The organism is Cupriavidus sp. 01T418 (assembly GCF_056398885.1).
Genome location: NZ_JBFTQG010000002.1, coordinates 1 through 56335, shown reverse-complemented (window position 1 = coordinate 56335; position 56335 = coordinate 1). Strand labels below are relative to the sequence as shown.

The following is a 56335-nucleotide window of genomic DNA, read 5'->3' as shown; positions in this document are numbered from 1 at the left end:
GATCGCGGATCACGGATCGCGGATCGCTGATCGGGTCCGCCTGCGCACTCACCTGACCATGCACGGCGCCTTGTTGTTGAAGGTCCAGCCGGGGATCAGGAATTGCATGGCAACGGCGTCGTCGCGCGCGCCCAGCCCCATGTTCTTGTAGCGCTCGTGCGCCAGCGCCACCTGTTCCATATCGAGTTCGACGCCCAGGCCCGGCTGCGTCGGCACGGCCACCTTGCCGTGCTCGATCTTCAGCGGCGCCTTGGTCAGCCGCTCGCCGTCCTGCCAGATCCAGTGGGTATCGATGGCGGTGACGCGGCCCGGCGCGGCAGCGGCCACATGGGTGAACATGGCCAGCGAAATATCGAAATGGTTGTTGGAGTGCGAGCCCCAGGTCAGGCCCCATTCCGCGCACATCTGCGCCACCCGCACCGAGCCCTGCATGGTCCAGAAATGCGGATCGGCCAACGGGATGTCCACCGACTGCAGGCGCACCGCGTGGCCCATCTGGCGCCAGTCGGTCGCGACCATATTGGTGGCGGTGGGCAGGCCGGTGGCGGTACGGAACTCGGCCATGACTTCGCGGCCCGAATAGCCATCCTCGGCGCCGCACGGATCTTCGGCATAGGCCAGCACGCCATGCTTGTCGCGGCACAGGCGCACGGCTTCGGCCAGCGACCACGCGCCGTTGGGGTCGAGCGTGATGCGCGCCTTGGGGAAGCGCTCCGCTAGCGCCAGGATGGCTTCCATCTCTTCGTCGCCGCGCAGCACGCCGCCCTTGAGCTTGAAGTCGTTGAAGCCATAGCGCTCATAGGCAGCCTCGGCCAGGCGCACCACGCCCTCGGCGTTCATCGCCGCTTCGTTGCGCAGGCGGAACCACGCGTTGTCGGCCTCCGGCTCGCTGCGATAGCCGAGCGTGGTGCGGTTGCGCTCGCCGATATAGAACAGGTAGCCCAGCATCTCCACCGCATCGCGCTGCTGGCCCTCGCCCAACAGCGCGGCTACCGGCACGCCGAGGTGCTTGCCGAGCAGATCCAGCAGTGCCGCTTCCAGCGCGGTGACGGCGTGGATGGTGATGCGCAGGTCGAAGGTCTGCAGGCCGCGTCCGCCCGCGTCGCGGCTGGCAAAGGCGCTGCGTACGCGATTCAGCAGGGCCTGGTGGTTGCCGATCGACTGGCCCAGCATGAGTTCGCGCGCGTCTTCCAGCGTCTGGCGGATGGCTTCGCCGCCCGGCACTTCGCCTACGCCGGTATTTCCGGCGCTGTCTTTCAGGATGACGATGTTGCGGGTGAAGAACGGACCGTGCGCACCCGACAGGTTCATCAGCATGCTGTCGTGGCCTGCGACCGGCACCACGGTGAGTTCGGTGACAACGGGCGTGCCGGTGACGGGCGTGGCTGGGGTGGCGGAGACGAGCGTCTGGGTCATGTCGAATTCCTGCGCAAAGAGCAGCGCACGGCCTGGCGGCGGCAGCTCTTGCGGTTTGTCTCGGGGTGGATGCGCCGGCTGCTGCCGGATACTTGTTCATCGGTGCCGGCCGGGCCTGGGTGGTTTCGCGGCACGAGACACCTGTTATCTGTCGTCATATAACTTATGACGCAGTATAATAAGACTATTGTGATCCGGTCAAGTCCCCAGCCCACCATGTCAAACCCGATGTTTGCCTCCACCACCCCGCTGCGGCGCCGCGGCCGCACGCTTGCCGAAGAGGCGGTGAGCAACCTGAGCGAGCGCATCCAGCAAGGCCAGCTCAAGGCGGGCGACAAGCTGCCTACCGAATCCGAGATCATGGCCGCGCTCGGCGTGAGCCGCACCGTGGTGCGCGAAGCGCTGTCGCGGCTGCAGGCCAGCGGCCTGGTCGAGACCCGCCACGGCATCGGCACCTTCGTGCTGGCGCGCAGCGCGGAGAACGGTTCGCCCTTCCGCATCGATCCCGCCACCATGGGCACCGCCATGGACGTGCTGGCCATGCTGGAATTCCGCGTCAGCCTGGAGGCCGAGGCAGCCAGCCTGGCAGCGTCCCGGCGCAGCGACGAGCAACTGGCGGCAATGCGCCGTGCGCTCGACGAACTCAAGCGCACGGCGGCCGGCGGCGAGGATTCGGTCAGCGCCGACTTCGAGTTCCACCTGCTCATTGCGCGCGCCACCGGCAATCGCTATTTCACCGACATCATGGGGCACCTCGGCACCATGGTGATCCCCCGCAGCCGGCTGCACGTGAGCGCCCAGGAGCGCGAACAGTATCTCGAACGCGTCAATATCGAGCACGACAACATCTACGACGCCATCGAGCGGTGCGATCCCGAAGGCGCCAAGGCCGCCATGCGCATGCACCTGACCAACAGCCGCGAACGGCTGCGCAAGGCTTCCGCTGCGGTGGAGGCGGGCTGAGGCCTGGCGGCCCGGAGGACCCCGGCGAAATCGGGGTTTCCCGCTTGCTCGCAAAGCGTTTTATGTTGTAGGATGTCTTACAATAAAATACGATGCGATCGTATCACTACTGACGTGCCCTGCGTGTTCACCCAGAGCCACATTGGCACGCCCAGACAACGAACGTCCGCGGCACACAACCCGGCATTCCCGCTCGCGCTGCCGCGCGGGCTCCCTCTTGAATCGCAGTTGAATAGCAGGAAACGCTCATGACCATCACCGGAGAAATGCTGATCGGCGCCAGCGCAGTGCGCGGTACTGCCAAGATCCTCCATGCCACCAACCCGGCCACGGGTGAAACGCTCGCACCGGAATTCCATGGCGGCGGCGCCGCCGAGGCAGAACGCGCCTGCGCGCTGGCAGAAGCCGCGTTCGACACGTACCGCAACACCTCGCCGGAAACCCGTGCGCAGTTCCTGGAGTCCATCGCCAGCGGCCTGGAAGCCCTGGGCGACACGCTGATCGAGCGCGCCCATGCCGAAAGCGCGCTGCCCATCGCGCGCCTGCAAGGCGAGCGCGCACGCACCGCCGGCCAGTTGCGCCTGTTCGCGAGCGTGCTTCGCGACGGCCGCTGGCAATCCGCTACGCTCGACTCCGCCCTGCCGGAGCGCACGCCGCCGCGCCCCGACCTGCGCTTGCAGAAGATCGCGGTGGGACCGGTCGCGGTATTCGGCGCGAGCAACTTCCCGCTCGCGTTCTCGGTGGCGGGCGGCGATACCGCGTCCGCGCTGGCTGCCGGCTGCCCGGTCGTCGTCAAGGCGCACTCGGCCCACCTCGGCACCTCCGAACTGGTCGGCCGCGTGATCCAGAAAGCCGTGGCGGATGCCGGCCTGCCCGAGGGCGTGTTCTCGCTGCTGGTGGGCGCCGGCGTTGCCATCGGCACGGCGCTGGTGGCGCACCCTTCGATCCAGGCGGTGGGCTTCACCGGCTCGCGCAGCGGCGGACTGGCGCTGGTGCAGACGGCCAACAGCCGGCCCCAGCCGATCCCGGTCTATGCGGAGATGAGCAGCATCAACCCGGTGTTCCTGCTGCCGGCGGCGCTGGCCGCCCGCGGCGCAGAGATCGCGCGCAACCTGGTGGATTCGCTGGTGATGGGCGTGGGCCAGTTCTGCACCAACCCCGGCCTGCTGCTGGCGGTGGAAAGCCCGGCGCTGGATGCGTTCCGCCAAGGCGCGACCACCGCGCTGGCGGACAAAGCCGCCGCCACCATGCTGACGCCCGGCATCAGCCAGGCCTACGACAACGGCGTGGCCCAGCTCGGCGACATCGAAGGACTGCGCCGCATCGGCAACGGCAAGCCGGCAAGCGGGCCCAACCAGGCCCGCCCCGTCTTGTTCGAAACCACGGCCGAACGCTTCCTGGCGGACCATCGCATGGAAGCCGAAGTGTTTGGCCCATCCTCGGTGCTGGTCGTGTGTCGCAGCCACGAGGAAATGCTGGCGGTGGCGCGCCGGCTGGAGGGCCAGCTTACCGCCACCGTGCAAGCGGACGCGGGCGACCGCGCCGAGGCCAGCAGCCTGCTGACCGTGCTTGAGCGCAAGGCGGGGCGCGTGCTGTTCAATGGCTATCCGACCGGCGTGGAAGTGTCCTATGCGATGGTGCACGGCGGCCCTTTCCCCGCCACATCGGACACGCGCGCCACCTCGGTCGGCGCTTCGGCCATCGAGCGCTTCCTGCGTCCGGTGTGCTACCAGAACGTGCCGGCGGAGCTGCTTCCCCCAGCGCTGCAGGATGGCAACCCGCTGAAGGCATGGCGTCTCACCGACGGGCAGCTTGCGCGCGACTGACGGTGTGCTCCTATTGAACAAATGAACAAGGGCCGGTGATTCCGGCCCTTGTTCATTTGTCCTCACGTGTCATCACGTGTCATCACGTTGCGGCTTATCCGTGGTGATCGTGATGATCGTCGTGGTTGTCGTGGTTGTCGTGGTTGTCGTGGCGGTTGTCGTGGTGGTTGTCGTGATGCTCGTCGCGATGGCCATAGGGGCCATGCGCATGGTGCGCGTTCCACTCATCGCGCTCCCACCAGCGGTGGCCGTCCCAATAGCGGTCGTTATGCCATCCGATCACTGCCGCCGGAGCGTAGACCACCGGCGGTGGTTCGTAGACCGGCGCGGGTGCCGGAGCCACATACACAGGCGGGGGGGCGCCCACGTTCACATCAACATCAACACGGGCCAGGGCCGCGTGAGAGCCGGCGAGCGCGAGCGTGCCGAAGGCCAGAAGAGCCACATAGGGGCGCTGCATGGTTCACCTCGATTGCTGTTTGGGCATGCCTCCAATCTATCCCTTGGTGGCGGAACCGCTCAATGGCATGCAGGCGGAAAGTTGCGTCGGTGCTCGTCTGACGCGAGGTGCCCGTCCTACGCAGCGACGCGCTCGATCGCAGCCAGCGCCGGCGGCGGCTGGACCGCTGGCCAGCTGCCACGCGAGCGGCCCGAGCTAAGATAATCCGCGATCGATTCCTGCGTGACTTCGCCCAGGTAGACGCCATCGGCATCCACCACCGGCAGCCAACTCGTGTTGTGCTGGTACATGCGCGAAAGCACGATGCGCAGGTGCTCGTCGAACGCCGCGGTCGCCATGAAAGGCCGCATCGCATCCGCGCACGTGCCCTGCCCGGCGCGCGCCTCGCGCCGCGTGACGTGGCCCAGCGCGCGCTGCGCTTCGTCCACCACCGGCAGGTGACGCACATCGGCCTCGTCCATGATGCCGAAAGCCTGCGCCAGCGGCATGTCCGGGGTGCAGGTCCGCGCCATGATGGCGGCATCGCCGGCACGCACCAGCAGCAACCGCTTGAGCGTGTTGTCGTGGCCGATGAAGGCCTGCACGAAATCGTCTGCAGGACGCGCCAGCAGCGCGTCGGGGTGATCGAACTGCACCAGCTTGCCGCCGCGGAACACGGCCACGCGGTCGCCCAGCTTGATCGCTTCGTCGATGTCGTGCGAGACCATGATCACGGTCTTGCCGAGCTGGCGCTGCATCTGGAGAAACTCGTTCTGGATGCTCTCGCGATTGATCGGGTCGACCGCGCCGAACGGCTCGTCCATCAGCAGCACGGGGGCGTCCGCCGCGAGCGCGCGGATCACGCCGATGCGCTGCTGCTGGCCACCCGATAACTCGCGCGGATAGCGGGTGAGCATCTTGTCGGGATCGAGCTGCACCATCGACATCAGCTCGCGCGCGCGCTCGCGGCAGCGTTTCTTGTCCCAGCCCAGCAGGCGCGGCACCACCATGATGTTTTCCTCGATCGTCATGTTCGGGAACAGGCCGATCTGCTGGATCACATAGCCGACCTTGCGGCGCAGCGTGACTTCGTCCACGCGGGTGGTGTCCTCGCGATCGATCAGCACCCGGCCCGAACTGGGCTGGATCAGGCGGTTGATCATCTTGAGCGTGGTGGTCTTGCCGCAGCCCGAGGGGCCGAGGAAAACGCAGATCTCGCCGTTTGGCACCGTGAGCGAAACCGCATCGACGGCGCGCACTTCGGCGCCATCCTTTTGCTTGAAGGTCTTGGTGAGTTGTTCGAGTTCAATCATGTTCAGCGGATTCCTTTCGGTGTCAGCGCCCGCTGCAACCACTGCAGGCAGGCATCGGCCACGACGGCGAGCACGCTGACCAGCACCGCGCCGATCGCCAGCTTGCTCATATTGCTCTGGCTGATCGCTTGCAGGATCAGCACCCCAAGACCACCCGCGCCGATGATGGCGGCGATGGTGGCCACGCCGATATTCATCACCACGGCGGTACGCACGCCGCCGAGGATGACAGGCACGGCCAGCGGCAGATCCACCAGCCGCATGCGCTGCCAGGTGGTCATGCCAATGCCGCGTCCGGCCTCCTGGATGCCGTCGTCCACGCTGGTGAGCGCCACGCAGGTATTGCGCATGATCGGCAGCAGCGAATAGAGAAACACCGCGGTCACCGCCGGCACATAGCCCAGTGCATGCCCGAAGCGGGCGAAGACCGGGATCATCAGGCCGAACAGCGCGATCGACGGCAGGGTCAGCACGACGGTGGCCAGCGTCAGCAGCGGCGTGGCGAGAAAGCGGAAGCGCGCGCACAGGATGCCCAGCGGCACGCCCACCACGATCGCCAGCCCCACCGCGCAGCCCACCAGCGCCAGATGCTGCCCGGTGAGCTTGAGCAGCATCGGCCAGCTATGCTGGAGGTAAGTCAGCAAGTCCATGCGGTCCTCCTCAGATCAGGCCGTGGCCGCGCAGGAATTCCTGCGCCACCTTGTCGACCGGTTGCTGGCCGATATCGACCTTGTAGTTCATCTCGGTCATGGACTCGTTGTCGAGACTGGCCGACAGCGCATTGAGCAGGCCCGCGAGTTCGGGATGCTGGTCCAGCGTCGCCTTGCGCACCACAGGCACGGCGTTATATGCGGGGAAGAAGTGCTGGTCGTCCTCCAGCAGCACCAGGTCGAAGCCCTTGACGCGGCCATCGGTGGTGTAGACCAGGCCGAGTTCGACCTGGTCGTTCTTCAGCGCCGTATAGACCAGCCCGGGATCGAGCTGGATCACGTCGCGCCGCGAGAACGGCAGCTTGTAGAGCGTCTTGAGCGGCTCCAGCCCGTCGGGGCGCGCGGCGAATTCCATGTCGACCGCGAACGGGTGCGCGATGTCCTCGCCGGCGGCGCGCATCTTCTCGGCAAAGGCCGACAGCGTGGTCACGCCAGCGGCTTCGGCGCGCTTGCGCGGCATCGCCAGCGCATAGGTGTTGTTGATGCCGGAGGCATCGAGCCACATCAGGCCGCGCGCGGCGTCCAGCGTCTTGACGCGTTCGTAGCTCTCCCTGGCTTCGAGCTTTTCCTCGACCTTGTTGAACACGATCAGCGCCGTGCCGGTGTAGTCCCACACCACGTCGAGCTGGCCGCTTTCCATGGCCTGGCGCATCAACGTGCTGCCCAGGCCCCCGGTCAGCTCGGTGGCGAGGCCCTTGGCCTGCAGGTACTGCGAGGTCATCGACGACAGGATCAACTGCTCGGTGAAATTCTTGCCGCCCACGCGAATGGGGTCGGCGTGCGCCGGCAGCGCCAGCGCTGCCACTGCGGCGAGCACGGCGAGACTCGCCAGCATGCGTGCCTGGCCACGGGCCGCGCGGGCCAGCGCGCTTGTGATGAAATGCATCGGGTTCTCCTTCATGTTCGGTACGCGCATCAGCGCGCCAGTCCGCGGCGGCGCAGGTAGCAATAGCCGGCGGCGGCGAACAGGCCGTCGAGGGCAAGTGCCAGCAGGGCGGTGGCCGCGGCGCCCAGCAGCAGCAGGGGCTGGTTGTTCAGGTAGATGCCCGGGAAGATCAATTCGCCCAGGCTGTTGGCGCCGATCAGGAAGGACAGCGGCACCGTGCCGACGTTGATCACCAGGCTGATGCGCACGCCCGCCAGGATCACCGGCAGCGCATTGGGCAACTCGACCCGGAACAGGCGCTGCAGCGAGGTCATGCCGAGGCCGCGCGCGGCTTCGGTCAATGCCGGTGAGACGCCGCGCAGGCCCTCGCAGGTATTGCGCACGACCGGCAGCAGCGAAGCCAGCCACAGCGCCAGGATGGCGGGCCGCTCGCCGATGCCGAGCACGGCCAGGGCCAGCGCCAGCACTGCCAGCGACGGCACGGTGTTGCCGATATTGAAGACTTGCATCAGGCGGTCGGCCCAGCGGCGCATGCAGGGCCGGCTCAGGCCGATGCCGGCCGGGATGCCGGTGGCCAGCGCCAGCGCCATCGACCACGCCACCAGGCGCAGGTGGTCAGCCGCGTCGTACCACAGCCGGTCCTGGTAACGCCGGATGACGTCGACACCGATCCACGCGACCAGACCGGCCAGCGCGGCAAGCGCGAGACATCCCCAGGCCAGCGCGTGTTTGGATTGCTTGGACATATTCCCCCCTCTCCGCACGCCGCATGTGAGCATGGAAAGCCACATCCGGATTGACGGACGAACAAAGCGGGCACGGGCGGGTGCAATGAGGGCCGCCGGCCCTGACTAGATTGCCTTGCCCGCCATGACCGGCCGATGAGCCGGTGGACGGGCGCCGGGTTCCACGCGCCGAGGCAGGAAACCCAATTGACGGGACGCCGTGCCTGTGAAGGCCGGGATCCCTGGAGCGGCGCAACCCGCTGCAAGGTGCAGAAGCGGGAGGCCAGTGGCAGCGCAAATTTGGTGGTTCCGACGCGCCGCCGGACCAATCGGCCGATGCGGCGCACGGAAGGCGGGGATGGAAGCAGTGCGACAAGAACGCCTGCCCGGACCCTGCCAACCGCGATATGACTACGCGGCATCGGATGACAACGAGAGCGCTATTATACTCATTTCCATTGATTTTGTCACCATCCCGCTTTCTCGCCACTTTCTGTGCGCCTTTCGTCGGGCTTTGCGCGATATCTGCACGCCACTCGTACTGTTCCGGAATCGATAGCTGGTGATGCGATGACCGTGCCATTGGCAGAACAATCTTTTGCCTGGATGCCCTCTACTGGTTTTGGCCCAAGCCGCTAGATTGTGAGGGTAGCCAACGGGGCCGCGCGCCATTTCCGCCACCCCAGCCAACAGGAGATTGATCATGGAACAACGCACTGCCACCCCCATCGTCCCGGCCACTGCCGCGGAAACCGTGCAACGCTCGCGCGCGGTCGACCGCGTGGTGCGCGGCGTCGCCACCTCGGACGGCGCCGGCGTCAAGCTCACCCGCGTGCTGACGCAGAACCTGCAACGCCGCCTGGACCCGTTCCTGATGCTGGACGCCTTCGGCTCCGATAGCCGCGACGACTACATCGGCGGTTTCCCCGACCACCCGCACCGCGGCTTCGAGACCATCACCTATATGCTGGACGGCCGCATGCGCCATCGCGACAGCGCCGGCAACGAGGGCCTGCTGGAAAACGGCGGCGCGCAGTGGATGGTGGCAGGCGCCGGCGTGGTGCACTCGGAGATGCCCGAGCAGGAAGACGGCCGCATGGAAGGCTTCCAGCTGTGGCTGAACCTGCCCGCCGCGGACAAGATGACGGCGCCGTGGTACCGCGACCTGCCGGCCGCCGCCGTGCCCACCGTGGCGCTGCCCAACGGCGCTACGGTGCGCGTGCTGGCAGGGGCCTCGCACGGCGTGGCAGGCGCGGTAACGCGTCCGGTCACGGAGCCGCTCTACCTGGACGTGACGCTGCCGGCCGGGCAAAGCTTCTCGCAAGTGCTGCCGGCCGGGCATAACGCCTTCCTGTACGTCTATCGCGGCGAAGCCGCGGTCGGCACGGGCGACAACGCGGCCGTGCTGGAAGCGCAGCGCATGGGCGTGCTGGACAACGCGGCAGGCGCCGACGGCGTGACCGTCATCGCCAATGCCGATGCGCGTTTCCTGCTGATCGCGGGCCGGCCGCTGGGCGAGCCGATCGTGCAATATGGGCCGTTCGTGATGAACACCCAGGACCAGATCTACCAGACGCTGGCGGATTTCCGCGAGGGCCGCTTCAACCAGATCGCGGTCAGCATCGGCGCCTGACGCGCCGGAAGCCGCCGGGGAGGCATCGTGCCGCCCCCGGCGGGCCACGCGGCGCAGCGCCCTGCTCCGGCCATTGCCGCTCACCCTTCCGCTCCCCCTTCCGCTCCTCCCCGCTTTCTTCATCTTTTGCCGATTCCCTTTGGCTTGCCCGCCAGCGGGTGACGCTGCGCACCTTGTGGCCGGATGCAGCGGCGCACCCGCGCCGAGTGCCAGGCATGCGACTTGCAACCTCCCTCCATCCGTTGTGTGGCTGACGAAACTGCCCTGAACCGGCCGTCCGAACCCCGCGCACTTATATAATCCAAGGTTAATAAACGGCATCATCGCCCCACAATGATTGCTGCAATGCGTAACGGCGATCCTGTCCGACGCCAGGCAGCAACGTGCTGCCTGATACGGACATCGATCCACGCTGCTGCCATAACAACTAGAGCCGCCTCAGTGACCTCAAGTACAACCCCACGGCTGGCGCTTGCCCATATCAGCAAGCGCTACCCCGGCGTGATCGCCAACGACGATGTGTCCCTTGTCGTCGCTCCCGGCGAAATCCACGCCGTGCTCGGCGAGAATGGCGCCGGCAAGTCCACCCTGATGAAGATCATTTTTGGCGCGGTCAAGCCCGACGGCGGCGACATGCACTTCAATGGTGCGCATGCCGCCATCCACAACCCGCACGATGCCCGTAACCTTGGCATCGCCATGGTGTTCCAGCATTTCTCACTGTTCGATACGCTCACTGTCACCGAGAACATCGCCCTGGGCCTGCCCAAGGCAGGCAAAGGCGCCGGCAGCACCACCATGAGGCAACTGGCCGACCAGATCCGCGACACAGCGGATCGCTACGGCCTCCCGCTGGAGCCTGATCGCCACGTGCACACCTTGTCGGTAGGCGAGCGCCAGCGCGTGGAGATCGTGCGCGCGCTGCTGGCAAAGCCGCAACTGCTGATCCTTGACGAGCCCACTTCCGTGCTGACGCCGCAGGCGGTGCAAACGCTGTTCGTCACGTTGCGCCAGCTCGCCGCGGAAGGCACCAGCATCCTCTACATCAGCCACAAGCTCGATGAGATCCGGGAGCTTTGCCATAGCGCCACCGTGATGCGCATGGGCCGTGTCACCGGCGTGTGCGACCCCCGCCAGGAAAGCGCGGCCTCGCTGTCGCGCCTGATGATCGGCGGCGAGCCGCCGCGCGAGGCGCGCGTGCAGACCGAACCCGGTGCCTGCAAGCTGGCGGTGCGCGCGCTCTCGCTGCCGCGCGCGCATGCCTTCGCTACCGAGTTGGCCGGCATCTCGCTGGACCTGCGCGCTGGCGAGATCGTCGGCATCGCCGGTGTCTCCGGCAATGGCCAGCAGGAGTTGCTGGCCGCGCTGTCGGGCGAGGATGTCCGCGCCGAACGTGACGCCATCACGCTCGACGACAAGCCGGTGGGCAAGCTGGACGCACGCCAGCGGCGCCGCGCCGGCCTGGCCTTCGTGCCGGAGGAGCGCCTGGGCCGCGGCGCGGTGCCGGGCATGAGCCTGGCCGCCAATATCCTGCTTTCGCACCAGTCCACGCCCTATGTGCGGCGCGGCATGATTTCGCCCAAGGCGGCGGCCGCACTGGCGCAAACCGTGATCGGCCGTTTCCGCGTCAAGGCGAGCGGGCCGGACGCGCTGGCCAAGAGCCTGTCAGGCGGCAACCTGCAGAAATTCATCGTCGGCCGGGAGATCGAGAGCGACCCGAAGGTGCTGATCGTGGCCCAGCCGACCTGGGGCGTGGACGTGGGCGCCGCGGCGCAGATCCACAACGAGCTGCTGGCGCTCAAGGCCACCGGCTGCGCGCTGCTGGTGGTGTCCGAGGAACTGGACGAACTGTTCGCCATCTGCGATCGGCTGCACGTGATCGCCAAAGGCCGGCTGTCGCCGTCGATCCCCATCCACGACGCCACGCGCGAGCAGGTCGGCCTGTGGATGAGCGGACTGTGGGAAGGCGGGCCGGGCGGTCGCCGCGAACAGGAGGAGGTCGCTGTCCATGGCTGATTTCCTGCTTCGCTCGCCCATCTCGCTGGCGCCGCGCGGACTGCCCTCGCGCCGCATGGCCTACGCTTCGCCGTTCATCGCGCTGGCCCTGACGCTGGCCTTCGGGGCCTTGCTCTTCCTGGTGCTCGGCAAGGATCCGGTGGCCGCGCTCAAGGTGTTCCTGGTCGATCCGATCCAGGACCGCCGCGCCATCGGCGAGGTGCTGCTCAAGACCGTGCCGCTGGTGCTGTGCGCGCTGGGCCTGTCGGTGTGCTATCGCGCGAACATCTGGAACATCGGCGCCGACGGCCAGCTGATTGTCGGCGGCATCTTCGCCGGCGCCACCGTCCTGCACTTCGACGTGCCCGGCAATGGCATCAACGGCACCGTGGTGCTGGTGCTCGCCTCGCTGGCCGGCGTGGTCGGCGGCATGTTCTGGGCGTCGCTCACCGCCGCGCTCAAGGACCGGTTCAACGCCAATGAGATCCTGGTGTCGCTGATGCTGACCTATATCGCACAGCAGTTGATGCTGTACGTGGTCAACGGGCCGCTGAAGGACCCCAACGGCATGAACTTCCCGCAGTCCAAGGTGTTCTCCAGCGAGTTCCTGCTGCCGAACCTGCTGTCGGGCTCGCGCCTGCATGCGGGCTTCGCGGTGATGCTGGTGCTGGTGGTGCTGATGACGGCGTTCATCTTCCGCAGCTTCGCGGGTTATCGGCTGCAAGTGGGCGGCACCGCGCCGGCGGCGGCGCGTTACGCCGGCTTCTCGGCGCGCCGTTCGCTGTGGAGCGCGCTGACGATCTCCGGCGGCGCCGCTGGCCTGGCGGGCGCGTTCGAAGTGACAGGCCCGATCGGCCAGCTGCTGCCGTCGATCTCGCCCGGATACGGCTTCACCGCGATCATCGTCGCCTTCGTCGGCCGCCTGCATCCGGTGGGCACCGTGTTCGGCGGCATCGTCATGTCGCTGTTCTATATCGGCGGCGAAATGGCCCAGTCGCGCCTGGGCCTGCCCTCTGCAATCGGCTCGGTGTTCCAGGGCATGCTGCTGTTCTTCCTGCTGGCCTGCGATACGCTGATCGACAACCGCCTGCGCTGGCGCGCCACGGCCGCCTGAGCGAGAGCCCACACGATATGGAACAATTCGCCCCTCTTATTGCCACGGCGATCAACGCCGGCACGCCGCTGATGCTGGCCGCGCTTGGCCTGCTGATCAACGAACGCTCCGGCGTGCTCAACCTGGGCGCCGAAGGCATGATGCTGGTGGCCGCCGCGTTCGGCTTCATGGTCGGCTACCAGACCCAGTCGCCGATGCTCGGCTTTGCCGCCGGCGCGCTGGCCGGCATGCTGATGGCCACGCTGTTCTCGTGGCTGGCGCTGGTGCTGGCCACCAACCAGGTGGCCACCGGCCTGGCGCTGTCGATCTTCGGCACCGGACTGTCGGCCTTCATGGGCCAGCGCTTTGTCGGCTTCGCCATGCCGTCGCAAGCCAGGTCGATTCCTTTCCTGGCCAACATCCCCTTCTTCGGGCCGGCGTTCTTCCAGCAGCACTGGATGGTGTATTTCAGCCTGTTCCTGTGCGGCGCCATCATGTGGTTCCTGTTCCGCACGCGCGCCGGGCTGACCTTGCGCGCCATTGGCGAGTCGCCGGAATCGGCGCATGCGCTAGGCTACCCGGTGCGCCTGATCCGCTTTGGCGCGCTGCTGTTTGGCGGCGCCTGCTGCGGGCTGGCGGGTGCCTACCTGTCGCTGGTGTACACGCCGATGTGGGTGGAAAACCTGGTGGCCGGACGCGGCTGGATCGCGCTGGCGCTGACCACCTTCGCCACCTGGCGCCCGGGCCGCGTATGGGCCGGGGCGTGGCTGTTCGGCGGCGTTACCATCCTGCAGTTCTACCTGCAAGGGATCGGCGTGTCGATGCCGTCGCAGATCCTGTCGATGCTGCCCTATGCGGCCACCATCGTCGTGCTGGCGCTGATCTCGCGCAATCCGGCGTGGATCCGCCTGAACATGCCGGCGTCGCTGGGCAGACCCTTCCGTCCGGGTGTTGCCTGACAACCCTGTTGCCACGCGTGGCCGGCGCCATGCCGGGCCGCGCGGCAACGCGCGTTTTCCGGGAGTCATTCAAGAGCCCTTCAGAAGTCCGCCAGAGACCTCGAACTTGGAACCCTCGATTCAGAGCCACGGTTGCAACCTTAATCAAAAAACCAGTCCCCAGGTCATTACAAGGAGAAATCATGATCGTCACGCGCAGGAAAACCCTCGCCGCACTGGCCGCCACGGCGGTGCTGGCTCTCGCGGGCTGCGGCAAGAAGGAAGCCGAAAAGCCGGCGGAAAGCACCGCTCCGGCTTCGGCCCCCGCCGCCGAGCAGAAGGCCGAACCGCTCAAGGTTGCCTTCGTCTACATCGGCCCGGTCGGCGACGCTGGCTGGACCTACGCCCATGACGCCGGCCGCAAGGCCGTGGAAGAAAAGTACGGCGACAAGGTGAAGACCACCTTCGTCGAGAACGTGCCCGAATCCGCCGCCGATGCCGAACGCGTGTTCCGCGACCTGGCCGCGCAAGGCAACAAGCTGATCTTCGGCACCACCTTCGGCTACATGGAATCGATGCTCAAGGTGGCCAAGGAATTCCCGGACGTGAAGTTCGAGCACGCCACCGGCTTCAAGACCGCCGCGAACCTGGCCCAGTACGACGCGCGCACCTATGAAGGCGCGTACCTGGCAGGTGTGGTCGCCGGCAAGATGAGCAAGACCGGCAAGATGGGCGTGGTGGCATCGGTGCCCATCCCCGAGGTGATCCGCAATATCGACTCGTTCACCCTGGGCGCGCGCAGCGTGAACCCGAAGGCCACCGTCAAGGTGGTGTGGGTGAACAAGTGGTTTGATCCGGGCAAGGAGCGCGAAGCCGCCACCACGCTGATCGGCCAGGGCGTCGACATGCTGATGCAGAACACCGACTCCGCCGCCGTGGTGCAGACCGCGCAGGAAAAAGGCGTGTACGCCTTCGGCTGGGATAGCAACATGAGCAAGTTCGGCGAGAAGGCCCACCTGGCCGCCTCGGTAATCTCGTGGGGCGTCTACTACAACAAGGTGGTGGGCGACGTGCTGGCCAACCAGTGGAAGAGCGGCACCACGTGGTGGGGCCTGAAGGAAGGCATGATCGACCTGAAGGACTTCAACACCGTGGTGCCGGATGACGTGAAGGCACTGGTGGAAGAGCGCAAGAAGGGTGTGGTCGACGGTTCCGCGCCGATCTGGAAGGGTCCGCTCAAGGACAACACCGGCAAGGAGCAGTTGGCCAGGGACCAGGTCGCCGACGATGGCTTCCTGCACGGCATCAAGTTCTACGTCGAAGGCGTGGAAGGCAAGATCCCGGGCTGATCATCAGCACCGGTGGTTCAAGCTGCACCGGCAGCCCGCGCGCGCGGGCATGCCGGCGCGGCGCGGTCCTGCGGGGCGCCGCCGCCCCTCCTGAACGTGCTCCCCTGCCTGCATATCCCCCGGAACTTGAAGCCCCGTGGATTGGCCCAAGCTATTTGCGAGTGGCCCGAACTGGCCACGCCGCGACCGCAATGTGAAGGAGGCCTCTCATGTGGAAACGATTCTCGGCACTCTGGGCCCTGCTGCGGCGCGACGGCCGCGTGCTGTGGTTCGCACTGCGCCATCCCGATGCCCCGGCCTGGCTGCGGCCGGCCACGTTCGGCCTGGCGCTCTACGCCATTTCCCCCATCGACCTGATTCCCGACTTCATCCTCGGCCTGGGCATCGTGGACGACGTGGTGCTGATTCCGCTGGTGGTGCACTTCATGCTCAAGCGCCTGCCGCCGCACGTGCTGCGCCAAGCCGAGGCGCGCGCCGGCGCCACTACCGTGCACGCCCGCTGACGCGCGCCGCCGGGGGCAAAACTCACGGCAGCAGGATCGTGGTGCCGGTGGTCCTGCGGGCTTCGAGGTCGCGATGCGCCTGCGCCACATCCGCCAGTGCATAGCGCTGGCGGATCTCGATCCTGACCCGGCCGCTGGTCACCATTTCGAACAGTTCGGCCGCCATCGGCTCGAGCAGTTCGCGGTGCACCACGTAGGTCATCAGCGTCGGCCGCGTGACGCGCAACGAGCCCTTGTTGCCGAGCACGGAGAGATCGAACGGCGGCACCGGACCCGACGCGTTGCCGAACACCACCATGGTGCCGCGCGGCTTCAGGCAATCGAGCGAGCCGTCGAAGGTATCCTTGCCCACTGAGTCGTAGACCGCGGCGACACCCTTGCCGCCGGTGATTTCCCTGACCTTGTCGACAAAAGACTCACGGGTGTAGACGATGGTGTGGTCGCAGCCATGCGCGCGCGCCAGTGCGGCTTTTTCATCACTGCCGGCGGTGCCGATCACGGTGGCGCCAAGCGCCTTGAGCCACTGGCTGGCGATCAGGCCGACCCCGCCCGCGGCAGCGTGCAGCAGCACCGTATCGCCCGGCTGCACCCGGTAGCTGTCGCGCACGAGGTACTGCGTGGTCAGGCCCTGCAGCATCATCGCCGCGCCCTGCTCGAACGAGATGGCATCGGGCAGGCGCACCACGATGTCCGCCGGCATGACCCGGACCTGCGCATAGGCGCCATTAGGCCGGCCGGCATAGGCCACACGGTCGCCCACGTTCAGGTGCCGCACGCCATCGCCCACGGCTTCCACCACGCCGGCGCCTTCCATGCCGAGCCCGCCCGGCAGCGGCTGCTTGTACAGCCCGGTGCGGAAATAGACATCGATAAAGTTGAGGCCGACCGCCTCATGCCGGACACGGACCTCGCCGGGGCCGGGATCCCCGACCTCGACATCGACCCACTGCATCACTTCGGGGCCCCCGGTCTCGAAAATGCGGATGGCTTTGTTCATGTATCGCTCCTGTTCGTGTCGATGCCCGATGCTGCCCGGTCGAAAAAAAATCAGGCTGAAGCGCCCTGCTCCGGATACATGCGCCGCAGTTCCGCGATCAACAGATCGGCGGTCGCCACATTGGTGGCGCACGGCACGTTGTGTACGTCGCAGGCGCGCACCAGCGCATTGATATCGGGTTCGTGCGGCTGCGGCGTCATGGGATCGCGCAGGAAAATCACCACGCCGACGCGGCCCTCTGCCAGTTGCGCGCCGATCTGCAGGTCGCCGCCCCAGGGGCCGGACAGCATGCGCGTTACCGTGAGGCCGATTTCGTCGGTCAGGCGGCCGCCCGTGGTGCCGGTCGCCAGCAGTTCACAGCGCGACAGGAAATCGCGATGCCGGCCGGCAAAGGCTACGATGTCATCTTTCTTGTGGTCGTGCGCGATCAGCGCGATACGCGGGGGAGTCATCAGCATCATCCAGGCCATTCAGCAAAGGCCGGGCCGTCGCGGCCCGGCGGGAACACCCGGGTGGCGGCACCGCCGCCACCCGGGGGTATTGCGGCTCGCTTAGAAAGTCCCCGGGTAGGCCCCGCCGTCGAGCAGGACGTTCTGCCCGGTCATGTAGGCCGCATGGCGGCTGCACAGGAAGGCACAGGTAGCGCCGAACTCGGCCGGGTCGCCGAAACGGCGGCTCGGGTTCTGCGCGGCGCGGCGCTGCGCGACTTCCTCGATCGACAGGCCGGACTGCTTGGCGCCGCCTTCCATGGTCTTGTAGAGGCGGTCCGTATTGAACGGGCCGGGCAGCAGGTTGTTGACGGTCACGCCATGCTGCGCCACTTCGCGCGCCAGGCCGGCGACAAAGCCGGTCAGCCCCGAGCGCGCGCCATTGGACAGCCCGAGCACGTCGATCGGCGCCTTGACGGCACCGCTGGTGATATTGACGATGCGGCCCCATTTGCGCGCGATCATGCCGTCCACCGTGGCCTTGATCAGCTCGATCGGGGTCAGCATGTTGGCATCGATCGCCGCCAGCCAGGCATCGCGATCCCAGTCGCGGAAGTTGCCCGGAGGCGGGCCGCCGGCGTTGTTGACCAGGATGTCGAGGTCGCCCATCTTGGCGACGGCGTCCAGCACGAGCTTGCGCCCTGCCGGGGTGGTGATGTCGGTGGCGACCGGCACCACGCGCCGGCCGTGGCGCGCGCGCAGGTCCGCCGCGGCCTTTTCCAGCGCCTCGGCGCCACGCGCCACGATCACCACATCCACGCCTTCGGCAGCCAGCGCATCGGCGCAGGCAAAACCGAGGCCCTTGCTGGCGCCGCACACCAGCGCATGCTTGCCGCGCAATCCTAGATCCATCTCATCGACTCCTTGTGTCATCGAGGCGGCCAACCGCCTGCTTGTTATCTTGCATGCCCTTCGCACCGTCACGTCCCCTGGCCCCGGTACGTGCCGACAATAAATATATGCCACCCATCACCAGCGCGCTGCCCGCAAGCTGCACGCCGGTGATCGGCTCGCCCAGCAGCCAGAAGCCGAGGAACAGGGTCGACACCGGCCCGAGCATGCCCGCCTGCGACGCCATTGGCGCGCCAATGCGCGCTACCGCCACCATCGTCAGCGACACCGGCAGCACCGTGCAGAAAACCGCATTGACCAGTGAAAGCCACATGACCGGCGCCGGCTGCAGCAACGCGGCCAGCGGGCGCGCCAATACGAGATATTGCACTACGCAGCAGGCAGTGGAAACGCACATCGCATAGGCCACCAGCCGCAACGAACCGATGCGCTGCACCAGTTCGCCGGAAGCGATCAGGTAGATGCCGTAGGTCAGTGCGCTGCCGAGCACCAGCGCGGCGCCCAGCCAGACCTGGCTGCCGCTCACGTCGAGATCATGCGCGAAAACCAGCACGATGCCTACATAGGCCAGCAGCAGCGACAGCCATTGCCGCGCGCTGATGCGGCGCTTGAACAGCAAGGCGCTGGCCAGCAGCACGAAGGACGGCGTCAGGAACAGGATCAGCCGCTCCAGCCCGGCCGTGATGTATTGCAGCCCGAGGAAGTCGAGGAAGCTCGACAGGTAGTAGCCGATGAAGCCAAGGAACACGATGCGGCCGCGATCGGCCCAGGACAGCGCCGGCAGGCGCTGCGACTGCCACCAGCCGATGGCCAGGAACAGCGGCACGGCGAACAGCATGCGCAGGGTGATCACCATGACCGCATCGATGCCGTAGCGGTACATCAGCTTTGCGACGATCGCCTTGCCGGAAAAAAGGATGGCGCCGACGGCGGCCACTGCAAGTCCGGCGCGCTGCGAAGGCGGTTCGGCCAAGGATACGATGCGGGAGATTTGGGATACGGACACGGGAAAGACCGGATAGATGGGCCGCGCGCGGCTGTACGCGGGGCGGTCGCGCCAAGGACGCGAGCTATTGTATTCGAAAAGAGGCAACCGCATGGGCGCTTGCCCGACGCACGGTGGCGGGCAACCGCATGGGCGCTTGCCCGACGCACGGTGGCGGCTCGGTGGCGGCTGTATCCGGCGCCGCCTGGCAGGCATTGCCAATCTGCCGTAAGCTCGCCGCTTGGCGCCTTTCATGCGCGCCGCATAAGAAAAACAGGAGCCTTCATGACGGCAGTACCCATTTCCCTTCTCGCCTCGCTTACGGGCGTTTCCTGCAACAAGCCGGCCGGCGCCCGGCATGGCGGCGCCGGCGCGCTAATGGCCGCCGCGGTTGCGGTGCTGGCAAGCGGCTGGCTGCCTGGCGCCGCCTACGCTGCCGACTACCCCGCCAAGCCGATTCGCTTTATCGTGCCATACGCCGCCGGCGGCACCACCGACCTGGTGGCACGTACCGTCGGCCAGAAGGTGGCGGAGAAGCTCGGCCAGCCCGTGGTGGTGGAGAACCGCCCCGGCGCGGGCGGCAACATCGGCATGGAGGCTGTCGCCAAGGCCGCGCCGGACGGCTATACCATCGGTTTCGGCGCCATCTCGACCAATGCACTCAACCCGCATATCTACAAGCATGTGCCATTCGATCCGCGCAGGGATTTCACCGCGGTGAGCCTGCTCGGCACCTCGACTATCGTGCTGGAAGTCAGTAACAGCCTGCCCGTGAAAAACGTGGCCGAACTGGTCAGCTATGCCAAGGCCCACCCCGGCCTGACTTACGCCACCGCGGGCACCGGCACCTCGATGCACCTCGCCGGCGCGATGTTCTCGCAGATGACGCAGACCGCCCTGACCCATGTCCCATACAAAGGCAGCAGCCCGGCCATCAACGATATGCTGGGCGGCCATGTGCAGGTGATGTTCGACAACCTGCCCGCCTCGCTGCCGCACATCCAGGGCGGCAAGCTGCGCGCGCTGGCCGTGGCCGGCAAGAGCCGCTCGCCTGCCCTGCCCAACGTGCCGACGCTGGCCGAAGCCGGCCTGGCGGGCTACGCAATCGAGCCGTGGTTCGGCGTGTACGGCCCCGCCGGCATGCCCGCGCCGGTGGGGCATGCGCTCAACGCTGCCTTCACCGAGGCGCTGGGCAATGCGGACGTCAGGGACAAACTGGTCCAGGCGGGCTTCAACCCGAAGGGTTCGAGCGCGGCGGAACTGCAGTCGCTGACGCTGTCCGAGTACGAGAAATTCGGCAAGATCGCCAAGAGCGCCAGCATCTCGGTGGATTGAATGACCGGCGGCTGCGCGCCGCGGGCGGGGACGCGCCGGCGCAGGCGCGCGGCCCCGCATCCATTACAATCCGGCTGCACCGGGCCATCGCGCCCACTCCAGCCGCCTACCCGCCATGAAGCAAGATCCGCGTTTCCCCAAGCTGTACATCCTCGATCACCCGCTGATCCAGCACAAGCTCTCGCATATGCGCGACAAGGACACGTCCACGCGCACATTCCGCGAACTGCTGCGGGAAATCACGCTGCTGATGGGCTACGAAATCACCCGCAACCTGCCGCTCACCACGCGCCACATCGAAACGCCGATGGTCGAACTGGACGCGCCCGTGATCGCCGGCAAGAAGCTCACCATCGTGCCGGTGCTGCGCGCCGGTGTCGGCATGAGCGACGGCCTGGTCGAACTGATTCCTTCGGCCCGCATCGGCCATATCGGCGTCTACCGCGACGACCAGCACCGCCCCGTGGAATACCTGGTGCGCCTGCCGGACGTGGAAGACCGCAGCTTTATCCTGTGCGACCCGATGGTTGCCACCGGCTACTCCGCCGCGCATGCGGTCGACGTGCTCAAGCGCCGCGGCGTCGCGGACGAAGCGATTACCTTCGTCGCGCTGGTAGCCGCGCCGGAAGGCGTGGAAGTGTTCCAGAAGGCACACCCTGGCGTGAAGCTGTTCGTGGCGTCGCTGGACAGCCACCTCGACGAGCACGCCTACATCATCCCGGGCCTGGGCGACGCCGGCGACCGGCTGTTCGGCACCAAGAACTGAACGTTCCCTGGACGCAGGCCCGGGCCGCGCGCGCCTTCCGGCTTGCTCCTACTTGTTCTTGCCCGAGCCCAGCAGGCTGCCCAGCACGCCGCGCATCAACGCGCGCCCGACCTGCGAGCCGACCGTGCGCGCCGCCGACTTGGCCATCGACTCCAGGATGGAATCGCCGCGCCCGGTCTTGCCGGTGCCCTTGGTCAGGCCGCCGAAGATCTCGCCGGCCTGGTCGAGCCAGCCGCCGCCGCCCTGCGCGGGCGCCTGCTCAGGCTGGCCTGCCGTGGGCGCCGGCGCCCGATTGCCGGCGGTCGAGGGAGCAGGCGCGGCCGCACGGCCTCTGAGCTTCTCATAGGCCGATTCGCGATCGATCGTCTGCTCGTAGGTGCCGGCTACCAGCGACGTTGCCAGCAACTGCTTGCGCTCGTCATCGGTGATGGGGCCGATCCGGCTGCCGGGCGCCAGCACCCAGGCGCGCTCCGTCATGCCCGGAATCCCCTTGGCGTCGAGCAGCGACACCAGCGCCTCGCCCACACCGAGTTCCCCGATGGCTTTCTCCAGGTCCAGCCCCGGCTTGGCGCGCATGGTGGTCGCCGCCACCTTGACCGCCTTCTGGTCGCGCGGCGTGAAGGCGCGCAGCGCGTGCTGTACGCGGTTGCCGAGCTGGCCCAGCACGGTGTCGGGGATATCCGCGGGATTCTGCGTGACGAAATACACACCGACGCCCTTGGAACGGATCAGCCGCACCACCTGTTCGATCTTGTCGAGCAGGGCCTTGGGTGCATCGTTGAACAGCAGGTGCGCCTCATCGAAGAAGAACACCAGCCTGGGCTTGTCGAGGTCGCCGGCCTCGGGCAGCTTCTCGAACAGTTCCGACAGCAGCCACAGCAGGAAGGTGGCGTAGAGCTTGGGGGAATTCAGCAGCTTGTCGGCGGCCAGGATATTGACCACGCCCTGCCCGTTCACGGTCTGGATGAAGTCGTCCAGGTTGAGCATGGGTTCGCCGAAGAACACATCGGCGCCTTGCGAATCCAGCGTCATCAGGCCGCGCTGGATGGCGCCGATCGAGGCCGCCGAGATATTGCCGTATTCGGTGGTGAACTGCCCGGCGTTGTCGCCCACATACTGCAGCATGGCGCGCAGGTCCTTGGCATCGAGCAGCAACAGCCCGTTGGTATCGGCAATGCGGAACACCAGGTTCAGCACGCCCTGCTGGGTGTCGTTGAGTTCCAGCATGCGCGACAGCAGCATCGGCCCCATATGCGAGACCGTGGCGCGCACGGGATGGCCCTTCTCCCCGAACACGTCCCATAGCGTGGTGGGACACGCGCCCCAGGCCGGCTCGGGCAGGCCCAGGTCGGCCAGCCGCGCCTTGAGCTTGTCGGAGAGCTTGCCCGGCTGGGAGATGCCGGTCAGATCACCTTTGACATCGGCCATGAAGACCGGCACGCCCAGCCGCGAGAAGCCCTGGGCCAGGCTTTGCAGCGTCACGGTCTTGCCGGTGCCGGTGGCGCCGGTGATCAGGCCGTGCCGGTTGCCCATCTCGGGCAGCAGGGCAAGTTCAAGCTCGGCGTTCCTGGCGATGATGATGGGTTCGGCCATGGTCTCTTTGTTTGGCAGGCAGCACAGCGGCATCGCCGCAACCGTCCCCGCCTGCGTGCGCGCGCACCCGTGATCCGGGGACCGGCGGCGGCAGGGCCGCGTGATAAAATGCTGGGCTGATTATAGCTAGCCCTCAAGCCAGCTCACAGACACATAAACCACCCGGCGCGCCGCCGGCGGGCATCCGTTGCCCGCCCGGCACAGCCGGCGCGCGGCGCCAGGGCGCGCGCGTCAAACATAGCCGCTTCGGAGAGAATCATGGCCGGTCACTCAAAATGGGCCAATATCAAACACAAGAAGGCCGCCGCTGACGCCAAGCGCGGCAAGGTCTGGACCCGCCTGATCAAGGAAATCACCGTTGCCGCGAAGCTCGGCGGCGGCGATGCCGATTCCAACCCGCGCCTGCGCCTGTCCATGGACAAGGCAATGGACGCGAACATGCCCAAGGACAACATCCAGCGCGCCATCCAGCGCGGCGTGGGTGGCCTGGAAGGCGCCAACTACGAAGAAATCCGCTACGAAGGCTACGGCCTGGCCGGCGCGGCCATCATCGTCGACTGCCTGACGGACAACCGTACCCGCACCGTGGCCGAAGTGCGTCACGCCTTCTCCAAGAACGGCGGCAACATGGGCACGGAAGGCTCGGTGGCGTTCATGTTCACCCATTGCGGCCAGTTCCTGTTCGCCCCCGGCACGCCCGAGGACAAGCTGATGGAAGTGGCACTGGAAGCCGGCGCCGACGATGTCGTCACCAACGACGACGGCTCGATCGAAGTGCTGTGCCCGCCCAACGATTTCAGCGCGGTCAAGACCGCGCTGGAAGCCGCGGGCTTCAAGGCCGAGATGGGCGACGTCACGATGAAGCCGCAGAACGAAGTCAGCTTCGTCGGCGACGACGCCGTCAAGATGCAAAAGCTGCTCGACGCCCTGGAAAACCTGGACGACGTGCAGGAAGTCTTCACCAACGCGGTGATCGAGGAATAAGGCGGGACGGGCAAGACCTCGCCTCACGGCGGCAGCGCGGCTCGACGGGCCATGGCTGCCGCTTTTCGCATGCGTAATCTTTTTGGCAGTAGATCATGAAAGTATTGGTTGTCGGCTCGGGTGGTCGTGAACACGCGATGGCCTGGAAATTGGCCCAGTCGCCCAAGGTGCAGGTGGTGTATGTGGCGCCGGGCAACGGCGGCACCGCGCTCGACAAGCGTCTGCAGAACGTTCCGCTGACGGATCCGGAGACACTGGCCGCCTTTGCCGAGCGCGAAGGCGTGCACTTCACGGTGGTCGGTCCCGAGGCGCCGCTGGCGGCCGGCATCGTCGATATCTTCCGCGCCAAGGGCCTGCGCATCTTCGGCCCCACGCAAGCCGCGGCCCAGCTGGAATCGTCCAAGGATTTCGCCAAGGCCTTCATGCAGCGCCATGGCATCCCGACCGCCGCGTACCAGACCTTCAACGACGCCGCCGCGGCCCATGCCTACATCGACGCGCAAGGCGCGCCGATCGTGATCAAGGCCGACGGCCTGGCCGCCGGCAAGGGCGTGGTGGTTGCCGCCACGCTGGAAGAAGCGCACGGCGCAGTCGACATGATGCTGGCCGACAACCGCCTCGGCGATGCCGGCGCGCGCGTGGTGATCGAGGAATTCCTCGAAGGCGAGGAAGCCAGCTTCATCGTGCTGGTGGACGGCAAGAACGTTCTCGCGCTGGCTACCAGCCAGGATCACAAGCGCCTGCTCGATCACGACGCCGGCCCCAACACCGGCGGCATGGGCGCGTATTCGCCGGCACCGGTGGTCACGCCCGCGCTGCATGCCCGCGCCTTGCGCGAGATCATCATGCCGACCGTGCGCGGCATGGAGAAGGATGGCATCGTCTACACCGGTTTCCTCTACGCCGGCCTGATGATCGACGCCGAGGGCAACCTCAAGACGCTGGAATTCAACTGCCGCATGGGCGACCCGGAAACCCAGCCGATCCTGACGCGCCTGAAGACCGACCTGGTCGATGTGATGGAGCATGCCGTCGACGGCAAGCTCGACGAGATCGAACTGGACTGGGACCGCCGCACCGCGCTGGGCGTGGTGATGGCCGCGTACGGCTATCCCGACGCCCCGCGCAAGGGTGATGCCATCACCGGCATCCCGGCCGAGACCGACGACAGCGTGACCTTCCACGCCGGCACCACGCTCAAGGACGGCACGCTGCTGACCACGGGCGGGCGCGTGCTGTGCGTGGTGGGGTTGGCCGATACCGTCAAGGCGGCGCAGCGCGTGACCTACGGCGTGGCAGAGAAGATCCACTTCGATGGCATGCAGTACCGTACCGACATCGGCTACCGCGCGCTCAAACGGTAAAGGACGAATAAATCCGCTGCACGGCCCGTGGCGGGCGGCTCGCGGCAATATCTTCGCCCTTTACAGTCACTTCAGTCACTTCAGTCGCTTGGGCTGATTTACCGAATCCGGCCAAGTATTGCCCCAGCCAGTACAATCATGACATCGCCATGACGGCCGGCCAGGTTGACCGACCTGCCCGGCCGTCACCGCTCCGGCCCACGCGCCCGCACACCATGATCGATTCCCAGGCAGTCCGTGCCTATCTGCTCGGTCTGCAAGACCGTATCACCGACGCTGTCGCCGCCATCGACGGCAAGGCGTTTTCCATCGATGACTGGGAGAAGCCGGCCACCGGGCACCTGCGTGGCAGCGGCCGCACCCGTATCCTGGAGGGCGGCGCCGTGATGGAGCGCGCCGGGGTGGGCTTCTCGCACGTGCAGGGCGACGCGCTGCCGCCCTCGGCCACCGCCAACCGGCCCGAACTGGCCGGCCGCGGCTTCGAGGCGCTGGGCGTCTCGCTGGTGTTCCACCCGCGCAATCCCTATGTCCCGACCGTGCACATGAACGTGCGCTGCCTGATGGCGGTGAAGGAAGGCGCCGAGCCGGTCTGGTGGTTCGGCGGCGGCATGGACCTGACGCCGTACTATGGCAACACCGAAGACTGCACGCACTTCCACGCTACCTGCCGCGATGCGCTCGCGCCCTACGGCGACGAACTCTATCCGCGCTTCAAGCAATGGTGCGACGAGTACTTCTTCCTCAAGCACCGCGGCGAAGCGCGCGGCATCGGCGGCATCTTCTTCGATGACTTCTCCGCGCCGGGCTTCGAGTGCAGCTTTGCCATGATGCAATCCGTGGGCGATGCCTTCCTGACGGCCTACCTGCCGATCCTGCAGGCGCGCAAGGACACGCCCTACGGCGAGCGCGAGCGGGATTTCCAGGCCTATCGCCGTGGCCGCTATGTGGAATTCAACCTGGTGTTCGACCGCGGCACGCATTTCGGGCTGCAGTCGGGCGGACGCAGCGAGTCGATCCTGATGTCGATGCCGCCGCTGGCAAGCTGGCGCTACGACTGGCAGCCGGAACCGGGCAGCGCGGAAAGCGCGCTGTACACCGACTTCCTGCCAGTGCGCGAGTGGGCCTGACGGCACCCCCATGGCACACGACCTCGCACGACCGCTCACCGCGAACGCGGCAGACGCAACCACTGGCACCCGCCCCTACCGGCTCGGCATCCTCGGCGGCACCTTCGATCCGCCGCATATCGGTCACGTGGCGCTCGCCCGGCTTTGCATCGAACACCTCGAACTGGACGAACTGGTCTGGATTCCGACCGGCCAGTCCTGGCAAAAAGGCGACGAAGTCACGCCCGCCGCCGACCGCCTCGCCATGACCGAACTGGCCGCGCTGGCGCTCGCCGACACCCGCGCGCTGGTCCATGCCAGCCGCATGGAAGTCGATCGCGCGGGCCCCAGCTACACCGTCGATACCGTGCACGAACTGCGCGAGCGCTACGGCCCCACCGCGTCACTGGCATGGCTCATGGGGGCCGACCAGCTGCTGCGCCTGCACACCTGGCATGGCTGGCAGGAGCTGTTCGCCGACGTCCACCTTTGCGTGGCAACGCGGCCCGGTTTCAACCTCGCCGAACTCGACGGTCCGGTGCGCGAAGAGCTCGCCGAGCGGTGCGCGTCCACCGACCTGATACAATCCATGCCCTCCGGCCGCATGTGGATCGACCAGACGCTTGCCGTCGACCTCTCCTCCACCGCCCTACGCCAACGCCTGGCTGCCGGACAACCGGCAGATGACCAGCTGCCGCCAGGCGTGGCACACTACATCGCGAGCCGCGGCCTATATCGGCCGGCCCAGTCGGATCTGCCCGTCCCGGCCCGCCCTCAAACCGATCTCAGCTGAACTGAAAAGCACCATGGATATTCGTAAACTGCAACGCGCCATCGTCGACGGCCTCGAAGATGTCAAAGCGCAGGACATCAAGGTGTACGACACCACCCACCTGACCGAGCTGTTCGACCGGGTGGTGATCGCCAGCGGGAGCTCGAACCGCCAGACCAAGGCGCTGGCCGCCTCGGTCCGCGATACCGTCAAGGACGCCGGCGGCCATATCGTTGCGGTCGAAGGGCTGGAAACGGGCGAATGGGTGCTGGTGGACTGCGGCGACGCCGTGGTCCACATCATGCAGCCGCAATTGCGCATGTACTACAACCTGGAAGAACTCTGGGGCGACAAGCCGGTACGGCTCAAGCTGTCCACCGCCAGGAAAGGCCTGGCCAAGGCCAGCGAGCCCATGGACGGCGAAGACGAGGACGAGGCCCCGGTGGTACGCACGGCACGCCGCGCCACCGGCCTGCGCCCGGCCCTGGCCCGCCTGCCCGAAGGCATGAAAGAGCCTTCGCCGCCGCTTGGCCACGAAGACACGGACCCCGACGCCATCGCCACCAACCGCGCCCCGACGGTACAGAAGCGCCTGACCAGCGCGCTGGGCTCGGCGCCGGCACGCAAGGCACCGGCGCGCAAGACCGCGGCCGGCACCGGCGTGGCACGCAAGACCGCCGCCAAGACCGCCACCAAGGCACCGGCCAAGACGGCTGCCGCCAAGGCCCCGGCCGCGCGCAAGCGCACCACCCGCTCGGCCTGAGCGGAACGGGTCCGCTTCCCGTCATGCAGTTGCTGATCGTGGCCGTTGGCCACAAGATGCCCGGCTGGATCGAAACCGGATTCGCCGAGTACGCCAAGCGCATGCCGCCGGAGTTGCGCATCGAGCTGCGCGAGATCAAGCCCGAAGCGCGCTCGTCGAGCAATAACGCCACCACCGTGATGCAGCGCGAAGCGGCCCGCATCGAAGCGGCGCTACCCAAGCAATGCCGCATCGTGGCGCTGGACGAGCGCGGGCGCGACCTCACCACCGTGCAACTGGCCGCCCAGCTGGGCGACTGGCAGCGCGAAGGCGGCGACGTCGCCTTCCTGATCGGCGGCGCCGACGGGCTCGACCCCGCCCTGAAGGCGCGCGCGCAGACGCTGCTGCGCCTGTCCAGCCTGACCATGCCGCACGGCATGGTCCGCGTGCTGCTGGCCGAGCAGCTTTACCGCGCCTGGTCGGTCACGCAGAATCATCCGTACCATCGCGCCTGACACTGGCGAACGGCCGCCGGCGGCGTGCAGCGGGCAAGTCCGGCGGGTACAATGCGACCGAAGCGGCGCATGCCGCCGACCCACTTCCGCGGATCTTCCCGACTGCCCTGCCGTGACCCATTCCTTCCTCTATCTCGCCTCCCAGAGCCCGCGCCGGCGCGAGTTGCTGACCCAGCTTGGCGTGGCCTATGAACTCCTGCTGGCCGACGACACGGAAGATGCCGAGGCGCTGGAAGCCGTACTGCCGGGCGAAACCCCCGACGACTACGTGCAGCGCGTGTGCGCGCTCAAGGCCGAAGCCGCGCTGCGGCGGCGCGAGCGGCGCGCCCTGCCCGACGCCCCCATCCTGAGCTCGGACACCACCGTCTGCCTGGGCGGCGAGATCCTCGGCAAGCCCGCCGACGACGCCGACGCCGCGCGCATGCTGGCGGGGCTGTCCGGCCGCACCCACCGCGTGCTGACCGCCGTGTCCGTCGTGTCCACGCTTGGCGTGCGCCATGCGCTTTCGGTCTCCGAGGTCAGCTTCCGCCCCATGACCGCCGCTGAAATCGCGGCCTACGTCGCCAGCGGCGAGCCGGCCGGCAAGGCCGGCGCCTACGGCATCCAGGGCCGCGCCGCAGAGTTCGTGGCGCGAATCGACGGCAGCTATTCGGGTATCATGGGTTTGCCCCTGTTCGAGACGGCTTCGCTGCTCAGACAGGCCCAACTGCGGTTCTGAGTACCCCGCCGCCGCCTTTTTCGCACTCCCGCGGCTGCCCTGGCCAAGGCAGCAACCGGAAGCGCATGGCGGCACCATGGGGACAACCACCTGGCCGGTCAACCGGCGACGAGTTTCATCCACTATGACTGAAGACATCCTCGTCAACATCACACCGCAGGAAACACGTGTGGCCATCGTGCAGCAGGCCGCCGTACAGGAACTCCACATCGAGCGCACGCTGTCGCGCGGGCTCGTCGGCAACATCTACCTCGGCAAGGTCGTGCGTGTGCTGCCCGGCATGCAATCCGCCTTTATCGACATCGGGCTGGAACGCGCCGCCTTTCTCCACGTCGCCGACATCTGGCATCCCCGCGATCCGGAAAAGAACGGCAATGCCGCGCCGCTGGCAATCGAGAAGACGCTCTACGAAGGCCAGGCGCTGATGGTGCAGGTGATCAAGGATCCGATCGGCACCAAGGGCGCGCGCCTGTCCACCCAGGTCAGCATCGCCGGGCGCACCCTGGTCTACCTGCCGCAGGATCCGCACATCGGCATCTCCCAGCGCATCGAGGGCGAGGTCGACCGCGAAGCCCTGCGCGCGCGCGTGCAGGGCCTGGTGCCGGCGGACGAGCGCGGCGGGTTTATCGTGCGCACCATCGCCGAGGAATCCAGCAACGAAGAGCTCGGCAACGACATCGCCTACCTGCGCAAGATCTGGGCCTCGATCCGCCAGAGCGCCACCACGCTGCCCGCGCCCAGCCTGCTGTACCAGGATCTCAACCTGGCCCAGCGCGTGCTGCGCGACTTCGTCAACGACGCCACCAACGTGATCCAGGTGGATTCGCGCGAGAACTACCAGAAGCTGGTCGAGTTCGCGGAGGAATACACCCCGGCCGTGCTGCCGCGCCTGTCGCACTACACCGGCGAGCGCCCCGTCTTCGAACTCTTCAATATCGACGCCGAGATCGAGAAGGCCCTGTCGCGCCGGGTCGACCTGAAATCCGGCGGCTACCTGATGATCGACCAGACGGAGGCCATGACCACCATCGACGTCAACACCGGTGGCTACGTCGGCGCGCGCAACTTCGACGACACGATCTTCAGGACCAACCTGGAAGCGGCGCACACCATCGCGCGCCAGCTGCGGCTGCGCAACCTGGGCGGCATCATCATCATCGATTTCATCGATATGGAGAACACCGAGCACCGCGACCAGGTGCTGTCGGAGCTCAAGCGCGCGCTCTCGCGCGACCGCACGCGCATCACCGTCAACAGCTTCTCGCAGCTCGGGCTGGTGGAGATGACCCGCAAGCGCACCCGCGAATCGCTGGCGCACGTGCTGTGCGAGCAATGCCCCGTGTGCACGGGCAAGGGCCAGGTCAAGACGCCGCGTACGGTGTGCTACGACATCCTGCGCGAGATCATGCGCGAGTCGCGCCAGTTCAATCCGCGCGAATTCCGCATCCTCGGTTCACAGCAGGTGATCGACCTGTTCCTGGAAGAGGAAAGCCAGCATCTGGCGATGTTGGGCGACTTCATCGGCAAGCCGATCTCGCTGCAGGTGGAATCGACCTTCCATCAGGAACAGTACGACATTATCCTGATGTGATCCGCGACGGTGTCCGGCTTTTCGCCCTGTGACTCGAACGCAAGCCCGGCCACATGCGCCAATGGGCGGGCAACGATGCCTGCCCGCAGCATCCCGGCATCGTGGCCGGCTGCCGCGAAGAAGGCCATGTGCCCGTAAGTTGCTTCCAGGATAGCCTGGTGCCTTACCCCTCACGTCCCGGAGCCAGACGCGATAGCCGATTTCTGTCCAGCAGGCCGAGCACGTCGTCACGCTCTACCGGGCGGCTAAAGAAATATCCTTGATATTCGTCGCAAGCCAGTTCCTTCAGCAAGGCTGACTGCTCGGCCGTCTCTACGCCCTCGGCGACGACGCGCAGCTTCAGTCCATGACCAAGGTTAACAATCGACCGGACGATGGTAATACTGTCTTCATCTTTGTCCAGATCGTGTATGAATGCGCGGTCGATCTTTAGCCGCTGCACCGGGAATCGCTTCAAATAAGCGAGACTGGAATATCCTGTTCCAAAGTCGTCGACCGACAAATCGACGTCCAGTGCACGGATTTCATGCATCAGCCGGTCGATGTCGTTTGCGCCGCTCATCACCGTGCTTTCGGTAATTTCGAGTTCCAGGCTGCCCGGCGGAATGCGCGTCTTTTCGATACATCGTTTAATCGTCGGGATGAGATTCCGCTGATGAAATTGTCGCGCAGAGAGATTGACGGCGACCTTCAGCTGTTCGCCGCAATACGCGTGCCAGCGGGACGCTTGCCCGCATGCTTGTTCGAGAACCCAGGCGCCGATATCGACAATCAACCCGGTGGACTCCGCTATGGGAATGAACCGAGCCGGCGATACATCGCCAAAGGTGGCATTGGTCCATCGAAGCAATGCCTCAAACCCGACGATGCGGCCGGACGCAAATTCCACTTGCGGCTGATACACCACCCGGAATTCCTCCCGCTCCAGCGCGCGGCGCAACTGTCCTTCAAGAGCAAGCTGTTCGTCCAGGGAGATGTGCGTATTCCTGTAAAAGAAATGCACCGGTTCCCTCCCGTCCTCGGCGGCGCGGTGCTTTGCAAGGTCGGCCAGGCGCAGGAGTTCGTCTGCGGCCTGGGCATCCTGCGGATATATCGCGGCGCCGATAACCGGCCCAAGGTAAAACTCGCGCCCGAACATGGTAATCGGCGCAGCCAGCGCACCTTGCAGTTCTTCCGCAAGATTTTTCGGCGCGCCCTCCGAACTGCGGCAGGCAATTAATACTGCAAATTCGTTGCTCTTTATACGAGCCGTGCAAATCGTCCTGGGGAAGAATGCCCTGAACGCATTGCCGGCGATCTTGACAGCGATATCGCCGGCTTCATGCCCGAGCAGGTCGTTGATTTCCTGCAGGCGCTCCAGCGAGACGATCAACACTTCCAGACGCGTGCCGGACGGTTCCGTTCTTGCCACTTGCTCTTCGAGAATCCGCCGGAAATGGGCATGATTCGGTAGTCCGGTCAGCGGATCGAAGTCCGCCAGGTAGGCAAGGCGAACCAGGGCTTCCTTATGTTCGGTAATATCGGTTGATACCTTGACAATCTGATGATTTCCATCGGTGTCGGTGAGCCTGGACGCGGATATGAGGACAGTCCGTTGTTGTCCCTGGCCATCGGTCAACTCGCTTTCGACGACAATGTCTTCACCGCTCTGAAGCACCTGCGCGTATATTTTTCCCCAGTCGTGCGCACTTTCCGCGTACAGCGTTTTCGGATCGGCGTGGTCGAGCGGTTCATTTGCCTGCTTCCCCGCGAGGCGGCCGAACGCGGCATTGATCATGACAATTCGATGACTGCTGTCAAGGACCGAAATGGGATTGCCGATCGCGTTAAGAATTTTGTTGAGATAATCGGCGCTTTTTTCCAGGCGGCCTTCGCTGCTTTCGAGCTTTGCGATCAGCGCCAGCTTGCGTTTTGAATCCGACGCCACGCGCCACGCCAGGAAAAGCACAAGCAAAGTTAGCGCCGCAAGCGAGATTGCTGCCATCCAGAGGCGGCTGTACCAGGGAATGAGAGCGTCCGCTTTATCGATGCCGGTAATGATTACCAGCGGGTAGCCCTCGACAACGTCATAACCATAAATGCGCCGCTTGCCGTCAACGGGGCTGGTCGCCTCGAATGCGTCATGCTCGGACACCGGCAAATACTTGGTGAACAACGGCGTGTCTTTCAGCGATTTCCCCACCCATTGCGCGAGGGTCGGCCCGCGCACGAGCATCGTTCCGTCGAGATCGAGCAATGTTACCGAGCCGCCGATGCCCAGCCGTACCAACGTGTAAAGCCGCTGGAGCGCTGCGGAATCAACCCTTGCCAGCATGACGCCGACAACCTTGCCGGAGGCATCCACGAGGCGGCGCGAGAAATTCAAAATCCCCTGCCCGCTCTTCGCATCGATGTCCGTGATGTCTATGCGTATGGATTGGGTCGCGCCGAGCATCGGCRGCGCAATGATGTTCGTCTCCGCGTCGGTAATCGGAGGTTCGCCACTGGATGAAGCAATGCCAAGAAGCCGATTGCTTGAATCAAACAAGTAAATGCCGAGCAGATAGGGATGTGCCGGCATGTGAAACCGGAGCCGCTTGTGGGCTATCTCGGCGATACCTGCACCGGACCCGGCGGTCCGGACGTATTCCCGTTGAACCTCGGCAAGCGCCTGGTCGACCGACTCGACCGCACTCAAGGTCTGCGCACCGAATGCGAGCGACAGGTTGTGGAGGTCGGTTTCCTGCTGACGAATGGTGCCCCGGTAACTCGTCAACAGGGTAACGAAAGTCACCAATGCCAATATCAGGATAAGTGCGGCAGCGCCACCGACAATTCGATTGACGGAGACGGGATTTTCTTGCCGATTGTTCGCCATTGATGTTCCCGCAGACAAGATGGCCCACATTTGTCGATAACCGTGCCCCCCTATTTCCGGGTCTCGACCGGCGCATCGCTCGTAGGGTTTTGCGACTGAACTGCCTCAGCCTTTGAATAGCGAGCAAGGTTACCAGTATGTGTTGCCGATAAGCAAATAAAGCCGATCCTGGCCGGATAAGGCCGCCATCGTCAGCCCGGGCAAGTGGCATCGCACGTTGAGTGATCTCCTGGGTCCCGGGATCACGGACAGCACGGACAGCATCAGGCGCCCCCGGAGGCCGCCTGATGCTGCGCAGCGCCCTCGTTCAGGAACCCCCGGATCAGGCGCACCAGGTTGTCCTCCAGCTCGGGATTGGCAAGCAGGGTTTCATCCGTCGCCAGCGCGCTGCGCATCACGCCCATCACGGCCTGTGTCATGACGAAGGCGGCCAACGGCCGCATGACAATCGCCCGGTTCTCAACGTCAACGACCTGGCCTGAACTGAGCCATTGCGCGACCTGCGCCGCGGAGCCTTCCAGCGCCTGCACGCTGCGCGATCCCAGCGCCACTTCAAGCAATATCTTGCGCACACGGTGACGGCCGCCAAATGCATTCAACAGGGCACGGACCAGTAGCCTGGCGCGTGCGTTGGGGTCGGGCGTGCCCGGCATGCTGAGCAAGAGACCGAGGCGCCCCATCACGCTCTCGATCTCTCTGCGGCCCAGCGCTTCCATCACTTCCTGCTTGTTCGAGAAATACTGGTAGAGCGTGCCGATACTGATGCCGGCCACCTCGGCGATCCGGTTGGTGCTCACCCCCTCCAGACCCTCCTTGTCCAGGAGGCGGATGGTCGACTCAAATATGAGCTCCAGTTTCTCCAGAGACCGCGCTTGCATCGGCCGGCGGCGCTTGTGGCCAGTGTTTTCGTGGGTTTGCAGCGTCATGAAGCGACTCCGGAACGCGAGTAAGCAAATGTGATAGTAGCTCATATAATCCTCCGCATACTATCCCTATCACTCGCCGGGAGCGGTCATGACCCAACTGGAAATCCTTCAACTCTATGCATTGCCGGTGGTAGTCGGCGCGTCGCTGGTGGAAGCGCTGGTGCTGCACTGGCGCAAACCCGGCACGTTCGACTGGCATGAGGCATGGCTGTCGCTGGTGGATCTGGCCGGCCGCAAGCTCCTGGTCTTCCTGCCCCTGTCGCTGGCGGCCCCCGTGTTCGCATTCGCCTGGGAACATCGCCTGCAAACCATCGTGCTCAATAGCTGGCTGCTTGGCCTGTGCTTGTTCATCGGGCAAGAGTTCTGCTACTACTGGTACCACCGCGCAGCGCACCGCGTGCGTTTCTTCTGGGCCACGCACGCGGTCCATCATTCTCCCAACCAGCTCACCCTGTCGACGGCTTACCGCCTGGGCTGGACCGGCAAGCTCACGGGCAGCGCGCTGTTCTTCGCGCCCCTGGTCTGGCTGGGCTTCCCGCCCGAGGTGGTGCTCGCGACCCTGTCGCTGAACCTGCTCTATCAGTTCTGGATTCACGCCACCTGGATCCCGCGGCTCGGCTGGCTGGAATATGTCCTGAATACGCCGTCCGCGCACCGGGTCCACCACGCATCGAACGTCGACTACCTGGATGCCAACTTTGGCGGCGTGCTGATCATCTTCGACAGGCTGTTCGGCACCTATGTTGCCGAGCGCGACGACTTGCCGTGCCGCTATGGCCTGGTCACCCCGATGCGCTCGCGCAATCCGCTGCGGGTCGAGTTCCAGCAGTGGATGGACCTTGGACGGGATCTGGCGCAGGCAGGCAGCCTGGGCGCGATGCTCGGCTACATCTTCCTGCCGCCCGGCTGGAGCCCTGACGGAGAGGGCCAAACCACAGAAGCGCTGCGGCGTCAGCCCGCCCTGGCCGGCACCCTGACCTCGGAAGCCGGCGGCGCCGCGCCGAAGTAAGCGAGCGGCAGGACGCGACGCGCTTTCCCTCGCCTTCCTTACGCCATCCTCTATAAATAGATGCAGGTGCCCGCGACCAGTTTGCTGCGCGGGCACCAGGCGCAAGGAGCAGCCATGAAGATCAAGCGCGTGACGCTGTGGTCATTAGTTGCCGCGTTGTCGGCATGCACCGTGACGCTCCCGCCTCCGGCCCCGCCCGCTGCCCGCGCACCTGCGCCCGCGGCTCCCGCCGCCGCCGCCCGCGAGCGGCCCACGCCAATCCCCCCGCACGACATCGATATCGCCGGCGACTGCCAGCGCACCGAGGAAGATGGTTTCCGGGAGGATGCGCATATGCGCGTATCGAGCAACGACGTGCGCAGCCTGACCTGGAAACTTTGGGTGGGCAGGCACGGCTCCTGCCATTTCGATTTCGCCGAGTTCCGCCAGGTACGCAAGACACCCCATATCGAGTTGCAGGCGATCGACGGCAGCGGCTGCACGCTGATGGTGTGGCAGGATCCACGGCGCATCACGCTGGCCCACGCGCATTGCGAGCAGCATTGCACCCCGGGCATCTACGAGCAGGCGTGGCCCGTGCTGTTCGACCCGCGCAGCGGCCGCTGCGCGCAGATCAAGTAGCGCGCGCCGCCTCCCGTGACAGGCCTGCCACCCTACTTTGCCTTCGGCACGCGCCCCATCAGGTAGAACTCCTCGTTCGGCCGCATGCTGATGGTGTTGGCCATGCGGTTGGACAGGCCGAAGAAGGCGGTGATGGCGGCAATATCCCAGGCGTCCTCGTCGCTGAATCCATGATCCCGCAGCGCGGCGAAATCGGCCTCGCCCACTTCGTGCGAGGCCTGGCAGACCTTCAGGGCGAAGTCGAGCATGGTGCGCTGGCGCGGCGTGATATCCGCCTTGCGGTAGTTGACCGCGACCTGGTCGGCCAGCGTCGGCTTTTTCTCGTAGATGCGCAGGATGGCGCCATGCGCCACCACGCAGTACAGGCACTGGTTGACGCCCGAGGTGGCCACCACGATCATTTCGCGCTCGCCCTTGGTCAGGCCGCCATCCTTGAGCATCAGCGCGTCGTGGTAGGCGAAGAAGGCGCGGAACTCGTCGGGCCGGTGGGCCAGCGTGAGGAATACGTTCGGCACGAAGCCGGCCTTGTCCTGGACCTCCAGGATGCGCGCGCGGATGTCCTCGGGCAGGTCGGCGATGGCGGGAACCGGGTAGCGGCTCAGCGGCGGCCTGGATGCGGTCATGATGGTCTCCTTTGGGGCTATCGCCCTCCTTGCACTGCGCATGCGCCGCCCGCAACAGCTGCCGCGGGCAGCGGAAACCGGCTTACTGGGTGGCGAACTGGATCCTGTGCAGCCCGGCGTAGAGCCCCTCGGCCGAGAGCAGCTCGGCGTGCGTGCCATGTTCCGCCACCCGCCCGTGGTCGAGCACCACGATGCGGTCGGCGTTCTCGATGGTGGACAGGCGGTGCGCGATCACCAGCGTGGTCCGGCCGACCATCAGGGCCTCCAGCGCGGCCTGGACCTGGCGCTCGGATTCCGAGTCGAGCGCGGAGGTCGCCTCGTCGAGGATGAGGATCGGCGCGTCCTTGTAGAGCGCGCGCGCGATCGCCATGCGCTGGCGCTGGCCGCCGGACAGCTTCATGCCATTGTCGCCGATATTGGTCTCCAGCCCCTGCGGCAGCCCCTTGACCACCTCGGTCAGGTAGGCGGCAGCCAGCGCGCGTTCGACGCGCGCCATATCGATGTCCTCCGCGGGATGCACGCCATAGGCGACGTTGGCGGCCACGGTGTCGTTGAACAGCACCACGTCCTGGCTGACGAAGGCGATCTGGCGCCGCAGGTCCAGCAGCGAGTATGCATCGATGGTCTTGCCATCGAGCAGGATGCGGCCCTCGGTCGGATGGAAGAAGCGCGGCACCAGGTTGACCAGCGTGGTCTTGCCGCTGCCCGACGGCCCCACCAGCGCCACCACTTCGCCGGCGCTGACGTTGAAGTGGATCTTGTCCAGCGCCGGGCGGGCGGCATCGCCGTAGCGGAAACCCACTTTCTCGAACACCAGCTCGCCACGCGCGCGCTCCAGCGGCAGCCCGCCGTCCTGCGGCTCGATCGGCTCGTCGATCAGGCCGAAGATCATCTCGGCCGCGGTCAGGCCGCGCTGCAGCGGCTGATTCAGGTCGGTCAGGTGCTTGAGCGGCGAGATCAGCAGCAGCATCGCCATCACGAAGCCCGTGAAGCTGCCAACCGTGGTCTGGTTGGACTGCGCCTGGATCATCGCGATGGTCAGGATGACCGACAGCGCCAGCGCCGCCAGGAACGCCGTGACAGGCTGGTTCAGCCCGCCCGCCACCGCCATGCGCATGGAATAGCCACGCAGGCGCTCGGCCATGGCCGCAAAACGCGATGTCTCATACGCCTCGCCGCCATGCAGCTTGACCACCTTGTAGCCGCCGGCAGCTTCCTCGACCACGTAGGCTGCGGTGTTGGTCAGCGTCTGGTGGTCGCGGTTAAGGCGGCGCAGGCGGCGATTGACCTTGGACATGACGAAACCGATCACGGGCAGGATCACCGCCACCACCAGCGTCAGCCGCCAGTTGGTGTAGAAGAGATAGATCAGCAGCGCCAGCACGGTCAGCGAATCGCGCACCAGGGTGATCAGCACGCCGGTCAGGATCTGCATGACCTGGTTGACTTCGAAGATCACGGCATTGATCAGGGAGGCCGCGGTGTTGCGATGGAAGAACAGCGCCGGCGCGCGCAACATGCGCTCGAACATCTGCATGCGCATCTTCAGCAACACGCGGTTGGAGATCAGGGCGAGCAGGTAGCCGGAGGCAAACTGCGCCACGCTGCGCACCAGTGCCACGCTGATCAGCAGCGCCGGCACGTGCCAGAGCTTGCCGGCATAGGCGCCGCCGAAACCCTTGTCGAGCAGGTCGTTGACGACCTTGGGGATGATACCCTCGGCGCCGGCCACGACCGCCATCGCGATGATGGCGACGATGAACACGCGCATTTCGGGCCGCAGGTAAGACCAGACTCGCTTCAGGGTGTCGGCTTCCTGTGCCGGGGGCGCATTTTGTTCTTGGACTTTCACAGTTTCTCCACCCCGTCGACGCGGGGATACTTTGCTTGTACCGCAGCCAGCCCGGGCAAGAGCCCGATCACGCTGGCATAGAAAACGAAATTTGCCTGGTGCGCCGTCATCATCTGTACCGCTAGAATGGCTAGCCCCGCTTGGACCGGCAAAGTGCGGTAGCGTGACATGATCCGGCCCATGCATTGCCAGCCCGGCAGCACGGCAGCACGGCAAGAAGCAACGCGGCAATGAAAATGCTGGAGCGGCGCGCCCGCCAGGAGCACGGTGCAGGCCAGGACTGACTCGCTGGCCAGCCATGCCTGTCTGGTCGCACGAAACACCATAAGCAAACTCTATGAGAATCTCTGTCGTACTGATTACAAAAAACGAGGCACACAATATCCGGGAGTGCCTGGAAAGCGTGTCCTGGTGCGACCGCGCGATTATAGTGGATTCGGGTAGCCAGGACGGCACGGTCGAGCTGGCCCGCAGCCTTGGCGCCGAGGTCTTTGAAACCGAGCACTGGCCCGGTTTCGGCGCCCAGAAAAACCTGGCGGTGTCCAAGGCCGACGGCGACTGGATCTTCTCCATCGACGCCGACGAGCGGGTCACCCCCGAGCTGCGCGACGAGATCCTCGCGGCAGTGGCGTCGGGCCAGTCCGACGCCTACGAGGTCCCTCGCCTGTCGCGCTTTTGCGGCCGCTTCATCCGCCACGGCGGCTGGTACCCCGACTACGTCACACGGCTGTTCCGGCGTGGCCACGCCCGCTTCACCGACGATCTCGTGCACGAGCGCGTGATTGCCGATGCACCGGTCGGCCGGCTGAATTCGCCGCTGCTGCATTACACCTACGACGATTTCTCGCAGGTGCTGCAAAAGATCGACAACTATTCCAGCCTGGGCGCCCAGCAAGGCTTTGCGCGCGGCAAGACGGCCTCGCCCGCCAGCGCCGTGCTGCATGGCGCCTGGGCCTTCCTGCGAACCTACCTGCTGCGCCGCAGTTTTCTCGATGGCGCGCAGGGCCTGGGCGTGGCGCTGATGAACGGCCAGGCCAGCTATTACAAGTACATCAAGCTGTGGTACCTGCAGCAGAAGCAGCAGCAGTCGTAGCCGCCGGGGCGAGGCCTGCCGCCCCCGCCTGGGGGGCGCCCAGCAGATCGTCCACGCAGGCGCTGAAAGCCGCCGAGGTCGGGCCAAACCCCATCTGCTCGATGTGGATCGCGGCATAGGCCAGCAGCCGGGCACGCAGGGGGTCATCCTCCAGGCCGCGGCGAATCGCCTCCGCCAGCGCGGGCACATCGCCCACCGGCGTCAGCAGGCCAGCCTGGCCATCGGCGAGGATTTCGCGCGGCCCCACCGGGCAATCGGTGCTCACCACGAACTGGCCCAGCGCCATGCTTTCCAGCAGCACATTGGGCAGTCCTTCCATCTTGGAGCTGAACGCCATCAGCCGTGCATGATGGATCCACGCATAGGGATTGGCCTGGAAGCCGGCAAAGCTGACGCGTTCGCTGATACCCAGCTCGCGCGTGAGCGCTTCGAGCCGGCCGCGCGAAGCGCCATCTCCCACCAGCACCAGGCGCTCGCGCAAGCCCGTGCCCCTGACCAGCGCGGCGTAGGCCCGCAGCAACGTGGTGAAATCCTTCTGGCTTTCCTCCAGCCGCCCCACCGACACGATGTAGGGATAGGCCGGCGGGCTGAACGGCGCCTTGCCCAGCGCGCGAATGCGGTCCAGATCGGTGGCGTTGTAGAGGCGGATGAATTTGTCGGCCGCCTCGGGAATCAGCGCCCGCGCATCCGCGAGCATGCTGTCGTTGAGCACGACGATGCGGTCATAATGCTCGCGGCACTGGCGCCGCAGCTTGCGCAGCTTGCGGCGATTCTCGCGCTCCAGATGGGCCACGCTGAAGTGCTGGTAGCCGATCATCGGCACCGGCAACGGACCCGTCAGCCGCGACAGCGACATATCGTAATCGATTACCAGGTCATAGTCGCGCAGGATGCCGCGAAAGCGCCGGTTGACCAGCGGCTTGCGCAGCGGCGGCAGCAGCACTTCCTCGTAGATCTTGCCAAACGGCCCCAGCTTGCCCGCTTTTTTCAGTTGCCGGCAGCGCGACAGCCAGGCCTCCGGCGCGAGGATGTGGAGCTTGACGTCCGGCGGCAGCATCGCGCGGAAATGGGTCTCCAGTGCCTCGGTCGGATAGGTCAGCGTCAGCCCGATCTCGAAGCGATCGCGATCCAGCGAGGACAGCAGCGACACCAGCGAGGTCTCGATACCACCGCGCAGGAAGTGGGTCAGGTGAAAAAGGATACGTTGCTTGGCCATGCGGGGCTTGTGAGATCCATGGAATGACGGGATGGACGGCAGCAATACCAATCAGGGCGGCGCCATGCCGTTGCCGCCCTGCCGGCAGCCCGGGTCAGCCGTACAGCATACGGACGTTCTCGCCCGACAAGGCCTTGCGGAAACTCGCGAGGGCGTCGTCCGACGGGGTGACCAGCCACTGCCGGCCCAGTTCCGCCTCGCAGCGTGCGCCGGTGGTCGCGTAGCTGACGCGCACCGGCAAGCCAGGCGTGTTGGCCACTGTCGCCAGGTAGGGCGTAAGCAGTTCGCGCAGCAGCTCGGTCGAGGCATTGCCGTTGAAGGCCAGGCCAACCGCCTCGGCGTACCTGGCGCGCGCCGCCACCAGGTCCATCACCGATTCGGCGGTGAAGCGCACGCCGCCGGTAAAGGTGTCATGGCGCGCATTGCCCTGCACGATCACCATCTCGTCTTCGCGGAACATATGGCGATTGGCCTCGTACAATTCATTGAACACGGTCATTTCGACCTGCCCGGTGCCGTCGTCCAGCAGCACGATCAGCATCTTGCCGCGCTGCGTCATCTGGGTGCGGATGCCTGTGATGACACCGGCGATCACCTTGCCGCGCACGTCGCGGCCGTAGCCGCCGCCGTTGCCCTGCACTTCTTTTTCCAGCCCGGCCAGCGTGCCCTTGATGAAGCGGCTGACTTCGTCGCGATAGGCATCGAACAGGTGCCCGGAGAAGTAATAGCCCAGGGCCTGCTTTTCTTCCTGCAGCCTGCGCTTGGGCGGCCAGGCGGGCTCGTCGACCAGCTCGGGACGGTGCGATTCGCCGGCGTCGGCCATCAGGTCGAACAGCGAGACCTGGTTGGCCGATTCGGCCTTCTGCTCGGCGGCTTCCATCGCGCGCGACACCGAGGCCAGCAACTGGCCGCGGTTGTCGTTGAGGCTGTCGAAGGCGCCGGCGCGGATCAGTGCTTCGATGGTGCGGCGGTTGACCTGGCGGCGGTCGACGCGCTCGCAGAAATCGAACAGGTCGGCAAACGGCTTTTCCTCGCGGGCGCGCAGGATGTCCTCGATGGCGCCCTGCCCCGAACCCTTGATGCCGCCGAGACCGTAGCGGATGGTCTTGGCATCGGTGGGCGCGAAGCGGTATTCGCTGGCGTTGACGTCGGGCGGCAGCACCTGAAGCTTGTTCAGCTTGCAATCCTCGTAGAGGATCTTGACCTTGTCGGTGTCGTCCATGGCCAGCGACATATTCGCTGCCATGAACGCGGCCGGGTGGTGCGCCTTGAGCCAGGCCGTGTAGTAGGCCAGCAGCGCGTAAGCCGCCGCGTGCGATTTATTGAAGCCGTAGCCCGCGAACTTCTCCATCAGGTCGAAGGTGTCATCGGCCTTCTCGGCGGTCAGGCCGTTCCTGGCGGCACCCTCGCGGAACAGCTCGCGGTGCTGGGCCATTTCCTCGGCCTTCTTCTTGCCCATGGCGCGGCGCAGCAAGTCAGCGCCGCCCAGCGAGTAGCCGCCGATGATCTGCGCCATCTGCATCACCTGCTCCTGGTAGACCATGATGCCGTAGGTCTCCTTGAGCACCGGCTCGACGCGCGGATCCGGGTACTCCACCTTCTCGCGGCCGTGCTTGCGGGCGCAGAAGCTGGGGATCAGGTCCATCGGGCCCGGGCGGTAGAGCGCGACCAGCGCGATGATGTCCTCGAAGCGGTCGGGCCTGGCGTCCTTCAGCATGCCCTGCATGCCGCGGCTTTCCAGCTGGAACACTGCTACCGTGTTGGCGGTCTTGAGGATGTCGAATGCCGCGCCGTCGTCGAGCGGAATCTGGCTGCAGTTCCAGTCCGCCATGGACGGATCGAGCCGGCGGATATAGCGCTCGGCCCAGTCCAGGATGGTCAGCGTGGTCAGACCCAGGAAGTCGAACTTGACCAGCCCGGCCGCTTCCACGTCGTCCTTGTCGTACTGGCTGACCACGCCGCTCATGCCGTCGTTCTGCGCGCCCTGCGTGTAGAGCGGGCAGAAATCGGTCAGCTTGCCGGGCGCGATCAGCACGCCGCCGGCGTGCATGCCGACGTTACGCGTCATGCCTTCCACGCGCTGCGCCAGCTCCAGCAACTGGCGCACTTCCTCCTCGTTCTTCTCGCGCTCGGTCAGCAGCGGCTCTTCCTTCTTGGCTTCCTCGATGGTGACGAGCTTGCCCGGCTTGAAGGGGATCAGCTTGGCGATGCCGTCGACGAAACCATAGCCCAGGTCCAGCACGCGGCCCACGTCGCGCACCGCGGCCTTGGCGGCCATGGTGCCGAAGGTGGCGATCTGCGAGACCGCCGAGTGGCCGTATTTCTCCTTCACGTAGGTGATCACGCGATCACGGCCGTGCTGGCAGAAGTCGATGTCGAAGTCGGGCATCGAAACCCGTTCCGGGTTCAGGAAACGCTCGAACAGCAGCGCGTACTTGAGCGGATCCAGATCGGTAATGCCCAGCGCATAGGCCACCAGCGAACCGGCGCCCGAACCCCGGCCCGGGCCCACCGGCACGCCGTTGTTCTTGGCCCAGTTGATAAAGTCCGCCACGATCAGGAAGTAGCCGGGGAAGCCCATCTTGATGATGGTGCCGGTCTCGAACTCCAGCCGCGCATAGTACTCGGGGCGCCTGGCCTCGCGCACCGCCTCGTCGGGGAACAGCACCGCCATGCGCTTTTCCAGGCCTTCCTTGGCCAGGTGCACGAGGTAGTCGTCGAGCGACATGCCGTCGGGCGTGGGGAACAGCGGCAGGCGCGGCTTGCCCAGCTCCAGCGTGAGGTTGCAGCGGCGCGCGATCTGTACGGCGTTTTCCAGCGCGGACGGGATGTCGGCGAACAGCGCGCACATCTCGGCCTGGGTCTTGAAATACTGGTCGGTGGTGAAACGCCGGGTGCGGCGCGGATTGGCCAGCAGCTCGCCTTCGGCGATGCAGGTGCGGGCCTCGTGCGCGGTGAAATCGTCGGCGGTCATGAACTGCACCGGATGCGTCGCCACCACCGGCAGGCGCATGTTGGCCGCGAGTTGCACCGCCTGCTGCACGTAGGCGTCGGTGCCGGGCTGGCCGGCACGCTGCAGCTCGATGTAGAAGCGCTGCGGGAACACCTTCGCCCAATGCGCCGCGGCCTGCGCCGCCGCCGCCTCGTTGCCATTGGCCAGCGCCACGCCGATATCGCCGCCCATGGCACCGGACAGCGCGATCATGCCGGTGGCCAGCGGCAGGCCCTCTTCGCCGGCCTCGCCGAACCAGGCCGGGTCGATCTCGGCACGGCCGCGGTACTGGTTCGACAGCCACGCGCGCGACAGCAGCACGCACAGGTTGAGATAACCGCGCCGGTCCTGGACCAGCAGCAGCAGCCRCGAGGGCTTGTCGCGGTCGTCAGCATTGGTGAGCCAGACGTCGGCGCCGACCACGGGCTTGACACCGCCGCCGCGCGCTTCCTTGTAGAAGCGGATCAGGCCGAAGGCGTTGGCGAGGTCGGTCAGGGCGAGCGCGCCCATGCCGTCGGCGGCAGCGGCCTTGACGGCGTCGTCGAGACGCACGATGCCGTCGACGACGGAGTACTCGGAATGGAGACGGAGATGAACGAAGCGAGGTGCGGACATGGGCGTAATTGTACCGGCTCGGCATGCCCTCGCCCGCCTTCTTTGCACCACGGGCTGCATGGCAAGACCAACCCGGGCGCTAGGAAAAGACCTGCGCGAGGCCATCAAGGCGCTATAATTTCGCCTTTCCAATCAGGCAGTTACCGCGCGGTCACAAGGCGCGGGCCGGGCGCGCGCCAACTATGCAGATCGTAAACATCTCCGCTTACAAATTCGTCACGCTGGACGATATCCCGGTCTTGCGCCCGGAAATGCGCGCGCGCTGCGACGCCCACGGGCTCAAGGGCACCATCCTGCTCGCGCCGGAAGGCATCAACCTGTTCCTGGCGGGCGGGCGCGAAGCCATCGACGGCTTCCTGGCCTGGCTGCACGCCGATCCGCGCTTCGCCGATATCGAGCCCAAGGAAAGCCTGTCGGAAAACCAGCCCTTCAAGCGCATGCTGGTGCGCGAGAAGAAGGAAATCATCACCATGAAGATGCCGCTGATCCGCCCCGAGGCCGGGCGCGCGCCGGCGGTGCGGCCCGTGGACCTCAAGCGCTGGCTGGACCAGGGCCATGACGACGCCGGCCGCCCGGTGGTGATGCTCGATACCCGCAACGCGTTCGAGGTCGCGGTTGGCACCTTCGAGCAGGCGGTCGACTACGACATCGCCAAGTTCAGCGACTTCCCGCCGGCCATCGCGGCACACAAGGCGGAATTCGAGGGCAAGACCATCGTGTCGTTCTGCACCGGCGGCATCCGCTGCGAGAAAGCCGCCATCCACATGCAGGAGGCCGGCATCGGGCACGTCTACCAGCTTGAAGGCGGCATCCTCAAGTACTTCGAGGAAGTGGGCGGCAGCCACTACCGGGGCGACTGCTTCGTCTTCGATTACCGCACCGCGCTCAACCCCAGCCTGGAGCCGGCCGGACCGAAGCAATGCTTCGCCTGCCGCGCCGTGGTCAGCACCGAGGAGCAGCAAAGTCCGCACTATGCGGTGGGCAAGAGCTGCCCGCACTGCATCGGGCAAAACCAGGCCGCCGCGGCCTGAGACCGCGCCTTGTGTGGCTGCCGTGATGGTAATCAGGCAGCCAGCAGGTGATAGAGGTTGCGCAGCATGCCGGCGGTGGCGCCCCAGATAAAGCGGTGGCCGCCGTCTTCGCGCGGGAAGGGCATCGCATAGAACAGCCGCTCTCCATCCACCCAGCGGAACAGGCGCTGCTGGTGATGGGAAGGGTCCATCAGGAACCCCAGCGGCACCTCGAAGACATCGGCAACCTCGCGCGCATCGGGGCGCAGCGTGAAACCGTCGCGCACCAGGCCCACCACCGGGCTGACATGGAAACCAGTGCCCGTGATGTAGTCAGGCAGGCTACCCAGCACCTCCACATAGTCGCGCACCAGCCCCACTTCTTCTTCCGTTTCGCGCAACGCCGTGGCAACACGGTCGATATCGAAGTCCTCGTGCCGGCCGCCGGGGAAACTGATCTGCCCGGCGTGCGAGCTCAGGTTGGCATTGCGCTCGGTCAGCAGCACGGTCAGCCCGTCGCTCCGCTCCACCAGCGGCACCAGCACCGCCGCGTCGCGCAGTTTCAGGCTACGGTCGTAGGCGCGCGATTCGTCGGTCAGCTCGGGCGCCCACGCTGGCGGCGCCTGCAGCCGGTGCCGGATGAACTCCGGCCGCAGGCGCGCCTCGGCAAGCGGCGGGTGCCGGGTACCGGTGGCGACGATGGGGAGGGATTCAGGATCAAAGGCAGGACGCATAATCCTTGCGAGTATGACAGAAGCCGGCCAAACGGTTCTTCTTGCGCTGCAACAAAATGATGGGCGCAGATGCACACAGACGCAAAAAGGGCACCCGGAGGTGCCCTTTTTGCGTAGCCACGTCCGGAGGAACCGGCCATGGCGACAGCGGCTTACTCGGCGGCAGCAGCCTTGGCAGCAGCCTTCGGAGCCGACTTGAATGCCAGCTTTTCCTTGATCCGCGCGGACTTGCCCGAACGCTGACGCAGGTAGTACAGCTTGGCGCGGCGGACATCGCCACGGCGCTTCACTTCGATCGCTGCGATCAGCGGCGAGTACAGCTGGAACGTACGTTCCACGCCTTCGCCCGAGGAAATCTTGCGCACGATGAAGGACGAATTCAGGCCGCGATTGCGCTTGGCAATCACCACGCCTTCGTATGCCTGCACGCGCTTGCGGTTACCTTCCACCACGTTCACGCTGACGATCACGGTGTCGCCGGGTGCGAATGCGGGGATGGTCTTGTTCGCGGTCAGGCGCGCGATTTCGTCTTTCTCGATCAGTTCGATGATGTTCATCGTTTCTTCTCCTTGTCCATCATGCCGGCGTTGTCTGCCCCAGGCATGGCCTGGGCCCCGGCAGAGGATGGGGTTTCACCTGGCGGGAGCAAGCTCCCGCCCTTCTTTCGCCAGCCAGGCCGACAGGAACTTCTCGTCGGCCTGGCTCAGCAACCCTTGGCTGCGCGCTGCCTCGATCAGATCGGGGCGCTTCTTCGCAGTATTCGCGAGCGCCTGCTGGCGCCGCCACTTCTCGATCTCGGCGTGATGGCCCCCGAGCAGTATCTCGGGCACCCGCACGCCTTCGTATTCTTCCGGCCGCGTGTAGTGCGGACAGTCCAGCAGCCCGTTGACGAAGCTGTCCTGAACCGCCGACTGGGCATCGCCCAGCACGCCCGGCAAATGCCTGACTACCGCGTCGATCACGGCCATGGCCGGCAACTCGCCGCCCGACAGCACAAAATCGCCGAGGCTGATTTCCTCATCCACGCGCCGCTCGATCAATCGCTGGTCGATGGCTTCGTAGCGGCCGCACAGCAGCACAAGGCCGGGGCGCTGTGCCAGCGACATCACCTTCTGGTGCGTCAGTGGCGCGCCTTGCGGCGACATCAGCACCACATGCGGCTTCACCGGCTCGCCCGGCTCTTCCCTGGCGGCTTGCGCCGCCAGTTGTGCCGAACAGGCCGCGCCGATCGCATCTTCCAGCGGCTTGGCCAGCATCACCATGCCAGGGCCGCCGCCGTATGGGCGGTCGTCGATGGTACGGTAATTGTCGCTGGTGAAATCGCGTGGATTCCAGGTGCGCAGCGTATAGCGCTGCTGCTTTGCCGCCCGGCTGGTAATGCCCCAGTCGGTCAGCGCACGGAACATCTCGGGAAATAGCGTGATCACATCGAACTGCATCCGCTCCTCCCTATGCTTGCCCACCCGGCCGCCGCCAGCCGAGCACCCTTTGCCGGGCGCTCAGTAGTCCAGCCCCCAGTCGACCACCACGCGCCTGGCCGGGATATCGACCGAGCGCAGGAATGCGTCGACAAAAGGAATCAGGCGCTCGCCCGTCTTGCCGTCAGGCAAGGCCTGCGCTACCTGCAGGATCTGGTGCGCGCCGTTGTCGATCAGGCCGGACACATCGCCGAGCGACTCGCCCTGCTCATTGAACACGGCGCAGCCGATCAGATCGACCCAGTAAAATTCGTTTTCATCCGGCGCGGGGAAATCCTCGCGCCGAATCCAGACACGGCGACCCTTGAGCGCTTCCGAGTGGTTGCGATCGGACACGCCGTTCGCCTGGGCCACCACGGTCCCGCTATGCTCGCGGGATTGCACGACCTTCACGCACAGGGCATCGGATGCCACCGCATCGGCCGCACCAGGCAAGCCAGTCGGCGGCGGCTTCAGCAGCCACCAACGGCGCGCATGCAGCAGCGCGCTCGCATCGTCGGCATGTGGCTCGACCTTGATCCAACCCCGTATGCCATAAGCTGCACTGATATAGCCGACCTCGATCAGGTCGTCCGGCAGCTTATCGGTATACGCCAGCGCAGCCGGAATCCCGGCTACGCCCTGCGGCTTCAGGCTCGCCTTTTCCTGCACACCGGCCTGGGGCCGGGCCGAGGGCTCGAGCGGCACATTGAGTGCCCGCCGCGCCGGGGCGCCTTGCTTGCGATCTGTCACGTGTCGTTTGCCACGCGTCGCGAAACGCGCGTCACAACAATCAGGCTACGGTCTTGGCAGCGTTCTGCTTGACCAGACGGGCAACCGTCGGCGACAACTGTGCGCCCACGCCTTGCCAGTAGCTCAGGCGGTCTTGCACCAGACGCAGGCCTTCTTCGCTTGCCGAAGCCAGGGGATTGTAGAAGCCAACACGCTCGATGAAGCGGCCATCGCGACGATTGCGCGAGTCTGCTGCGACGATATTGAAGAAGGGGCGCTTCTTGCTGCCACCGCGAGCCAGACGGATTACGACCATGGTTTGATTCCTCAGAAAACTTGATGTTCGAACACGAAACGCAAGAGTATAGACCAAATTCCGAGCCCAAACAAACACTTAGAGCGATTGACGCGACATGCGGCGACAGGCATCGTGGCGAAAACCCCGACAGGAGATCTTGCCGTGCGTTCCTACCCTCACATTCGCGCCTACCGTGCCCTGCTTGCAGGCACTTTCGCAGCGGTCGCCTGGTTCGGTTCCAACGCAAGCGCTGGCACGGCGCTGCCGCTGGAACAGGTCCGGTTGCCGCCGGGGTTTCACATCGAACTGCTGAGCCAGGACGTGCCGGAAGCTCGCGGCATGACCATGTCACCGGCCGGCACGCTCTATATCGGCTCCCTCGGCCAGGGCAAGGTTTATGCAATCAGCAATCCGCTGGCCCCCAGCCCGAAAGCGAGAGTCGTCGCCACCGGCCTGACCATGCCGGCGGGCGTGGCCTTCCGCGACGGCGCCCTGTACGCCTCGTCGATTTCGCGCATAGTCCGGCTCGATGATATCGAGACCCGGCTCGACAACCCGCCCAGGCCGGTCGTGGTGAGCGATCGCTTTCCGTCCGAAACGCACCATGGCTGGAAGTTCATCGCCTTTGGTCCGGACGGCTATCTTTATGTCCCGGTTGGCGCGCCCTGCAATATCTGCAAGCCGGACGAAAACCGCTACGCCAACATCATGAAGATGAAGCCCGACGGCTCCGACCTGCAAGTGGTGGCCAGGGGCGTGCGCAATACAGTCGGCTTCGACTGGCACCCGGGCACCCGCCAGCTCTGGTTCACGGACAACGGGCGCGACCTGATGGGCGACGACGTGCCCGACGACGAACTCAACCGCGTGACCCGGGCCGGCCAGCATTTTGGCTATCCGTACTGCCATGCCGGCAGCGTCGCCGATCCGGAGTTCGGCAGGCAGCGCGACTGTTCGGAGTTCGAACCGCCGGCCGCAAAACTCGGCGCCCATGTCGCCTCGCTCGGGATGCGCTTCTACACCGGTTCGCAGTTCCCCGCCGAGTACCGCAACAATATTTTCATCGCCGAACACGGCAGTTGGAACCGTAGCGCGAAGGTCGGCTACCGCGTTGTCCGGGTCGTGCTGGACGAGAGCGGCAAGGTAGTACGCCAGGAGGTGTTCGCGCAAGGTTGGCTGCGCAATGAAAAAGCCTGGGGAAGGCCGGTCGATGTCCAGGTCGCCCCGGATGGCTCGCTGCTGGTCAGCGACGATATGGCGGGCGCTATCTACCGCATCCGCTATGCGCCCTGAGGCCGCGGGACACCGTGGCGGCGCGGGGACGAGGGCTAGGGCGAAACAATCCGTTACACCGGTAACGGCTTTTGCATAGGCGTTCCTAAAACCCGTGCGTACCATGAACCCATATCTCGAACCATTCACCGCGCGACAGGATACTGGGATTCCGCATGCTCCCCCGCACCTCCTTGCGCAACCTGGTGACTGGCATCCTTTGGGCCGTTTCACTACTGGGCCTCAATGCTGCCAGCCATGCGCAGGTCGCGTTCTGGCAACATAGCCGACCCGAAGGCCGGATCGCGGGCAATGGCAATGCGCGCATCCAGGGCGGCTGGGAGATGGCGAGTGTACGTGCGGAACGGCAAGACCATGTGCGTGCCCAGATCGAAAGAATGGAAGCCCGCGCCCGCGCCGATGACCGCCTCAACGGCCGCCCCTTGCCCCCGCAGGAACGCAATGACGGCCGCGGCCGCCAGTCCGATCGCAATGCGCAAGCCGACAACGCGCGCGGCGAGCAGCGCAGTCCCGGCATGGGCCCAGGCTGGCAGGCGCGAGGACGCGACGGGGGCCGTTAGGCTCGCCTGAATCCTGCATCTTCCGACGATTCCGCTCAGGAAGGCGCCCCCTTCCCTTATCCCCCTTCCCCTCCGGATGTGCCGCGCACGGAACGCCCGTGCGCTTTCGTCGTCCGACTCGCATGGCTCCCCGACTCCCTGCGCCCATCCCTGGGGCCCGCGTACAATGAGCGCCGACGCCAGCGTGACTGGCATTGACCTGTTATCGAGCCGGCCTCCCGGGGCCGGCCATCAACCTAGCTGCCGCCTCATGCCTGCCGCCACTCAAGTTCCAGCCGCCGCAACCGCAAACGCCAAGCCGACTCCGGGCAAATCCAAGCTGATCACGGTCGCGCTGGCCTTCCTGTTCGGCAGCGTGGGCTTGCATCGCTTCTACCTGGGCGGCTTGCGTGACAGGTTTGCATGGGCTCACCTTCTGGCGGCCCTGGCCGGGGTCATCGGCGTCGTGTCGATACAGACGGGCGCCGGCTCGGCGGCGCTGAGCTGGGCCTTTGCCATCGCCGGCGGCACGTCGGTGATCAGCGCGTTCCTGGCGGCCATCGTGTACGGCCTGCGCCCGGACGACAAATGGGATGCCCGCTTCAACCCGCACGGCAAGCCGACCCGGTCTGGCTGGCCGGTCGTGATCCTGGTCATCCTGTCGCTGCTGATCGGTACCGGCCTGCTGATGGCAGGGCTGGCCATCAGTTTCCAGACTTTCTTCGAATCCCAGGTCGAAGCCGCGCGCGCCCTGTCACAGTAAAAGGCCTGCCCTGGTAGCCAGCCCGGCGCCATGCACTTCGATCTGCCGGACATCGCGGTATTCGTCGACCATCGTTTTCCCAGGCTCAGTGACCGAGACCGCTCTTGGCGATCTGCTGCTCGACGAACTGAGCGAACAGTGCATGCAGACGCGTAGTCGGATGAAGGTCGTCGGCGAACATGTACGTCTGATCGGCATTGGCCGTCACGTAGGTATGCGGCGAGCACAGCAATGCCGTGCCATGGAGGGTTTTCGCGGGATCGCAGGCGACGCTGGTATTGGACACGACGAAGCCATTGGCCTGGAAGTTCGCGATGATCTGGTTCTGCCACGTATAGGTATCGATCTGGATGACCTTGCCTTGCACGCCGTTGGCCTGCAAGGCAGCGTTCAAACTACTGTTGAAGATTTGCGATAACTGGCTCAGGTTGCCCCCGCCGTCGGACGAGGCAACGCCTTTGGGCGAAAGCCCGACATTCGGAACATTGGCCACCACGACATGCGTGGCGCCGTTCTGGACGATTTGTGCGACAACTTGAGCCAGGGTGGTTGCCGCCGCCTGCACAGGCTGCGCCGCGGCCGGCAGCGCCCCGGCGCGAAGCACGTCGTTCGAGCCAGCCATGACCAGCACCAGTTGATTGGAGTTGAAGCTCCCGTGAGCGGCCAGATAGCTCGAAACCTGCTGATTGACGGGCATTTCGACATTGCCGATCACGTCGGTAAGAAAGTCGGACAGGTTTGCCGGCGTCGCGACCGTCGCGCCACCCTCCGCATAGCCAAGGCCGCTTTGCGCACTCAATCTATGACTGCTGTCGATCGTAAACGCAGCGCTTAGCGTATCGCCGTAGTATTGCGCGACATCCTGAGTCCACACTTGCCCGGGATTGGTCGTGAAACGCCCTCCTCCCACCACGCTCGCGATCGGCGCAAAGGTCCCGACGTCCGACAGGCTGTCGCCGAACGAGACAATTTGCAGATGAATGCCGCTCGCCGGGGTGGCCGGGGTGGCCACCCCACTGTCACTACTCGTGCCGTCCCCGCCGCATGCGGCAAGCAGTGAAATCAGCACGGCAGAAATTGCGGCACATACCTTGTCATTGATTCCTTGCATAGGTCCTCCCCGCTGCCCGACCGGCAACTGCGCTCACGTGGTCGGCTTATCGCCAGCCTGCTAGCGGAATCGGACCGCCCTGCGGCAGGCGATATCGTCGAGAGCTGAAGAATGTTCGTCGCTCATGAAAAGCCTCCTCGAAGCCAGAATGCCTGTCAAGAGTACACCACGGCTTGTAGTGCACGAGGAACGCGGCCAGTTGCCAGGAAGTCACGTGCAAGACTGGGTGCAAGACACAGGCCCAGCAAGCTTTTCTTGGCTGTTTTTGCGTAATACTGTATAAACATACAGTGTTACCCGTAGCCGCAGGACCGCCAACGTGACGACCCGACCTCCCTCCACCAGCCCGCTCAAAGGCCGGGCGGCACGCTCGAACGACGTCAGCCGGTTTGATGCCTGGGCCCGTGAACGGGTCGCCGATGAGTCCCAAGCCTTCGATGAACCAGAGACACCGCAGATCCAGACCATTGTCTTCACAGAGAAGGCGAAGCGCATCATCTCGCGCAACCAGTCGCCAGACCTGCCATTCGATGCGTCCATCAACCCCTACCGCGGGTGCGAACACGGTTGCATCTACTGCTATGCCAGACCCAGCCATGCCTATCTGGGGCTGTCGCCGGGCCTCGACTTCGAAACCCGCCTGTACGCGAAGGAAAACGCCGCCGCGCTGCTCGAGGCCGAACTCGCCAGCCGCAACTACGCGCCATCGGTAATCGCGCTGGGCGCCAATACCGACCCTTACCAGCCCATCGAGCGCAAGCTGCGCATCACGCGGGGCATCCTGGAAGTGCTGGAACGGTTCAATCATCCGGTGGCCATCACCACCAAGTCGGGGGTGGTCACGCGCGACATCGACATCCTCCGGCGCATGGCGGCGAAGAACCTGGTCCGGGTCCATATGTCTGTCACATCGCTCAACAATGAGATCGCGCGCACGCTGGAGCCCCGTGCCAGCGCGCCGGCGCGCCGTCTTGCCGCCATCGCGGCCCTGTGCGAGGCTGGCATTCCCGTGGGGGTCATGGTGGCGCCTGTCATTCCGAGCCTGACCGACCCGGAGATGGAATCGATCCTGGAGGCGGCAGCCGGGGCGGGCGCGAAGACGGCAGCGTATATCCTGCTGAGGCTGCCGCGCGAGGTGGCGGCGCTGTTTTCCGAGTGGCTGGCCACTTACCATCCGCTGCGCGCCCGCCATGTCGAAAGCCTGATCGCGCAAATGCGAGGCGGGCAAGCCTACGACTCCACCTTCGGCACGCGCATGACCGGCACCGGCATCTTTGCGGAGTTGCTGCGCAAGCGCTTCAAGCTGGCCTGCCAGCGCTTCGGGCTCAACGCCGAGCGCCATCCGCTGACTACCGGGCATTTCTCCAGGGACAGCGCCGCGCCGCAGATGTCCTTGTTCTAGACGGAAAGCCGGCGGCGGCTTTCAGGCGTGCGGCGCCGTCTCGTCCACCGCGATGGCAAGCGTTTCCTTGATCTCTTCCATCACCACGTAGCTCTTGGACTGCGCGGCGCCGGGCAGCTGCAGCAGGATATCGCCCAACAGGCGGCGGTATTCGCCGATCTCGCCGATGCGCGCCTTGATCAGGTAATCGAAATCGCCCGATACCAGATGACACTCCAGCACCTCGGGAATGCGCGACACCTCGCGGCGGAACTGCTCGAACATATTGCCGGATTTGTTGCCCAGCGAAATCTCCACGAACACCAGCAGGCCGCTGCCCAGCAGCGCCGGATTCAGGCGGGCGTAGTAGCCCATGATGATGTCATCGCGCTCCATGCGCTTGACCCGCTCGATGCATGGGGTGATGGTCAGGCCGACCGCTTCGGCCAGTTCCCTCATCGACATGCGCCCGTCCGCCTGGAGCAAGGCCAGGATCTTGCGGTCCAGCCGATCCAGGCTGCGCACTGGCTGGCGACTCGTTCTCATTATTTCTTCCTGTTTTCATTAAAATTACGATAACTATGACTGCACATATTTCAATAGTATAGAGATAAATACTCTATCCACCCTATTTCTTGGTTGAGAGCCTCCGACTATGCGCGTTCTCGTTCTTGGCAGTGGCGTCATTGGCGTGACCAGCGCCTGGTACCTGGCCCGTGCCGGCCATGAAGTCACCGTGATCGACCGCGAGGCCGCGCCCGCGCTTGGCACCAGTTTCGCCAATGCCGGCCAGATCTCGCCGGGATATGCGTCCCCGTGGGCCGCGCCGGGCGTGCCCCTCAAAGCCATCAAGTGGATGTTCCAGGAGCACGCACCCCTGACCATCCGGCCGGACGGCTCGCTGTTCCAGCTGCAGTGGATGTGGCAGATGCTGATGAACTGTACCGCGGAGCGCTACGCCATCAACAAGGAGCGCATGGTGCGGCTGGCCGAGTACAGCCGCGACTGCATCCGCGCCCTGCGCGCCGATACCGGCATCGCCTACGAAGGCCGCCAGCAAGGCACCTTGCAGATCTTCCGCACCGACGAGCAGTTCGACGGCGCGGCCAAGGATATTGCGGTGCTGGAACAAGCCGGCGTGCCCTACCAGTTGCTATCGCGCGAGGACCTCGCCGCGAGCGAACCGGCCCTGGCCGCCGTCAGCCACAAGCTGAGCGGCGGCCTGCGGCTACCTAACGATGAAACCGGCGACTGCCAGCTCTTCACCCGGAAACTGGCAGCGATGGCCGAAGGCCTGGGCGTGCGCTTCGAGTACAGCCGGTCGATCGATGGCCTGCTGACCAGGGGCGACGCCGTCATCGGCGCGATGGTCGGCGGCAAGCCCGTCATGGCGGATCTGGTCGTGGTCGCGCTGGGCAGTTGGTCGACGCCGTTCGTGAAGAACGTCCTGCCGGGCCTGTCGAGCCTGCCGGTCTATCCGCTCAAGGGCTTCTCGCTGACGGTGCCGATGACCGATGCGCGGCGCAGCCCCGTTTCCACCGTGCTCGACGAAACCTACAAGGTCGCGATCACGCGTTTCGACGATCGCATCCGCGTCGGCGGCATGGCGCAGATCGTTGGCTACGACCGCAAGCTTGACCCGGCCAAGCGCCGCACGCTGGAACATGTGGTCACCGACCTGTTCCCCGGCGCCGGCGACGTCAGCCGCGCCGATTTCTGGACGGGCCTGCGCCCGATGACGCCGGATGGCACGCCCATTGTCGGCCCTACCCCCCTCAAGGGACTCTGGCTCAATACCGGCCACGGCACGCTGGGCTGGACCATGGCATGCGGCTCGGGCAAGTTGCTGTCGGACCTGGTCTCCGGCACTTCGCCGGCGATCCGCGCCGACGACCTCTCGGTCGCGCGCTATATCAAGCCAGCGGGAACACACCGCGCGCCGCGCCACGCAGCGGCCTGATCCGGCACTGGCACTAAAAAAAAGGGCGGCCCCGCGGGGCCGCCCTTTTCATGCATGGACCGGGACGATCTCAGAATTGCCCTTCGCTCAGCGCATTGACCGGCACCGCGCCCGACACGACCGCATCGCGCAAGCCCGATGCCTGCGACAGGATGTGCTCCGCAAAGAAATGCGCGGTCGCGATCTTGGCATCGCTGAAGGACGGATCCTCACCACGCTTCGCGTCGGCGGCGAGCATCGCACGGCCGAGCTGCCATCCGGAGAACACGATGCCGCACAGCTTCAGGTAAGGCACGCTGCCGGCAAACACGGCATTCGGGTCCGACTTGGCATTGGCCACCACGAACTCGACCACCGCTTCCAGCGCCGCGCGCCCCTTGGCCAGTTGCGCCTGCACCGCGGTAAATGCGGCACCGGCATGCTGGCCCAGCGCCGCCTCGGTCTCGGCGATCCGCGCGCAGATGCCGCGTGCGGCCGCGCCACCATCGCGCATGGTCTTGCGGCCGACCAGGTCGTTGGCCTGGATCGCAGTCGTGCCTTCGTAGATCGGCAGGATGCGGGCGTCGCGATAATGCTGGGCCGCGCCGGTTTCCTCGATAAAGCCCATGCCGCCATGCACCTGCACGCCCAGGCTGGTGACATCGATCGACAGCTCG

53 protein-coding genes are annotated in these 56335 nt (G+C 65.7%); 27 read left to right on the top strand and 26 right to left on the bottom strand.

Features of this window, described 5'->3' with window-relative positions; genetic code table 11:
- Positions 1–48 precede the first annotated feature (48 nt).
- Positions 49–1416, bottom strand: a complete 1368-nt coding sequence (gene gudD, locus AC1DQ3_RS02245; RefSeq protein WP_477118553.1) for a glucarate dehydratase — start codon at positions 1414–1416, stop codon at positions 49–51.
- A gap of 216 nt (positions 1417–1632) precedes the next feature.
- On the opposite strand from gudD, the gene AC1DQ3_RS02240 reads away from it, so the two are divergent.
- Together AC1DQ3_RS02240 and AC1DQ3_RS02235 are read left to right on the top strand one after the other, a co-directional pair.
- Positions 1633–2379: a FadR/GntR family transcriptional regulator gene (locus AC1DQ3_RS02240; protein ID WP_477118552.1), complete on the top strand. Its 747-nt coding sequence runs from the start codon at positions 1633–1635 to the stop codon at positions 2377–2379.
- A gap of 248 nt (positions 2380–2627) precedes the next feature.
- Positions 2628–4205, top strand: coding sequence for an aldehyde dehydrogenase (NADP(+)) (locus AC1DQ3_RS02235; RefSeq protein ID WP_477118551.1), 1578 nt, complete (start codon positions 2628–2630; stop codon positions 4203–4205).
- A 94-nt stretch (positions 4206–4299) separates the two neighbouring features.
- On the opposite strand, the gene AC1DQ3_RS02230 is transcribed toward AC1DQ3_RS02235, so the two are convergent.
- The 5 genes from AC1DQ3_RS02230 to AC1DQ3_RS02210 form a co-directional block, all read right to left on the bottom strand.
- Entirely contained in the window at positions 4300–4665 is a 366-nt protein-coding gene (locus AC1DQ3_RS02230; RefSeq protein WP_477118550.1) for a hypothetical protein, read from the bottom strand.
- A 116-nt stretch (positions 4666–4781) separates the two neighbouring features.
- A complete protein-coding gene (locus AC1DQ3_RS02225; RefSeq protein ID WP_477118549.1) occupies positions 4782–5957 on the bottom strand; it encodes an osmoprotectant ABC transporter ATP-binding protein OsmV in 1176 nt (391 codons plus the stop codon).
- Positions 5958–5959: 2 nt separating this feature from the next.
- Positions 5960–6607 carry an ABC transporter permease gene (locus AC1DQ3_RS02220; protein WP_477118548.1) on the bottom strand — a complete coding sequence of 216 codons (648 nt, stop codon included), beginning with the start codon at positions 6605–6607 and terminating at the stop codon, positions 5960–5962.
- Between the two features lie 10 nt (positions 6608–6617).
- On the bottom strand, positions 6618–7502 hold the full coding sequence (locus tag AC1DQ3_RS02215) for a glycine betaine ABC transporter substrate-binding protein (RefSeq protein ID WP_477118903.1): 885 nt from the start codon (positions 7500–7502) through the stop codon (positions 6618–6620).
- Between the two features lie 80 nt (positions 7503–7582).
- Positions 7583–8299: an ABC transporter permease gene (locus AC1DQ3_RS02210; protein WP_477118547.1), complete on the bottom strand. Its 717-nt coding sequence runs from the start codon at positions 8297–8299 to the stop codon at positions 7583–7585.
- 682 nt (positions 8300–8981) lie between these two features.
- On the opposite strand from AC1DQ3_RS02210, the gene AC1DQ3_RS02205 reads away from it, so the two are divergent.
- The 6 genes from AC1DQ3_RS02205 to AC1DQ3_RS02180 all read left to right on the top strand — a co-directional run bounded on the left by AC1DQ3_RS02205 (position 8982) and on the right by AC1DQ3_RS02180 (position 15789).
- A complete protein-coding gene (locus AC1DQ3_RS02205) occupies positions 8982–9911 on the top strand; it encodes a pirin family protein (protein ID WP_477118546.1) in 930 nt (309 codons plus the stop codon).
- A gap of 441 nt (positions 9912–10352) precedes the next feature.
- Positions 10353–11927 (top strand): ABC transporter ATP-binding protein, encoded by a 1575-nt coding sequence (locus AC1DQ3_RS02200; protein ID WP_477118545.1) that lies wholly within the window; start codon positions 10353–10355, stop codon positions 11925–11927.
- Positions 11920–13020, top strand: coding sequence for an ABC transporter permease (locus AC1DQ3_RS02195; protein WP_477118544.1), 1101 nt, complete (start codon positions 11920–11922; stop codon positions 13018–13020). The genes AC1DQ3_RS02200 and AC1DQ3_RS02195 overlap by 8 nt, the downstream gene beginning before the upstream one ends.
- A gap of 17 nt (positions 13021–13037) precedes the next feature.
- The gene (locus AC1DQ3_RS02190; protein ID WP_477118543.1) at positions 13038–13958 is read left to right on the top strand and encodes an ABC transporter permease; all 921 of its coding nucleotides are present in this window, start codon (positions 13038–13040) and stop codon (positions 13956–13958) included.
- Positions 13959–14140: 182 nt separating this feature from the next.
- The gene (locus AC1DQ3_RS02185; protein ID WP_477118542.1) at positions 14141–15286 is read left to right on the top strand and encodes a BMP family ABC transporter substrate-binding protein; all 1146 of its coding nucleotides are present in this window, start codon (positions 14141–14143) and stop codon (positions 15284–15286) included.
- Between the two features lie 209 nt (positions 15287–15495).
- Positions 15496–15789: a YkvA family protein gene (locus AC1DQ3_RS02180; protein WP_477118541.1), complete on the top strand. Its 294-nt coding sequence runs from the start codon at positions 15496–15498 to the stop codon at positions 15787–15789.
- Between the two features lie 22 nt (positions 15790–15811).
- On the opposite strand, the gene AC1DQ3_RS02175 is transcribed toward AC1DQ3_RS02180, so the two are convergent.
- The 4 genes from AC1DQ3_RS02175 to AC1DQ3_RS02160 form a co-directional block, all read right to left on the bottom strand.
- A complete protein-coding gene (locus AC1DQ3_RS02175; protein ID WP_477118540.1) occupies positions 15812–16786 on the bottom strand; it encodes a quinone oxidoreductase family protein in 975 nt (324 codons plus the stop codon).
- A gap of 50 nt (positions 16787–16836) precedes the next feature.
- Positions 16837–17241 carry a methylglyoxal synthase gene (locus AC1DQ3_RS02170; RefSeq protein WP_477118902.1) on the bottom strand — a complete coding sequence of 135 codons (405 nt, stop codon included), beginning with the start codon at positions 17239–17241 and terminating at the stop codon, positions 16837–16839.
- 96 nt (positions 17242–17337) lie between these two features.
- A complete protein-coding gene (locus AC1DQ3_RS02165) occupies positions 17338–18126 on the bottom strand; it encodes an SDR family oxidoreductase (RefSeq protein ID WP_477118539.1) in 789 nt (262 codons plus the stop codon).
- A gap of 1 nt (position 18127) precedes the next feature.
- Positions 18128–19063 carry a DMT family transporter gene (locus AC1DQ3_RS02160; RefSeq protein ID WP_477118901.1) on the bottom strand — a complete coding sequence of 312 codons (936 nt, stop codon included), beginning with the start codon at positions 19061–19063 and terminating at the stop codon, positions 18128–18130.
- Positions 19064–19489: 426 nt separating this feature from the next.
- Here AC1DQ3_RS02160 and AC1DQ3_RS02155 point away from each other — a divergent pair, with 426 nt between their 5' ends.
- The gene (locus AC1DQ3_RS02155) at positions 19490–20446 is read left to right on the top strand and encodes a Bug family tripartite tricarboxylate transporter substrate binding protein (protein ID WP_477118900.1); all 957 of its coding nucleotides are present in this window, start codon (positions 19490–19492) and stop codon (positions 20444–20446) included.
- Between the two features lie 115 nt (positions 20447–20561).
- Positions 20562–21212 (top strand): uracil phosphoribosyltransferase, encoded by a 651-nt coding sequence (upp, locus tag AC1DQ3_RS02150; protein ID WP_477118538.1) that lies wholly within the window; start codon positions 20562–20564, stop codon positions 21210–21212.
- A gap of 48 nt (positions 21213–21260) precedes the next feature.
- Here upp and AC1DQ3_RS02145 read toward each other — a convergent pair whose 3' ends face one another.
- A complete protein-coding gene (locus AC1DQ3_RS02145) occupies positions 21261–22805 on the bottom strand; it encodes a helicase HerA-like C-terminal domain-containing protein (RefSeq protein WP_477118537.1) in 1545 nt (514 codons plus the stop codon).
- A gap of 258 nt (positions 22806–23063) precedes the next feature.
- Between AC1DQ3_RS02145 and AC1DQ3_RS02140 the strand changes: the two genes are divergently transcribed.
- From AC1DQ3_RS02140 to rng, 8 genes are all read left to right on the top strand, one after another.
- A complete protein-coding gene (locus tag AC1DQ3_RS02140; RefSeq protein ID WP_477118536.1) occupies positions 23064–23789 on the top strand; it encodes a YebC/PmpR family DNA-binding transcriptional regulator in 726 nt (241 codons plus the stop codon).
- Positions 23790–23884: 95 nt separating this feature from the next.
- Positions 23885–25153, top strand: a complete 1269-nt coding sequence (gene purD, locus AC1DQ3_RS02135) for a phosphoribosylamine--glycine ligase (protein WP_477118535.1) — start codon at positions 23885–23887, stop codon at positions 25151–25153.
- A 215-nt stretch (positions 25154–25368) separates the two neighbouring features.
- Positions 25369–26280 (top strand): oxygen-dependent coproporphyrinogen oxidase, encoded by a 912-nt coding sequence (gene hemF, locus AC1DQ3_RS02130; RefSeq protein WP_477118534.1) that lies wholly within the window; start codon positions 25369–25371, stop codon positions 26278–26280.
- Positions 26281–26290: 10 nt separating this feature from the next.
- Complete coding sequence (locus AC1DQ3_RS02125) at positions 26291–27052, top strand: nicotinate-nucleotide adenylyltransferase (protein WP_477118533.1); 762 nt, start codon at positions 26291–26293, stop codon at positions 27050–27052.
- A 13-nt stretch (positions 27053–27065) separates the two neighbouring features.
- On the top strand, positions 27066–27794 hold the full coding sequence (rsfS, locus tag AC1DQ3_RS02120) for a ribosome silencing factor (protein WP_477118532.1): 729 nt from the start codon (positions 27066–27068) through the stop codon (positions 27792–27794).
- Between the two features lie 23 nt (positions 27795–27817).
- On the top strand, positions 27818–28288 hold the full coding sequence (rlmH, locus tag AC1DQ3_RS02115) for a 23S rRNA (pseudouridine(1915)-N(3))-methyltransferase RlmH (RefSeq protein WP_035859413.1): 471 nt from the start codon (positions 27818–27820) through the stop codon (positions 28286–28288).
- 112 nt (positions 28289–28400) lie between these two features.
- The gene (locus AC1DQ3_RS02110) at positions 28401–29006 is read left to right on the top strand and encodes a Maf family protein (RefSeq protein ID WP_477118531.1); all 606 of its coding nucleotides are present in this window, start codon (positions 28401–28403) and stop codon (positions 29004–29006) included.
- 124 nt (positions 29007–29130) lie between these two features.
- Positions 29131–30597, top strand: coding sequence for a ribonuclease G (rng, locus tag AC1DQ3_RS02105; RefSeq protein ID WP_477118530.1), 1467 nt, complete (start codon positions 29131–29133; stop codon positions 30595–30597).
- 163 nt (positions 30598–30760) lie between these two features.
- On the opposite strand, the gene AC1DQ3_RS02100 is transcribed toward rng, so the two are convergent.
- Both AC1DQ3_RS02100 and AC1DQ3_RS02095 read right to left on the bottom strand, forming a co-directional pair.
- On the bottom strand, positions 30761–33454 hold the full coding sequence (locus AC1DQ3_RS02100) for a bifunctional diguanylate cyclase/phosphodiesterase (protein ID WP_477118529.1): 2694 nt from the start codon (positions 33452–33454) through the stop codon (positions 30761–30763).
- Positions 33455–33717: 263 nt separating this feature from the next.
- Positions 33718–34380 carry a TetR/AcrR family transcriptional regulator gene (locus AC1DQ3_RS02095; protein ID WP_477118528.1) on the bottom strand — a complete coding sequence of 221 codons (663 nt, stop codon included), beginning with the start codon at positions 34378–34380 and terminating at the stop codon, positions 33718–33720.
- Between the two features lie 88 nt (positions 34381–34468).
- On the opposite strand from AC1DQ3_RS02095, the gene AC1DQ3_RS02090 reads away from it, so the two are divergent.
- Together AC1DQ3_RS02090 and AC1DQ3_RS02085 are read left to right on the top strand one after the other, a co-directional pair.
- Complete coding sequence (locus AC1DQ3_RS02090) at positions 34469–35389, top strand: sterol desaturase family protein (protein WP_477118527.1); 921 nt, start codon at positions 34469–34471, stop codon at positions 35387–35389.
- Positions 35390–35503: 114 nt separating this feature from the next.
- Complete coding sequence (locus AC1DQ3_RS02085; protein ID WP_477118526.1) at positions 35504–36010, top strand: hypothetical protein; 507 nt, start codon at positions 35504–35506, stop codon at positions 36008–36010.
- A gap of 32 nt (positions 36011–36042) precedes the next feature.
- Here the strand turns inward: AC1DQ3_RS02085 and AC1DQ3_RS02080 are convergent, their stop codons facing one another.
- From AC1DQ3_RS02080 to AC1DQ3_RS02070, 3 genes are all read right to left on the bottom strand, one after another.
- Entirely contained in the window at positions 36043–36633 is a 591-nt protein-coding gene (locus AC1DQ3_RS02080; RefSeq protein WP_477118525.1) for a peroxidase-related enzyme, read from the bottom strand.
- Between the two features lie 82 nt (positions 36634–36715).
- Entirely contained in the window at positions 36716–38485 is a 1770-nt protein-coding gene (msbA, locus tag AC1DQ3_RS02075; RefSeq protein ID WP_477118524.1) for a lipid A export permease/ATP-binding protein MsbA, read from the bottom strand.
- Positions 38482–38811: a hypothetical protein gene (locus tag AC1DQ3_RS02070; protein WP_477118523.1), complete on the bottom strand. Its 330-nt coding sequence runs from the start codon at positions 38809–38811 to the stop codon at positions 38482–38484. Before AC1DQ3_RS02070 ends, msbA begins: the two co-directional genes overlap by 4 nt.
- An 11-nt stretch (positions 38812–38822) precedes the next feature.
- Between AC1DQ3_RS02070 and AC1DQ3_RS02065 the strand changes: the two genes are divergently transcribed.
- Positions 38823–39578 (top strand): glycosyltransferase family 2 protein, encoded by a 756-nt coding sequence (locus AC1DQ3_RS02065; RefSeq protein ID WP_477118522.1) that lies wholly within the window; start codon positions 38823–38825, stop codon positions 39576–39578.
- On the opposite strand, the gene AC1DQ3_RS02060 is transcribed toward AC1DQ3_RS02065, so the two are convergent.
- The gene (locus AC1DQ3_RS02060; protein ID WP_477118521.1) at positions 39538–40794 is read right to left on the bottom strand and encodes a glycosyltransferase; all 1257 of its coding nucleotides are present in this window, start codon (positions 40792–40794) and stop codon (positions 39538–39540) included. The two genes, AC1DQ3_RS02065 and AC1DQ3_RS02060, sit on opposite strands and share 41 nt — an antisense overlap.
- Before the next feature lie 94 nt (positions 40795–40888).
- Positions 40889–44401 carry a DNA polymerase III subunit alpha gene (gene dnaE, locus AC1DQ3_RS02055; protein ID WP_477118520.1) on the bottom strand — a complete coding sequence of 1171 codons (3513 nt, stop codon included), beginning with the start codon at positions 44399–44401 and terminating at the stop codon, positions 40889–40891.
- A gap of 182 nt (positions 44402–44583) precedes the next feature.
- Between dnaE and AC1DQ3_RS02050 the strand changes: the two genes are divergently transcribed.
- Positions 44584–45432 (top strand): sulfurtransferase, encoded by an 849-nt coding sequence (locus AC1DQ3_RS02050; RefSeq protein WP_477118519.1) that lies wholly within the window; start codon positions 44584–44586, stop codon positions 45430–45432.
- Between the two features lie 32 nt (positions 45433–45464).
- On the opposite strand, the gene AC1DQ3_RS02045 is transcribed toward AC1DQ3_RS02050, so the two are convergent.
- From AC1DQ3_RS02045 to rpsP, 5 genes are all read right to left on the bottom strand, one after another.
- Positions 45465–46145: a CoA pyrophosphatase gene (locus AC1DQ3_RS02045; RefSeq protein ID WP_477118518.1), complete on the bottom strand. Its 681-nt coding sequence runs from the start codon at positions 46143–46145 to the stop codon at positions 45465–45467.
- 152 nt (positions 46146–46297) lie between these two features.
- Entirely contained in the window at positions 46298–46702 is a 405-nt protein-coding gene (gene rplS / locus AC1DQ3_RS02040) for a 50S ribosomal protein L19 (RefSeq protein WP_477118517.1), read from the bottom strand.
- Positions 46703–46777: 75 nt separating this feature from the next.
- A complete protein-coding gene (gene trmD / locus AC1DQ3_RS02035) occupies positions 46778–47584 on the bottom strand; it encodes a tRNA (guanosine(37)-N1)-methyltransferase TrmD (protein WP_477118516.1) in 807 nt (268 codons plus the stop codon).
- A gap of 60 nt (positions 47585–47644) precedes the next feature.
- On the bottom strand, positions 47645–48274 hold the full coding sequence (gene rimM / locus AC1DQ3_RS02030; protein WP_477118899.1) for a ribosome maturation factor RimM: 630 nt from the start codon (positions 48272–48274) through the stop codon (positions 47645–47647).
- Between the two features lie 121 nt (positions 48275–48395).
- On the bottom strand, positions 48396–48650 hold the full coding sequence (gene rpsP, locus AC1DQ3_RS02025; RefSeq protein ID WP_477118515.1) for a 30S ribosomal protein S16: 255 nt from the start codon (positions 48648–48650) through the stop codon (positions 48396–48398).
- 180 nt (positions 48651–48830) lie between these two features.
- Here rpsP and AC1DQ3_RS02020 point away from each other — a divergent pair, with 180 nt between their 5' ends.
- The 3 genes from AC1DQ3_RS02020 to AC1DQ3_RS02010 all read left to right on the top strand — a co-directional run bounded on the left by AC1DQ3_RS02020 (position 48831) and on the right by AC1DQ3_RS02010 (position 51227).
- Positions 48831–49925, top strand: coding sequence for a PQQ-dependent sugar dehydrogenase (locus AC1DQ3_RS02020; protein WP_477118898.1), 1095 nt, complete (start codon positions 48831–48833; stop codon positions 49923–49925).
- Positions 49926–50080: 155 nt separating this feature from the next.
- Positions 50081–50485: a hypothetical protein gene (locus AC1DQ3_RS02015; protein ID WP_477118514.1), complete on the top strand. Its 405-nt coding sequence runs from the start codon at positions 50081–50083 to the stop codon at positions 50483–50485.
- 250 nt (positions 50486–50735) lie between these two features.
- Positions 50736–51227, top strand: coding sequence for an NINE protein (locus AC1DQ3_RS02010; RefSeq protein WP_477118513.1), 492 nt, complete (start codon positions 50736–50738; stop codon positions 51225–51227).
- 85 nt (positions 51228–51312) lie between these two features.
- On the opposite strand, the gene AC1DQ3_RS02005 is transcribed toward AC1DQ3_RS02010, so the two are convergent.
- The gene (locus AC1DQ3_RS02005; protein WP_477118512.1) at positions 51313–52338 is read right to left on the bottom strand and encodes an SGNH/GDSL hydrolase family protein; all 1026 of its coding nucleotides are present in this window, start codon (positions 52336–52338) and stop codon (positions 51313–51315) included.
- 319 nt (positions 52339–52657) lie between these two features.
- On the opposite strand from AC1DQ3_RS02005, the gene AC1DQ3_RS02000 reads away from it, so the two are divergent.
- Complete coding sequence (locus AC1DQ3_RS02000) at positions 52658–53740, top strand: PA0069 family radical SAM protein (protein ID WP_477118511.1); 1083 nt, start codon at positions 52658–52660, stop codon at positions 53738–53740.
- A gap of 21 nt (positions 53741–53761) precedes the next feature.
- Here AC1DQ3_RS02000 and AC1DQ3_RS01995 read toward each other — a convergent pair whose 3' ends face one another.
- On the bottom strand, positions 53762–54265 hold the full coding sequence (locus AC1DQ3_RS01995; RefSeq protein ID WP_477118510.1) for an Lrp/AsnC ligand binding domain-containing protein: 504 nt from the start codon (positions 54263–54265) through the stop codon (positions 53762–53764).
- A 109-nt stretch (positions 54266–54374) separates the two neighbouring features.
- Between AC1DQ3_RS01995 and AC1DQ3_RS01990 the strand changes: the two genes are divergently transcribed.
- Positions 54375–55679: a D-amino acid dehydrogenase gene (locus AC1DQ3_RS01990; protein ID WP_477118509.1), complete on the top strand. Its 1305-nt coding sequence runs from the start codon at positions 54375–54377 to the stop codon at positions 55677–55679.
- Between the two features lie 70 nt (positions 55680–55749).
- Here AC1DQ3_RS01990 and AC1DQ3_RS01985 read toward each other — a convergent pair.
- On the bottom strand, positions 55750–56335 hold a 586-nt coding region (locus AC1DQ3_RS01985; protein ID WP_477118508.1), incomplete at its 5' end, for an acyl-CoA dehydrogenase C-terminal domain-containing protein.

Excerpts from the sequence above, each read along its gene's own strand:
- gudD (WP_477118553.1), bottom strand. The coding sequence starts at position 1,416 with ATGACCCAGACGCTCGTCTCCGCCACCCCAGCCACGCCCGTCACCGGC.
- AC1DQ3_RS02240 (WP_477118552.1), top strand. The coding sequence starts at position 1,633 with ATGTCAAACCCGATGTTTGCCTCCACCACCCCGCTGCGGCGCCGCGGC.
- AC1DQ3_RS02235 (WP_477118551.1), top strand. The coding sequence starts at position 2,628 with ATGACCATCACCGGAGAAATGCTGATCGGCGCCAGCGCAGTGCGCGGT.
- AC1DQ3_RS02230 (WP_477118550.1), bottom strand. The coding sequence starts at position 4,665 with ATGCAGCGCCCCTATGTGGCTCTTCTGGCCTTCGGCACGCTCGCGCTC.
- AC1DQ3_RS02225 (WP_477118549.1), bottom strand. The coding sequence starts at position 5,957 with ATGATTGAACTCGAACAACTCACCAAGACCTTCAAGCAAAAGGATGGC.
- AC1DQ3_RS02220 (WP_477118548.1), bottom strand. The coding sequence starts at position 6,607 with ATGGACTTGCTGACTTACCTCCAGCATAGCTGGCCGATGCTGCTCAAG.
- AC1DQ3_RS02215 (WP_477118903.1), bottom strand. The coding sequence starts at position 7,502 with ATGCTGGCGAGTCTCGCCGTGCTCGCCGCAGTGGCAGCGCTGGCGCTG.
- AC1DQ3_RS02210 (WP_477118547.1), bottom strand. The coding sequence starts at position 8,299 with ATGTCCAAGCAATCCAAACACGCGCTGGCCTGGGGATGTCTCGCGCTT.
- AC1DQ3_RS02205 (WP_477118546.1), top strand. The coding sequence starts at position 8,982 with ATGGAACAACGCACTGCCACCCCCATCGTCCCGGCCACTGCCGCGGAA.
- AC1DQ3_RS02195 (WP_477118544.1), top strand. The coding sequence starts at position 11,920 with ATGGCTGATTTCCTGCTTCGCTCGCCCATCTCGCTGGCGCCGCGCGGA.
- AC1DQ3_RS02190 (WP_477118543.1), top strand. The coding sequence starts at position 13,038 with ATGGAACAATTCGCCCCTCTTATTGCCACGGCGATCAACGCCGGCACG.
- AC1DQ3_RS02185 (WP_477118542.1), top strand. The coding sequence starts at position 14,141 with ATGATCGTCACGCGCAGGAAAACCCTCGCCGCACTGGCCGCCACGGCG.
- AC1DQ3_RS02180 (WP_477118541.1), top strand. The coding sequence starts at position 15,496 with ATGTGGAAACGATTCTCGGCACTCTGGGCCCTGCTGCGGCGCGACGGC.
- AC1DQ3_RS02175 (WP_477118540.1), bottom strand. The coding sequence starts at position 16,786 with ATGAACAAAGCCATCCGCATTTTCGAGACCGGGGGCCCCGAAGTGATG.
- AC1DQ3_RS02165 (WP_477118539.1), bottom strand. The coding sequence starts at position 18,126 with ATGGATCTAGGATTGCGCGGCAAGCATGCGCTGGTGTGCGGCGCCAGC.
- AC1DQ3_RS02155 (WP_477118900.1), top strand. The coding sequence starts at position 19,490 with ATGGCCGCCGCGGTTGCGGTGCTGGCAAGCGGCTGGCTGCCTGGCGCC.
- upp (WP_477118538.1), top strand. The coding sequence starts at position 20,562 with ATGAAGCAAGATCCGCGTTTCCCCAAGCTGTACATCCTCGATCACCCG.
- AC1DQ3_RS02145 (WP_477118537.1), bottom strand. The coding sequence starts at position 22,805 with ATGGCCGAACCCATCATCATCGCCAGGAACGCCGAGCTTGAACTTGCC.
- AC1DQ3_RS02140 (WP_477118536.1), top strand. The coding sequence starts at position 23,064 with ATGGCCGGTCACTCAAAATGGGCCAATATCAAACACAAGAAGGCCGCC.
- purD (WP_477118535.1), top strand. The coding sequence starts at position 23,885 with ATGAAAGTATTGGTTGTCGGCTCGGGTGGTCGTGAACACGCGATGGCC.
- hemF (WP_477118534.1), top strand. The coding sequence starts at position 25,369 with ATGATCGATTCCCAGGCAGTCCGTGCCTATCTGCTCGGTCTGCAAGAC.
- AC1DQ3_RS02125 (WP_477118533.1), top strand. The coding sequence starts at position 26,291 with ATGGCACACGACCTCGCACGACCGCTCACCGCGAACGCGGCAGACGCA.
- rsfS (WP_477118532.1), top strand. The coding sequence starts at position 27,066 with ATGGATATTCGTAAACTGCAACGCGCCATCGTCGACGGCCTCGAAGAT.
- rlmH (WP_035859413.1), top strand. The coding sequence starts at position 27,818 with ATGCAGTTGCTGATCGTGGCCGTTGGCCACAAGATGCCCGGCTGGATC.
- rng (WP_477118530.1), top strand. The coding sequence starts at position 29,131 with ATGACTGAAGACATCCTCGTCAACATCACACCGCAGGAAACACGTGTG.
- AC1DQ3_RS02095 (WP_477118528.1), bottom strand. The coding sequence starts at position 34,380 with ATGACGCTGCAAACCCACGAAAACACTGGCCACAAGCGCCGCCGGCCG.
- AC1DQ3_RS02090 (WP_477118527.1), top strand. The coding sequence starts at position 34,469 with ATGACCCAACTGGAAATCCTTCAACTCTATGCATTGCCGGTGGTAGTC.
- AC1DQ3_RS02085 (WP_477118526.1), top strand. The coding sequence starts at position 35,504 with ATGAAGATCAAGCGCGTGACGCTGTGGTCATTAGTTGCCGCGTTGTCG.
- AC1DQ3_RS02080 (WP_477118525.1), bottom strand. The coding sequence starts at position 36,633 with ATGACCGCATCCAGGCCGCCGCTGAGCCGCTACCCGGTTCCCGCCATC.
- AC1DQ3_RS02070 (WP_477118523.1), bottom strand. The coding sequence starts at position 38,811 with ATGGTGTTTCGTGCGACCAGACAGGCATGGCTGGCCAGCGAGTCAGTC.
- AC1DQ3_RS02065 (WP_477118522.1), top strand. The coding sequence starts at position 38,823 with ATGAGAATCTCTGTCGTACTGATTACAAAAAACGAGGCACACAATATC.
- AC1DQ3_RS02060 (WP_477118521.1), bottom strand. The coding sequence starts at position 40,794 with ATGGCCAAGCAACGTATCCTTTTTCACCTGACCCACTTCCTGCGCGGT.
- AC1DQ3_RS02050 (WP_477118519.1), top strand. The coding sequence starts at position 44,584 with ATGCAGATCGTAAACATCTCCGCTTACAAATTCGTCACGCTGGACGAT.
- AC1DQ3_RS02045 (WP_477118518.1), bottom strand. The coding sequence starts at position 46,145 with ATGCGTCCTGCCTTTGATCCTGAATCCCTCCCCATCGTCGCCACCGGT.
- rplS (WP_477118517.1), bottom strand. The coding sequence starts at position 46,702 with ATGAACATCATCGAACTGATCGAGAAAGACGAAATCGCGCGCCTGACC.
- trmD (WP_477118516.1), bottom strand. The coding sequence starts at position 47,584 with ATGCAGTTCGATGTGATCACGCTATTTCCCGAGATGTTCCGTGCGCTG.
- rpsP (WP_477118515.1), bottom strand. The coding sequence starts at position 48,650 with ATGGTCGTAATCCGTCTGGCTCGCGGTGGCAGCAAGAAGCGCCCCTTC.
- AC1DQ3_RS02015 (WP_477118514.1), top strand. The coding sequence starts at position 50,081 with ATGCTCCCCCGCACCTCCTTGCGCAACCTGGTGACTGGCATCCTTTGG.
- AC1DQ3_RS02010 (WP_477118513.1), top strand. The coding sequence starts at position 50,736 with ATGCCTGCCGCCACTCAAGTTCCAGCCGCCGCAACCGCAAACGCCAAG.
- AC1DQ3_RS02005 (WP_477118512.1), bottom strand. The coding sequence starts at position 52,338 with ATGCAAGGAATCAATGACAAGGTATGTGCCGCAATTTCTGCCGTGCTG.
- AC1DQ3_RS01995 (WP_477118510.1), bottom strand. The coding sequence starts at position 54,265 with ATGAGAACGAGTCGCCAGCCAGTGCGCAGCCTGGATCGGCTGGACCGC.
- AC1DQ3_RS01990 (WP_477118509.1), top strand. The coding sequence starts at position 54,375 with ATGCGCGTTCTCGTTCTTGGCAGTGGCGTCATTGGCGTGACCAGCGCC.